Origin of the sequence: Pseudoxanthomonas jiangsuensis (assembly GCF_010093185.1) — a bacterium.
Taxonomy (GTDB): domain Bacteria; phylum Pseudomonadota; class Gammaproteobacteria; order Xanthomonadales; family Xanthomonadaceae; genus Pseudoxanthomonas; species Pseudoxanthomonas jiangsuensis.
In genome coordinates this window covers 1-56163 of sequence record NZ_PDWL01000005.1, presented here as the reverse complement: position 1 = coordinate 56163, position 56163 = coordinate 1, and the positions used below count along the sequence as shown (strand labels likewise).

General features: G+C 70.4%; 50 protein-coding genes, 5 tRNA genes and 1 pseudogene (1 of these 56 only partly in view). 35 read left to right on the top strand and 21 right to left on the bottom strand.

Annotated elements, in window-relative coordinates:
• A protein-coding gene (gene pip / locus CSC62_RS04650) for a prolyl aminopeptidase (RefSeq protein ID WP_162405005.1) crosses the window boundary here: on the top strand, positions 1–925 show its 3' portion. The gene continues 17 nt to the left of window position 1, outside the view; 925 of the gene's 942 nt are visible here — the last part of the coding sequence; the start codon falls outside the window, past its left edge; the stop codon is at positions 923–925.
• Positions 926–1022: 97 nt separating this feature from the next.
• On the opposite strand, the gene CSC62_RS04645 is transcribed toward pip, so the two are convergent.
• From CSC62_RS04645 to CSC62_RS04625, 5 genes are all read right to left on the bottom strand, one after another.
• On the bottom strand, positions 1023–1694 hold the full coding sequence (locus tag CSC62_RS04645) for a DUF2242 domain-containing protein (protein ID WP_162405004.1): 672 nt from the start codon (positions 1692–1694) through the stop codon (positions 1023–1025).
• A gap of 116 nt (positions 1695–1810) precedes the next feature.
• Complete coding sequence (locus CSC62_RS04640; RefSeq protein ID WP_162405003.1) at positions 1811–2593, bottom strand: N-formylglutamate amidohydrolase; 783 nt, start codon at positions 2591–2593, stop codon at positions 1811–1813.
• A complete protein-coding gene (locus CSC62_RS04635) occupies positions 2583–3143 on the bottom strand; it encodes an NUDIX hydrolase (protein ID WP_162405002.1) in 561 nt (186 codons plus the stop codon). The genes CSC62_RS04640 and CSC62_RS04635 overlap by 11 nt, the downstream gene beginning before the upstream one ends.
• Before the next feature lie 39 nt (positions 3144–3182).
• Positions 3183–4115, bottom strand: a complete 933-nt coding sequence (locus CSC62_RS04630) for a 5'-3' exonuclease (protein WP_246194196.1) — start codon at positions 4113–4115, stop codon at positions 3183–3185.
• A 35-nt stretch (positions 4116–4150) separates the two neighbouring features.
• Positions 4151–4726, bottom strand: coding sequence for a nitroreductase family protein (locus CSC62_RS04625; protein ID WP_162405001.1), 576 nt, complete (start codon positions 4724–4726; stop codon positions 4151–4153).
• A gap of 155 nt (positions 4727–4881) precedes the next feature.
• On the opposite strand from CSC62_RS04625, the gene CSC62_RS04620 reads away from it, so the two are divergent.
• The 3 genes from CSC62_RS04620 (at position 4882) to CSC62_RS04610 (ending at position 10902) form a co-directional block, all read left to right on the top strand.
• Positions 4882–7107, top strand: coding sequence for a DUF1631 family protein (locus CSC62_RS04620; RefSeq protein WP_162405000.1), 2226 nt, complete (start codon positions 4882–4884; stop codon positions 7105–7107).
• A 148-nt stretch (positions 7108–7255) separates the two neighbouring features.
• Positions 7256–9646, top strand: coding sequence for a DUF1631 domain-containing protein (locus CSC62_RS04615; protein WP_162404999.1), 2391 nt, complete (start codon positions 7256–7258; stop codon positions 9644–9646).
• 143 nt (positions 9647–9789) lie between these two features.
• Positions 9790–10902 carry an NAD(P) transhydrogenase subunit alpha gene (locus CSC62_RS04610; RefSeq protein WP_162404998.1) on the top strand — a complete coding sequence of 371 codons (1113 nt, stop codon included), beginning with the start codon at positions 9790–9792 and terminating at the stop codon, positions 10900–10902.
• A 59-nt stretch (positions 10903–10961) separates the two neighbouring features.
• On the opposite strand, the gene CSC62_RS04605 is transcribed toward CSC62_RS04610, so the two are convergent.
• The 3 genes from CSC62_RS04605 to CSC62_RS04595 are packed head-to-tail and all read right to left on the bottom strand — an operon-like array spanning position 10962 to position 12366.
• Positions 10962–11414 (bottom strand): DUF3106 domain-containing protein, encoded by a 453-nt coding sequence (locus CSC62_RS04605; RefSeq protein ID WP_162404997.1) that lies wholly within the window; start codon positions 11412–11414, stop codon positions 10962–10964.
• Between the two features lie 5 nt (positions 11415–11419).
• Positions 11420–11800, bottom strand: coding sequence for a hypothetical protein (locus tag CSC62_RS04600; protein ID WP_162404996.1), 381 nt, complete (start codon positions 11798–11800; stop codon positions 11420–11422).
• Positions 11797–12366 carry an RNA polymerase sigma factor gene (locus CSC62_RS04595; RefSeq protein ID WP_162404995.1) on the bottom strand — a complete coding sequence of 190 codons (570 nt, stop codon included), beginning with the start codon at positions 12364–12366 and terminating at the stop codon, positions 11797–11799. The genes CSC62_RS04600 and CSC62_RS04595 overlap by 4 nt, the downstream gene beginning before the upstream one ends.
• 203 nt (positions 12367–12569) lie before the next feature.
• On the opposite strand from CSC62_RS04595, the gene CSC62_RS04590 reads away from it, so the two are divergent.
• From CSC62_RS04590 to CSC62_RS04580, 3 genes are read left to right on the top strand one after another with little or no spacing between them, the layout of a single operon-like run.
• Positions 12570–12869, top strand: a complete 300-nt coding sequence (locus CSC62_RS04590) for an NAD(P) transhydrogenase subunit alpha part 2 (protein WP_162404994.1) — start codon at positions 12570–12572, stop codon at positions 12867–12869.
• Complete coding sequence (locus CSC62_RS04585; RefSeq protein WP_162404993.1) at positions 12866–14290, top strand: NAD(P)(+) transhydrogenase (Re/Si-specific) subunit beta; 1425 nt, start codon at positions 12866–12868, stop codon at positions 14288–14290. Before CSC62_RS04590 ends, CSC62_RS04585 begins: the two co-directional genes overlap by 4 nt.
• A 38-nt stretch (positions 14291–14328) precedes the next feature.
• Positions 14329–15018, top strand: a complete 690-nt coding sequence (locus tag CSC62_RS04580; RefSeq protein WP_162404992.1) for a DUF4410 domain-containing protein — start codon at positions 14329–14331, stop codon at positions 15016–15018.
• Here the strand turns inward: CSC62_RS04580 and CSC62_RS04575 are convergent.
• Positions 15015–15446, bottom strand: a complete 432-nt coding sequence (locus tag CSC62_RS04575; protein ID WP_162404991.1) for a hypothetical protein — start codon at positions 15444–15446, stop codon at positions 15015–15017. The genes CSC62_RS04580 and CSC62_RS04575 overlap by 4 nt on opposite strands.
• Positions 15447–15564: 118 nt before the next feature.
• On the opposite strand from CSC62_RS04575, the gene sufT reads away from it, so the two are divergent.
• Positions 15565–16116 carry a putative Fe-S cluster assembly protein SufT gene (sufT, locus tag CSC62_RS04570; protein ID WP_162404990.1) on the top strand — a complete coding sequence of 184 codons (552 nt, stop codon included), beginning with the start codon at positions 15565–15567 and terminating at the stop codon, positions 16114–16116.
• A 257-nt stretch (positions 16117–16373) separates the two neighbouring features.
• Here the strand turns inward: sufT and CSC62_RS17990 are convergent.
• The 8 genes and pseudogenes from CSC62_RS17990 to wrbA all read right to left on the bottom strand — a co-directional run.
• Positions 16374–17570: pseudogene (locus tag CSC62_RS17990) on the bottom strand (TlpA disulfide reductase family protein); the annotation flags it as partial.
• Between the two features lie 42 nt (positions 17571–17612).
• Entirely contained in the window at positions 17613–19052 is a 1440-nt protein-coding gene (locus tag CSC62_RS04565) for a hypothetical protein (RefSeq protein WP_162404989.1), read from the bottom strand.
• Entirely contained in the window at positions 19049–19498 is a 450-nt protein-coding gene (locus tag CSC62_RS04560) for a c-type cytochrome (protein WP_162404988.1), read from the bottom strand. Before CSC62_RS04560 ends, CSC62_RS04565 begins: the two co-directional genes overlap by 4 nt.
• A 183-nt stretch (positions 19499–19681) precedes the next feature.
• Positions 19682–22234: a TonB-dependent receptor plug domain-containing protein gene (locus tag CSC62_RS04555; protein ID WP_162404987.1), complete on the bottom strand. Its 2553-nt coding sequence runs from the start codon at positions 22232–22234 to the stop codon at positions 19682–19684.
• 144 nt (positions 22235–22378) lie between these two features.
• On the bottom strand, positions 22379–22864 hold the full coding sequence (locus CSC62_RS04550; RefSeq protein ID WP_162404986.1) for a YbaK/EbsC family protein: 486 nt from the start codon (positions 22862–22864) through the stop codon (positions 22379–22381).
• A gap of 10 nt (positions 22865–22874) precedes the next feature.
• The gene (locus CSC62_RS04545) at positions 22875–23360 is read right to left on the bottom strand and encodes an asparaginase domain-containing protein (protein WP_162404985.1); all 486 of its coding nucleotides are present in this window, start codon (positions 23358–23360) and stop codon (positions 22875–22877) included.
• Between the two features lie 85 nt (positions 23361–23445).
• The gene (locus CSC62_RS04540; RefSeq protein ID WP_162404984.1) at positions 23446–23781 is read right to left on the bottom strand and encodes a DUF2069 domain-containing protein; all 336 of its coding nucleotides are present in this window, start codon (positions 23779–23781) and stop codon (positions 23446–23448) included.
• Positions 23781–24374, bottom strand: coding sequence for an NAD(P)H:quinone oxidoreductase (gene wrbA / locus CSC62_RS04535; RefSeq protein ID WP_162404983.1), 594 nt, complete (start codon positions 24372–24374; stop codon positions 23781–23783). The genes CSC62_RS04540 and wrbA overlap by 1 nt, the downstream gene beginning before the upstream one ends.
• A gap of 76 nt (positions 24375–24450) precedes the next feature.
• Between wrbA and CSC62_RS04530 the strand changes: the two genes are divergently transcribed.
• Together CSC62_RS04530 and CSC62_RS04525 are read left to right on the top strand one after the other, a co-directional pair.
• Positions 24451–25752, top strand: coding sequence for a YihY family inner membrane protein (locus tag CSC62_RS04530; RefSeq protein WP_162404982.1), 1302 nt, complete (start codon positions 24451–24453; stop codon positions 25750–25752).
• Positions 25753–25754: 2 nt separating this feature from the next.
• Positions 25755–26333: a TlpA family protein disulfide reductase gene (locus CSC62_RS04525; protein WP_162404981.1), complete on the top strand. Its 579-nt coding sequence runs from the start codon at positions 25755–25757 to the stop codon at positions 26331–26333.
• A 13-nt stretch (positions 26334–26346) separates the two neighbouring features.
• Here CSC62_RS04525 and ppk2 read toward each other — a convergent pair whose 3' ends face one another.
• Genes ppk2 through hemA form a run of 4 tightly spaced genes read right to left on the bottom strand, consistent with a single transcriptional unit; the run spans position 26347 to position 30094 of the window.
• The gene (gene ppk2 / locus CSC62_RS04520) at positions 26347–27165 is read right to left on the bottom strand and encodes a polyphosphate kinase 2 (protein WP_162404980.1); all 819 of its coding nucleotides are present in this window, start codon (positions 27163–27165) and stop codon (positions 26347–26349) included.
• An 8-nt stretch (positions 27166–27173) separates the two neighbouring features.
• Positions 27174–27692, bottom strand: a complete 519-nt coding sequence (gene moaB / locus CSC62_RS04515; protein WP_162404979.1) for a molybdenum cofactor biosynthesis protein B — start codon at positions 27690–27692, stop codon at positions 27174–27176.
• A gap of 34 nt (positions 27693–27726) precedes the next feature.
• Positions 27727–28809, bottom strand: coding sequence for a peptide chain release factor 1 (prfA, locus tag CSC62_RS04510; protein WP_162404978.1), 1083 nt, complete (start codon positions 28807–28809; stop codon positions 27727–27729).
• Positions 28781–30094, bottom strand: coding sequence for a glutamyl-tRNA reductase (gene hemA / locus CSC62_RS04505; RefSeq protein ID WP_162404977.1), 1314 nt, complete (start codon positions 30092–30094; stop codon positions 28781–28783). Before hemA ends, prfA begins: the two co-directional genes overlap by 29 nt.
• A 60-nt stretch (positions 30095–30154) precedes the next feature.
• On the opposite strand from hemA, the gene CSC62_RS04500 reads away from it, so the two are divergent.
• The 25 genes from CSC62_RS04500 to tuf (CSC62_RS04380) all read left to right on the top strand — a co-directional run bounded on the left by CSC62_RS04500 (position 30155) and on the right by tuf (CSC62_RS04380) (position 56163).
• Positions 30155–31900, top strand: a complete 1746-nt coding sequence (locus CSC62_RS04500; protein WP_425501990.1) for a tetratricopeptide repeat protein — start codon at positions 30155–30157, stop codon at positions 31898–31900.
• On the top strand, positions 31897–32526 hold the full coding sequence (gene lolB / locus CSC62_RS04495; RefSeq protein ID WP_162404975.1) for a lipoprotein insertase outer membrane protein LolB: 630 nt from the start codon (positions 31897–31899) through the stop codon (positions 32524–32526). Before CSC62_RS04500 ends, lolB begins: the two co-directional genes overlap by 4 nt.
• A complete protein-coding gene (gene ispE, locus CSC62_RS04490) occupies positions 32523–33377 on the top strand; it encodes a 4-(cytidine 5'-diphospho)-2-C-methyl-D-erythritol kinase (RefSeq protein WP_246194179.1) in 855 nt (284 codons plus the stop codon). The genes lolB and ispE overlap by 4 nt, the downstream gene beginning before the upstream one ends.
• A gap of 33 nt (positions 33378–33410) precedes the next feature.
• A tRNA-Gln gene (locus CSC62_RS04485) sits at positions 33411–33487 on the top strand.
• A gap of 130 nt (positions 33488–33617) precedes the next feature.
• Positions 33618–34577: a ribose-phosphate diphosphokinase gene (locus CSC62_RS04480; protein ID WP_162404973.1), complete on the top strand. Its 960-nt coding sequence runs from the start codon at positions 33618–33620 to the stop codon at positions 34575–34577.
• 79 nt (positions 34578–34656) lie between these two features.
• Positions 34657–35274, top strand: a complete 618-nt coding sequence (locus CSC62_RS04475) for a 50S ribosomal protein L25/general stress protein Ctc (RefSeq protein WP_162404972.1) — start codon at positions 34657–34659, stop codon at positions 35272–35274.
• A 54-nt stretch (positions 35275–35328) separates the two neighbouring features.
• Positions 35329–35910 carry an aminoacyl-tRNA hydrolase gene (pth, locus tag CSC62_RS04470; RefSeq protein WP_162404971.1) on the top strand — a complete coding sequence of 194 codons (582 nt, stop codon included), beginning with the start codon at positions 35329–35331 and terminating at the stop codon, positions 35908–35910.
• 77 nt (positions 35911–35987) lie between these two features.
• The gene (gene ychF, locus CSC62_RS04465; RefSeq protein ID WP_162404970.1) at positions 35988–37079 is read left to right on the top strand and encodes a redox-regulated ATPase YchF; all 1092 of its coding nucleotides are present in this window, start codon (positions 35988–35990) and stop codon (positions 37077–37079) included.
• A gap of 101 nt (positions 37080–37180) precedes the next feature.
• Positions 37181–37266, top strand: a tRNA-Tyr gene (locus CSC62_RS04460).
• A gap of 63 nt (positions 37267–37329) precedes the next feature.
• Positions 37330–37403 (top strand) — tRNA-Gly (locus CSC62_RS04455).
• A gap of 37 nt (positions 37404–37440) precedes the next feature.
• Positions 37441–37516 (top strand) — tRNA-Thr (locus CSC62_RS04450).
• A 97-nt stretch (positions 37517–37613) separates the two neighbouring features.
• On the top strand, positions 37614–38804 hold the full coding sequence (gene tuf, locus CSC62_RS04445; RefSeq protein WP_162404969.1) for an elongation factor Tu: 1191 nt from the start codon (positions 37614–37616) through the stop codon (positions 38802–38804).
• 102 nt (positions 38805–38906) lie between these two features.
• A tRNA-Trp gene (locus CSC62_RS04440) sits at positions 38907–38982 on the top strand.
• A 93-nt stretch (positions 38983–39075) separates the two neighbouring features.
• Complete coding sequence (gene secE, locus CSC62_RS04435; protein ID WP_162404968.1) at positions 39076–39489, top strand: preprotein translocase subunit SecE; 414 nt, start codon at positions 39076–39078, stop codon at positions 39487–39489.
• 13 nt (positions 39490–39502) lie between these two features.
• Complete coding sequence (nusG, locus tag CSC62_RS04430) at positions 39503–40060, top strand: transcription termination/antitermination protein NusG (RefSeq protein WP_162404967.1); 558 nt, start codon at positions 39503–39505, stop codon at positions 40058–40060.
• Between the two features lie 212 nt (positions 40061–40272).
• Positions 40273–40701, top strand: a complete 429-nt coding sequence (rplK, locus tag CSC62_RS04425; RefSeq protein ID WP_013536007.1) for a 50S ribosomal protein L11 — start codon at positions 40273–40275, stop codon at positions 40699–40701.
• Positions 40702–40705: 4 nt separating this feature from the next.
• Complete coding sequence (gene rplA, locus CSC62_RS04420; protein WP_162404966.1) at positions 40706–41404, top strand: 50S ribosomal protein L1; 699 nt, start codon at positions 40706–40708, stop codon at positions 41402–41404.
• Positions 41405–41774: 370 nt separating this feature from the next.
• Entirely contained in the window at positions 41775–42305 is a 531-nt protein-coding gene (gene rplJ, locus CSC62_RS04415) for a 50S ribosomal protein L10 (protein WP_162404965.1), read from the top strand.
• Between the two features lie 51 nt (positions 42306–42356).
• The gene (gene rplL / locus CSC62_RS04410; protein ID WP_162404964.1) at positions 42357–42731 is read left to right on the top strand and encodes a 50S ribosomal protein L7/L12; all 375 of its coding nucleotides are present in this window, start codon (positions 42357–42359) and stop codon (positions 42729–42731) included.
• 272 nt (positions 42732–43003) lie between these two features.
• Entirely contained in the window at positions 43004–47194 is a 4191-nt protein-coding gene (rpoB, locus tag CSC62_RS04405) for a DNA-directed RNA polymerase subunit beta (RefSeq protein ID WP_162404963.1), read from the top strand.
• An 84-nt stretch (positions 47195–47278) separates the two neighbouring features.
• The gene (gene rpoC / locus CSC62_RS04400) at positions 47279–51493 is read left to right on the top strand and encodes a DNA-directed RNA polymerase subunit beta' (protein WP_162404962.1); all 4215 of its coding nucleotides are present in this window, start codon (positions 47279–47281) and stop codon (positions 51491–51493) included.
• Positions 51494–51753: 260 nt separating this feature from the next.
• Complete coding sequence (gene rpsL, locus CSC62_RS04395; protein WP_013536001.1) at positions 51754–52128, top strand: 30S ribosomal protein S12; 375 nt, start codon at positions 51754–51756, stop codon at positions 52126–52128.
• A 15-nt stretch (positions 52129–52143) separates the two neighbouring features.
• The gene (gene rpsG / locus CSC62_RS04390) at positions 52144–52611 is read left to right on the top strand and encodes a 30S ribosomal protein S7 (protein WP_162404961.1); all 468 of its coding nucleotides are present in this window, start codon (positions 52144–52146) and stop codon (positions 52609–52611) included.
• A 134-nt stretch (positions 52612–52745) separates the two neighbouring features.
• The gene (fusA, locus tag CSC62_RS04385) at positions 52746–54875 is read left to right on the top strand and encodes an elongation factor G (protein ID WP_162404960.1); all 2130 of its coding nucleotides are present in this window, start codon (positions 52746–52748) and stop codon (positions 54873–54875) included.
• 97 nt (positions 54876–54972) lie between these two features.
• Positions 54973–56163, top strand: a complete 1191-nt coding sequence (gene tuf / locus CSC62_RS04380) for an elongation factor Tu (protein ID WP_162404959.1) — start codon at positions 54973–54975, stop codon at positions 56161–56163.

Genomic DNA, 56163 nt, shown 5'->3' with positions numbered 1-56163 from the left:
CGAGATCGAACCGTTCGACACCGGCATCCTGCAGGTCGACGACCGCCACGCCCTGTACTACGAACAGTGCGGCAACCCGCAGGGCAAGCCGGTGGTGCTGCTGCACGGCGGTCCCGGCGGCGGCTGCAGCCCGAAGATGCGTCGTTTCCACGACCCGGCGAAGTACCGCATCGTCCTGTTCGACCAGCGTGGCTCCGGCCGCTCCACCCCGCATGCCGACCTGGTCGACAACACCACCTGGGACCTGGTCGCCGACATCGAGAAGCTGCGCGAAAAGCTCGGCATCGACGCCTGGCAGGTGTTCGGCGGCAGCTGGGGCTCCACGCTCGCCCTGGCCTACGCCGAAACCCACCCGCAGCGCGTCACCGAACTGGTCCTGCGCGGCATCTTCATGCTCCGCCGCTGGGAACTGGAATGGTTCTACCAGGAAGGCGCCAGCCGCCTGTTCCCCGACGCCTGGGAGCACTACATCGGCGCGATCCCGCCGGTCGAGCGCCACGACCTGATCTCCGCCTTCCACCGCCGCCTGACCAGCGACGACGAGGCCACCCGCCTGGACGCCGCCCGCGCCTGGAGCGTGTGGGAGGGCGCGACCAGCTTCCTGCACGTCGACCAGGACTTCGTCAGCAGCCACCAGGACCCGCAGTTCGCCCTGGCCTTCGCCCGGATCGAGAACCACTACTTCGTCAACGGTGGCTTCTTCGAGGTCGAGGACCAGCTGCTGCGCGACGTCCACCGCATCGCCGCCATCCCCGGGGTGATCGTGCACGGCCGCTACGACGTGGTCTGCCCTTTGCAGAACGCCTGGGAGCTGCACAAGGCCTGGCCGAAGGCCACGCTCGAGATCACCCCGGCCTCGGGCCATTCGGCGTTCGAGGCCGAGAACGTGGACGCGCTGGTGCGGGCGACCGACGCCTTCGTGTAGGAGCCGGTCTTGCCGGCGACCGCCATGGTGGATGCGTCTGCGTGCAACCGGGTGCCAGTGATCCGTCCGCCTCTACGGTCGCCGGCAAGACCGGCTCCTACAACGGCGGCGGCGCGGGCAGCGCCTCGGTGGCCGCGGGCGCCGGCTCCGGTGCCAGTTCGGCCGGCTGCGGCTGCGGGTACTGCGGCATCGGGAACAGCGCCGGCTGGGTCGCCGCGGTCCGCGGCGCGGGCCGCTCGGCGTGCTCGGGCAGGAAACGCTCGAGCACGGCGAAGAAGCGCTTGTAGAAGGTGTCGTCCTGCAGGGTCTCGCTGGCGACCTTGACCAGCGAGTCCTCGCTGGAGCCGATCGGCAGCGACACCGAGCCCAGCGCACTCACGCCCAGGCTGGCCGAGGTGTTGCTCTTGCGCAGCGCGTAGCGGTCCTGGACCGCGTTGACGAACACCACCGTCTGCTGATCGCCGCGCAGCTGCGGCATGCACACCGCGCGGAACTCGACCTGCTCGTGGCTCTCGTCCTGCTGGAAGTACTTGCGTGCCTCGACGATGTCGGCCTCGGCGCGGCCGACCACGAAGCCCTGGCTGAGCAGGGCCCGGCGCGCGGCCTCGCAGGTCTGGGCCGGGGAATGGTCGAAGCTGCGCGAATAGGTGCTGGAGGAATCGAACGCTTCGAAGGCGGCGCGGTCCGGGATGTCGCGGTGCATGCCGCAGCCGGTCAGGCCGGCGGCCAGCACGGCCAGGAACGCGGAGGTCGAACGGAAACCGGGCATCGTGTCGATCGGGGGATGAAGACGGGAGCCGGCCGAGTATGCCGGATCGGGCCGCCGCAGGACGAGCCCGCATGTAACCGATTTCCACGGGGCTGCGGCCGTTGTTGGCCGCCGGTTCAGACGAACCGCGGCTGCAAGGCCCGGAACAGCCGCGCCAGGCGCTGCGCCCAGGCCGCCTGGCCGTCGGCGTCGGCGATCAGGTCCTGGCGGATCTCGATCTCCACGTGCGGCAGGCCGCGGCCCTCGCCGTGGACCGGGATCGCGTAGTCGCTGCTGTCGCTGACCGAGTAGGGCTGGTTGTCGCCCACCACCAGGTCGCCCTCGGCCTGCAGGGCGTCGCGCAAGGCATGCGCCAGGCGGGCGTCGCGGTGGTAGAGCACGCCGCAGTGCCAGGGCCGCGCCATGCCGGCCATCGCCGGGGTGAAGCTGTGCAGGGTGACCAGCAGGGTCGGGCGCCCGTGCGCCTGGCGCAGATCCAGGGCCTGGACGATCCTGGCGTGGTAGGGCAGGAAGATGTCCAGCACGCGCGCGGCGCGGGCCTGGGGCGGCAGCGCGGCGTTGGCCGGGACCGCGGTGCCGTCGCTGGTCGCGACGATCAGGGTCGGCGATTCCAGCGGCCGGTTGCAGTCGACCACCAGTCGCGAATAGGTCTGCAGGATCGTCCAGGCGTCCAGTTCGGCCGCCAGCCGCCGGGCGACGCCGGCGATGCCGATGTCCCAGCCGATGTGGCGGTCGATCTCGCCCGGCGCCAGGCCGAGGTCGCCGAGCGCGCGCGGCACAGCCTGGCCGGCATGGTCGGCGGTGAACAGCCAGGGCGAGGCGCCGTGCGGGTTGAGCAGCTCGAATGGCGGCGGATCGCCGGCCTGCAGCAGGCCGGGGACCTCGGGCTCAGGGCGCACGCGGGCTGCCGTCCAGGTTGTGGTCGATCATCCACAGGCCGGCCCAGAGCTTGGCGTCCAGTTCGTAGCCCTGCTCCAGCTTGCGCGCCAGCCAGGCGGCGGCCTGCGCACGCGGCACCGCGTGCACGGTGATGTCCTCGCTGGCGTCGCCGCCGCCGGCGCCGACCTTGCGCAGGCCGGTGGCGCGGACGAAGGCGATCTTCTCGCTGCTGGCGCCGGAGGAGGTCGGGCCGGTCATCAGCACTTCGGCCCGCTCGGCGGTCCAGCCGGTCTCCTCTTCCAGCTCGCGGATCGAGGATTCCTCGATCGACTCGCCGGCATGCACGTCGCCGACCAGGCCGGCCGGCATCTCGATCGTGCGCGCCTGCAGCGGGATCCGGAACTGCTCGACGAACAGCACTTCGTCGTCGGGGGTGACGGCGATGATGATCGCGGCCAGGCCGCCGGGATGGGTGCGCTCGGAGTATTCCCAGCTGCCGCGCACGACCATGCGCTGGTAGCGGCCTTCGTAGACGACGCGCGGCGCGTCCGTGTCGGGAGGAGTGTCCATGCGCCGATGCTAAGCGGGAAACGTGCCGGCGGGGAACGCCTATTCCTGCCCCAGCCCGGCCGCTGCCCGCAGCCGGCGCCGGGTCATTGGTCCGAAACGCAGGCTGGCCACCAGCGCGTCGAGCATCTCCGGGTCGGCCTGGCCGCGCGCGGCGGCGGCGCCGTCGTAGCCCAGCGGGGCATCGCAGGCGATGGTAGTCAGCTGCCGCCAGAGCAGGGCGTGCTCGCGCTGTTCGCGCAGCCGCACGGCCACCTGGGCGGCGCCGCGCAGGCGCAGGAAGGCGACCTCGTCCACCCGCGCCAGCAGGGTATCCAGGCTGCCGAAGTGGGCCAGCAGCACCGCCGCGGTCTTGGCCCCGACCCCGCCGACGCCGGGGATGTTGTCGACCGCGTCGCCGGTCAGGGCCAGGTAGTCGGCGATCTGGTGCGCGTGCACGCCGTGCCGGGCCTTGACCCCGGCCGCGCCCCAGCGTTGGTTGCGGGCGTAGTCCCATTGCTCGTCGTGCCCGTCCAGCAGCTGCGACAGGTCCTTGTCGGCCGAGACGATGATCCCGCGGAAGCCGGCCGGGCGGGCGCGCTGCAGGGCGGTGCCGATCAGGTCGTCGGCCTCGTATTCGTGGTGGGCCAGCACTTCCAGGCCCAGTGCGGCGCATAAGGCCTTGCAGTGGGCGAACTGGCGGCGCAGTTCCTCCGGCGCCGGCTCGCGGTTGGCCTTGTAGGCCGGGTAGATCCGGTGCCGGAAGCAGCTGTCCAGGGCCTCGTCGAAGGCGATGGCGATGTGCCGCGGGCGCTCGCGTTCGAGCAGGTCGAGCAGGAAGCGGGCGAAGCCGTGCACGGCGTTGGTCGGCCAGCCGTGGGCGTCGCGGAACTCGTCGGGCATCGAATGCCAGGCCCGGAACACGTACAGGCTGGCATCGACCAGGTGCAGTGGAGATGGCGGTGCGGCCGAGGCGGGCGGAGCGGGCGGGCCCACCGCTTCCGCGCCGGGGACGGCGGCCCCCAGGCCGGTCACGGCGTCCAGTCCGAGAGCAGTGCGCGCGGATCCGGACGCTCGCGCTCGGGCGCTTCCTGCGAAGGGGTGCCGATGTGGATGAAGCCGGCGATCCGCTCGCCCTCGCCCAGGCCGAGCACCCGCGCCACCTCAGGGTCGTAGGCCATCCACGCGGTCAGCCACTGCGCGCCGAAGCCCAGCCCCTGCGCGGCCTGGAGCAGGGCGAAGCAGACGCAGCCGGCGGTCAGCAGCTGCTCCTGCTCGGGCACCTTGTGCCCGGCCTGCAGGCGCGCGACCACCGCGATCACCAGCGGCGCGTGGGAGAAGCGCCGGCGGTCCTTCTCCACCGCCTGCGGCGGGGCCTGCGGGTCGCGCTGCAGGGCGCGTCCGGCCAGGAACTCGCCGAGCGCGTGGCGGGCGTCGCCGGCGATGCGCAGGAACCGGAACGGCACCAGCTTGCCGTGGTCGGGCACGCGCACGGCCGACGCCAGCATGCGCAGCACGGTGGCCTCGTCCGGGCCCGGTTCGCCCAGTTGCATGGACGGCACCGAGCGCCGCAGGTCGAGGGTTCGCAGGGCCGAAACTGTGTGCATAATCCCAAAACGCTCAAGCTCGGCCGGAACGGGCCGATGACTGGAGAAGTATAGGCGCCCCTCCGGGCGGGCCTCGCGGTGGGTGCGCCCGGGGCGAGGTGGCCTGCACGTCATTCACCCGCGCGTCCACCCGTCAGCCCCAGTATTAGAGGCCGATGCAGTCCCCCCCCTTCGCCGACGACCTGGCCAGCCGCAACACCGACCTGCTGAACCAGGTGCGGGACGCGATCCTGCTGCCGCTGGCCGACGATTTCGCCGGCGCCGTGGACGGCCTGGGGCCGCAGCTGTTCGCCCTGGCCGACGGCGCCCCGGCCGCCCTGCAGAAGGATTACCTCGACGCCATCCAGGAGCTGCGGCGCGAGCGCGAGCCGCTGATCGCCCGCTTCCGCGCCCACCTGGCCAAGGCCTGGCAGGCGCTGGAGACCGGCCGCCCGCTCTCGGTCGAACGCACCCTGGCCCGCGGCAACGACCTGACCCTGGTGGCCGAGAGCGAACTGGAAGTGCGCCTGGCGGTGCGCAACCTGGCCGGCGCGATCCAGCAGCAGTGGCGGCCGGAGTTGATGCGCCTGGACCGCTACCTGGGCTGGATCGCCGGCGGCCTGCGCCTGGACGGCGACAGCAATCCGGTCGGCCCCGAGCATCTGGGTACGGCGGTGTACGCCGCGTTCTCGGGCATGTGCCTGGCCGTGCGCGCCCAGCTGGTCGCGGTGCGGCTGTGCGAGCCGGTGCTGGTGGAGAAGGTCGGCGCCCGCTACGAGGCGCTGGAGCAGCGCCTGGCCGCGCTCACCCGCGACATCGCCCTGCCCGAGCCGCGCGCGCGCCGGCGCGGGATCCCGCAGGCGGGCCAGACCCCGGCGGCCGAAAGCCCGGACTGGATCGGGCGTTTCTTCAGCCAGTGGCAGGGCGGCAACGGTGGCCCGGCCGCCGCGGCCAACCCGCTGGACGTGCACGCGCGCGACGAACGCGAGCTGCTGCCGCCGGAACTGCGCCGGCTGCTGCAGGCCTCGCGCCGCGGGCGCGGCGGCTGGCGGCCGCTGGAGGCGGCCGGTGCGCGCCGCAGCCTGTCCCCGCGCGAGCTGCGCTCGGCGCTGTCCCTGCTGCAGACCACAGCCCATGCCGGCTTCGACGACATCGACGCCACTGGCTCGCTGGCCAACGGCCTGCACGGGCAGGTGCTGGCCCACGCCGGGATGCTGGGCATCGATCCGGCCACGGTGCGCCTGGACCCGGCCGACGAGGACAGCCTGGACCTGGTGGCGATGCTGTTCGCGGTGATGCTGGACCAGTCACAGCTGCAGCCGGAGATCCGGCCGATGCTGGGCCAGCTGCTGGTGCCGGTGGCCAAGGTCGCCCTGCAGGACCCGCGCCTGTTCGTGCGCGACAGCCACCCGGTGCGGCGGCTGCTGAACATGCTCGCCGACGGCTGCGACGGCAACCCCGGCGAGTCGGCGGCCGAACTGGCGCTGCTGGCCCAGGTCCAGGGGATCACCACCCGGATCGTCCAGGACTTCGACGAGCACCTGGGCGTGTTCCTGGCCGCCGAGTCCGAGTTCGGCGCCTACTACGAGCAGTACCGGCGCCGGGTCGAGATCGCCGAGCGCCGCGCCGCCGAGCTGCAGCGGGCCGAGGAGCGGCGCTCCACCTCGCGGACCCGGGCCGCGGCCGAGCTGGAGCGGCGGCTGCAGGGAGGGCCCTTGCCGCCGGTGCTCGAAGGCTTCCTGCGCCGGCCCTGGGTCCAGCAGCTCGAACGCATCCTGCTGCGCAGCGAGGGCGACAGCCCAGCCCTGCAGGCTTCGCTGGAGCTGGCCGACGGCCTGCTGCGGGTCCATGCCGACGCCCGCGCCGGCCGCGCCGTCGACGCGGCCTGGCTGGAAGCGCAGAGGCCGCAGCTGCAGAAGGTCTATGCCGAGGCCGGGCTGCCGCCGGCGTCGGCCGAGACCGCCGCCGGCGCCCTCCAGGACGTGCTGCGCGGGGTGCTGGCCGCCGACGGGGGGGCCGCCCCGGAGTTGCCGCCGGCCCCCGAGCCGCCGCCCGCCGCGACCGTGGAGGAGCCTTCGCCTTTGCCGGACGAGGCCCCGGAGGCGATCGGCTACGACATCGAGACGGCCGAGTATTTCGAGGCCCTGGCGCTGGGCACCTGGATGGATTTCGTCGACCGCGACGGCCGGGTCCAGCCGGGCAAGCTGGCCTGGGTCAGCCCGATCTCGGGCCGGCGGATGTTCGTCAACCGGCGCGGGGCCCGGTTCTGCGTGGCCTCGCCGGAGCAGCTGGCGGCCATGGTCCGGCTGGGCCGGCTGCGCCTGCACCGCGAGGAGGACGCCTTCTACAGCGCCATGCAGGGCGTGGTGGACCGGCTGCAGCCGTCGGTCGAGGCGGCCTGAACGCGATGGCGCTAAAGTTCCGGCAGTATTGGGAAGTGCCCACTGGATCACGGTCGGCGGCCGGAGTGGGCCGTAGGATGCGATTGCGGCTAAGGGGGCCCGCAGTCACCCAGTTGTTGTTCCCACCGCCCGCGCGGGAGCCACGCGCATGAGTCCGACCCAAGCCGATCCCACATCCCTGCCCCGCGACACCGTGCTGCTGGCCCTGGCCCGCGACACCTTCCTGCCTGCGCTGGGGGATGCCTTCGCGGCGGCCGTGGCCCGTTACGACGACGTCCTGTTCGATCGTGCCGAACGGGCGGGCGCCTCGCAGCTGCTGTTCCTGGACGGCATGCGCGAGCTGCGCCGCCGCCGCGACGAGATCGCCAGCCGCTTCCGCGCCCAGCTCGGGCTGGCCTGGCAGGGCCTGGAAGTCGGCGCGCCGCTGTCGGCCGAGGCCGCCCTGTCCGCCAGCCAGGCCGCCGGCCTGAGCCTGGTCCCCGAACACGAACTGGAATCGCGGCTGGCGGTGCGCAACCTGGCCAGCGTGCTGCAGCGCGACTGCAAGCAGGTGCTGGTGCGCCTGGACCGCCGCCTGGGCGCGATCGCCGGCGGGCTGGAACTGGACGCCGACAGCAACCCGATCGGCCCCGAACACATCGGCGTGGCCGTGCACGAGGCCTTCGCCACCTGCGAACTGGCGCCGGAAGTGCGCCTGGTCCTGATCAAGCTGTGCGAGCGCGACCTGGCGCCGCTGGTGGGCAAGCTGTACGAGGCCCTGGACCAGCGCCTGGTCCGCGCCGGCGTGCTGCCGGCCGGCCAGCCGGGTACACGGGCGCCTGCGCGTGGACCCGCGCCTGGCCGGCAGCAGGGCGTGGACGCGCTGTTCGAACAGGTGCCCGAGGAGCCGCATGGCGGTTACGGCGGCGGCTGGGGCGAAGCCGGCGGCGACGAATACTCCCCGGCCTGGGCGGCCCGCTTCATGCAGCGCTGGAGCGAAACCCGCGGCGCGATGCAGGGCGGCGGCTTCGAGGGCCAGGGCGGCGGCGGCATGGGGCCCGGCCCCGGCGGTCCGGGTCCCGGCGGCGCCGGCGGCACCGCGCCGGGCATGCTGCTCGATGCCCTGCACCAGCTGCTGCAGCACAGCCGCGAACTGCGCGGCGGCGCCGAGCAGGCGGCCGGCGGGGTGCACGCGGCGCAGTCGCAGCAGAGGCCGCTGAGCCAGCGCGAGATGCTGTCGGTGCTGTCGCTGCTGCAGGCCACGCCCAGCGCGACCCTGCGCGCGGCGATCGGCGACGAGCAGGAGTCGCTGTCGCAGAGGCTCAAGAGCGAGGTCCTGTCCAACGCCAGCCAGCTGGGCATGGATCCGTCCAGCACCCGCCTGGACCCCAAGGACGAGGACGCGATCGACCTGGTCGGCATGCTGTTCGACGTGCTGCTGGACGAGCGCGACCTGGCCGGCCGCCCGCGCGAGCTGATCGGCCGGCTGGTGGTGCCGTTCGTGAAGGTGGCCCTGCTGGACCGGCGCATGTTCGTGCAGAAGACCCATCCGGCCCGGCGCCTGCTCAACGCGCTGGCCGAGGCCTGCGAGGGCAACCAGGGCGAGAGCGCGGCCGAGCGCACCCTGCTGTCCAAGGTCGAGGAGATCATCGAGCGGCTGGTGGCCGAGTTCAACGAGAACCTGGCCATCTTCATGACCCTGGAGGAGGAGTTCCGCGACTTCCTCGACCAGCACCGCCGCCGGGTCGAGATCACCGAGCGTCGCGCCGCCGAGATCCAGCGCGGCCAGGAGCGGTTGGAACTGGCCCGCAACCGCGCCGATTCCGAGCTTTCGATGCGGGTGGAAGGGCTGCAGCTGCCGCAGGCCGTGGCCGATTTCCTGCGCAACCCGTGGCAGCACCACGTGACCCTGTCCCTGCTGCGCGACGGCGACAGCGGCGAGGCCTTCGTCGAGTCGATGGCCCTGGCCGACGGCCTGCTGGACGAGGTCGCCGAGGCCCAGCGCCACATCGTCGGCAAGCCGTGGCTGCAGGCCTGGCAGCCGGGGCTGCGCAAGGTGTTCGCCAGCGTCGGCCTGCACGGCGACGCGGCCGAGGCGGCGATCGGCGCCCTGCACGACACCCTGCAGGCGGTGGCCGATGCACGTCCGGAGCTGGAGCGGCCGTTGCCGGAACTGCCGGCGGTGGCCCTGCCGCAGCCGGCGCCGGTGGAGCGCAGCCCGATCGAGCTGGTCGCCGGCACCGACACCCTGGACTTCGACAACGCCGACGCCGACCACATCCGCGGCTTGCCGGTCGGGACCTGGCTGGACTTCATCGACAAGGACGGCCGGGTGCAGCCGGGCAAGCTGTCGTGGGTCAGCCCGATCTCCTCGCGCCTGCTGTTCGTCAACCGCCGCGGCGTGCGCTTCTGCGTGGCCTCGCCGGAGGAACTGGCGGTGATGGTGCGGCTGGGCCGGCTGCGCATGCACGTGGCCGACGACGGCGCCTTCGACAGCGCGATGCAGGGCGTGATCGAACGCCTGGACGCCTCGCCGCAGCAGCCGGTGACGCTGCACTGAAGAACACGGCCGGCGCAAGCCGGCCGTTTCCGTTGGAGCCGCCGCAGCGCCAGCGATACGGATGAAACCATCGCCGATCCGCCGTGCAGCGCCCGCGGTTTGCTAGCATCGCCGCTCGAATCTGGACCGTGACGAGGGGACGCATGGCGGTTGAAGTGCTGGTGCTGAAGGAGGCCGCGGCAGGCGAGCGCCGGGTGGCGGCCACGCCGGAAACGGTGAAGAAGCTGGTGGCGGCCGGCGCCCAGGTGCGGGTGGAGTCCGGCGCCGGGTTGGGCGCGGGCATCACCGACCAGGCCTACCTCGATGCGGGCGCGCAGCTGGCCGGCGCCGATGCGCGCGCCGCGGCCGAGCTGGTGCTGTGCGTGCAGCCGCCGGCGGCCGATGCGATCGGCGCGCTGAAGCAGGGCGCGACCCTGGTCGGGGTGCTGCAGCCGCAGGGCGACGCCGAACGCGGCGCGGCGCTGCAGGCGCGCGGGATCCGCGCCTTCCCGCTGGAACGGCTGCCGCGCACCACCCGCGCCCAGGCGATGGACGTGCTCAGCTCGCAGGCCGGCATGGCCGGCTACAAGGCGGTGCTGATCGCCGCGCAGCTGGCGCCGCGCTTCTTCCCGATGCTGACCACCGCCGCCGGCACCATCCGCCCGTCCAGGGTGCTGATCGTCGGCGCCGGCGTGGCGGGCCTGCAGGCGATCGCCACCGCACGCCGGCTCGGCGCCCAGGTCGAGGGCTTCGACGTGCGCCCGGAGACCCGCGAGCAGATCGAGTCGCTGGGCGGCAAGTTCCTGGACCTGGGCGTGAGCGCGGCGGGCGAGGGCGGCTATGCGCGCCAGCTCACCGACGAGGAGCGCGCCGAGCAGCAGAGGCGCCTGGCCGAGCATCTGCGCAGCGTGGACGTGATCGTGTGTACGGCCGCGGTGCCCGGGCGCCCGGCGCCGAAGATCATCACCGCGGCGATGGTCGCCGGGATGAAGCCGGGCAGCGTGATCGTGGACCTGGCGGCCGAGACCGGCGGCAACTGCGAACTCACTCGTCCGGGCGAGACGGTGGAGCAGGGCGGGGTGGCCGTGGCCGGCCCGCTCGACCTCGCGAGCATGGGCGCGGTCCACGCCAGCGAGATGTACGCGCGCAACGTCTACAACTTCGTGGCCCTGTTCCTGAAGGACGGGGCGCTGGCGTTCGACTGGGACGACGAACTGCTGGCGAAGACGGCATGGCCGGAGGCGCCGGCGAAGGCCGAGGCGGCCGCGACGGCCTGAGCGGGCTCGCCAGGCAACGCTGCACCGACGGGCCCTGCGGGGCCCGTCCTGTTTGGGATCTACGGATGCGCAGGCGCCGGATGGGTGCGCAGCCACTCGCTGCGCTGCGCCGGCGTCATCCTTTCCCAGCGCTGCATGAAGTCGCGGCGCTGTTCCTCGCTCATGTGGCGGGTCTGGTGGAAGATCGCGCGGGCGCGTTCGCGCTGCTCCGGGCTCATCTGCTCGAAGCGGCGCGCGCCGCGGCGGGCGCGCTCGCGCTCGTCCGGCGGCAGGTCGCGCCAGCGGCGCGCGTGCTCGAGCATGCGCACACGCTCGCCCGGCGCGGCGTTCCAGCGCTCGCGCAAGGGGCCGATCAGCAGTTCGCGCTGTTCGGGGCTCAACTGCTCCCAGGTCGGCAGCGATTTGGCCGCCGGTTCCTGGGGGGCGGGCGGCGGTGCCGCCACGGCGGTGGAAACGGCGAAGGCCAGGGCGATCGCGGCCAGGCAGGGAACGAGGCGCTTCTTGGTGTCCATGGGCATCACTCCAGGGCCAGGGCCGGGGCGTCGGCCGATGCCAGCCACAGGTAGAACACCGGATCCTCCTGCAGCGTGCCGGCCGGTTCCTCGCCGGTGGCCGCGACCGTGGCGCCGGTGCCGGCATCCGGGGGCGTGGCCGGCTCCGGGCGCAGCACCACCGCCAGGGCCAGGGCCGCGGCCATCGCGCCGCCGGCCAGCCAGGGCGAACGCCAGCGTGCCGGTGTCGTGCCCGAAGCCGCGGTGGCTGCGCGCCGCGCCTCGCGCAGGCGCGCCAGGGTAGGCGTGGAGACATGCGCCAGGGCGCCGGCATGCAGCTGCCGGGCGTGCAGGTCCAGCCGGCCGGCGGCCGGGTCGGGGGCGGGATGGTGGGGTACGGTCGTCATCGGACGTCCTCCAGTTGCGAATGCAGGGCCTGCCGCGCGCGCGACAGGTGTGTCTTCACCGAGCCTTCCGAGCAGCCCATCGCGCGCGCGGTGGTGGCCACGTCCAGTTCTTCGAGCACGCGCAGGGTGAAGGCTTCGCGCTGGCGCGCCGGCAGGGCGCGCAGCGCCTCCACGAGCCGCGCGTAAGCCTCGCGCTGCTCGTGTGCCTGCGCCGGGCCGGGCGCAGCGTCGGCCCAGTCGATGCTGGCGTCCTCGCCGCGCGGGTCGTCGCCGGCCGGCAGAAGCCAGCGCAGGCGGAAACGCGCGCGCCTCTGCAGATCGATGATCCGCCGCCGCAGGATGCTCCAGAACAGCGGCGTCCACTCGTTCGCCGGGCGCTCGCGGTAGGCCAGCATCTTCATCATCGCGTCCTGGACCGCGTCCAGCGCATCGTCGCGCTGGCGCAGGCCGGCCTCGGCGAAGCGGAACGCGCGCGGGCCGACCTCGGCCAGGAACGCGTCCAGCGAGGCCCAGGCGGGCGTCGCGGCGGCTTCCCAGTCGGGGGCGATCGGCGTGGTCACCAGCACAGCTTAGCTTCCCGGCCGCCGGCGGCGGTCGTGGCGTGGCTGCGCGATGTCCCGGGACGGCGCGACGGCGGTTTCATCGGAAATCTCGGCGGGCGTGTTCTGCAGGGGAAAACGCACGCGGCGGCTATGGGTTGACCGGCTGTATCGGGTTCAGGCTGCGGTTATCATCCCGCCGGGCGCCGTGCCCGGGGAGCGAGGCGGTAATGAACGACGGTTTTGTTGCGCTGTACATCTTCATGCTCGCGGCGATCGCGGGCCACGTGATCATCTCGCGGGTGCCGGTGATCCTGCATACGCCGCTGATGTCCGGCTCCAACTTCATCCACGGCATCGTCCTGATCGGGGCGATGGTGGTGCTGGGCCACGCCGACACCACCTTGGAAAAGGCGATCGGCTTCGTCGCCGTGGTCCTGGGCGCGGGCAATGCGGCGGGCGGCTACGTGGTGACCGAGCGCATGCTGGAGATGTTCAAGTCGTCGAAGAAGCCGGAGAAGAAGGCATGAGCGGCCTGGACCTGCGCACCTGGCTGGTGGCCGCCAGCTACCTGGTCGCCGCGACCCTGTTCCTGCTCGGCCTGCAGCGCATGGCCTCGCCGGCCACCGCGCGCAGCGGCATCCGCTGGGCGGGCCTGGGCATGCTGATCGCGACCTTCGCCACCTTCCTGCTGCCGGGCCTGCACAACCTGCCGCTGATCGTGGTCGCGCTGGTGCTGGGCACGGTGGTGGCCTGGGTCTCGGGCAAGAAGGTGGCGATCACCGACATGCCGCAGATGGTGGCCCTGTACAACGGCATGGGCGGTGGTTCGGCGGCGGCGATCGGCGCGGTGGAGCTGCTGAAGTATTCGGGCCTGGCGCACGCGGCGCCGGGCGCGGCCGTGGTCGGCGGCCCGGGGCCGGTGGTGCTGGCCCTGGCCATCGTCGGCTCGGCGATCGGCGCGGTCTCGCTGTCCGGCTCGATCGTCGCCTGGGCCAAGCTCGACGGGCGCCTGGACAAGCGCATGGCGTTCCCGGGGCAGCAGGTGTTCAACCTGCTGGTAGCGGTGGCCATGCTGGCGCTGGGCGCGTGGGCGGCGGTCAGCCTGCAGACCGGGCCGATCATCGCCTTCTTCGTCGTCGCCCTTTTGCTGGGCGTGCTGATGACCCTGCCGATCGGCGGCGCCGACATGCCGGTGGTGATCTCGCTGTACAACGCCTTCACCGGCCTGGCGGTGGCCTTCGAGGGCTACGTGCTCGGCAACCAGGCGCTGATCATCGCCGGCATGATGGTCGGCGCGGCCGGCATCCTGCTGACCCGGCTGATGGCCAAGGCGATGAACCGGCCGATCTCCGGGGTGCTGTTCGGCAGCTTCGGCGGCGGCGGCCAGGCCCAGGAGATCACCGGCGCGCAGAAGCCGATCGAGGCCGGCGACGTGGCCGCGATGATGGCCTACGCCGAGCGGGTGGTGATCGTGCCCGGCTACGGCCTGGCCGTGGCCCAGGCCCAGCACAAGATCTGGGAGCTGGCGCAGCGGCTAGTCGACCGCGGGGTCAAGGTCAAGTTCGCGATCCACCCGGTGGCCGGGCGCATGCCCGGGCACATGAACGTGCTGCTGGCCGAGGCCGGCGTGCCCTACGACCTGATCGCAGACATGGACGACATCAACCCCGAGTTCCCGAACACCGACGTGTCGCTGGTGATCGGCGCCAACGACGTGGTCAATCCGGTGGCCAAGACCGATCCGGCCAGCCCGATCTACGGCATGCCGATCCTGGACGTGGTCGAGTCGAAGAACACGATCGTGATCAAGCGCGGCAAGGGCACGGGCTTCGCCGGCATCGAGAACGCGCTGTTCTACGCCGACAACACCCGCATGCTGTACGGCGACGGCGCCGAGATGGCCAGCGCCCTGGTCAGCGAGCTGAAGGCGCTGGACGGCGGGCACTGAGCGGACCGCGATCCGGAGATCGAGGGGGATCGATGGGAATGAAGCATTGCCGCCGCCTGGCCGTCGCCTGCCTGTTGCTGCCGATGGCGGCGTGGGCCCAGCAGGGCGGCGGCCACGGGGGATGGTGGGGCCAGGTAAAGGACGACGGCCCGGTCGCTGCGCAGCAAGGCGAAAGCACTGGCACGGAGGAGCTTCACGCGGCGGTGCCCGAACCGGCGGGACCGGCGGTTCCGCTCGATCGGGCCACGCTCGCCTCCTTCGAATGCGTGGAGGTGCGCCGCTTCGAGACCACCAGCGGCGGCTTCATCGCCAGCAAGGAGGAGGCGCGGGCGGCGACGATTCCGGCCGGGCGCTTGTTGGATATCCAGCGCAGCGTCGCCGGCCAGGTGCCGGAGAAGGCGCGCGGCCTGCGTTCGACCCTGGTCGGCGAGGGCTGGCCCGCCTGCCCCGACCCGGCGCGCGCGCTGGTGCTGGGGGGGCGTTTGGTCGACTACAAGGCTGGAAACCAGGCGTTGCGGTACTTCGTCGGTTTCGGCGCCGGCGCCCAGAAGTTCGCGGTGGACGTCTGGCTGGCGCGCAAATCCGATGGCTCCCTGGTCGCGCGCGAAGAGGTAGTCGACCGCAAGGTCGGTGGCTGGATCGGCGGCCAGGACGAGAAAGGCCTGGAAGACTTCGCCGAGAAGGTCGCGGGCTTCGTCCGCGACAGCCTGCGGCCCGGCCCGCCCTAGCGGCCCAGCCGCAGCGCCAGCAGCGGCGCCAGCGCCAGGCACAGCAGGTCAAGCCGGGAGTTGGCGAGCTTCGACAGGGTCCAGACGTAGCCGGCGCCCATCCTGGGCGCGGCTTCCCACGGGGCCATGCCCATCTGGCCGCCGATGTGGCCGGAAGCCACCAGCCATTGCACGGCCACGGTCACCAGTGCGGTGGTGGCAGCCGCCAGCAGGGCGCGCGGCCAGCCCGGGCGCATCCCGCCCAGGCGCAGCATCCAGGCCGCCTGCAGGCCCGCCAGCAGGGCCATCCAGCCGGACTGGCGGCCGCTGGCCAGGGCCAGCGAGGCCCAGGCCACGGCCATGGTCGCCGCCCCGAGCAGCAGCAGGAAGGGCCACAACCAGCGGCCGGAGCGGGACGGTGGCGGAGCGGCGGGCTTGACGGGCGTCATGGCGGTACCTGGAAGGGTCGCCAAGAATACGCGCAGGCCGCATCGGCTAGAATCACGTCCCTCCGCCCCGCGCCTTGCCGCTCCTTGCGACCGGCGCCCGCGTCCCCATATCGGCTCCATGTATTCCCGCAGCAGCGAACCCGTCCGTTTCGAGCGCGACTGCGCCGCCGTCATGGTGCCGCAGGGCGAAGCCGTGACCCTGCCGGCCGGCAGCGTCGGCTACATCACCCAGGGCCTGGGCGGCAGCTACACAGTGTTCGTCGAGGGCAACCTGTTCCGGATCGCGGGCAAGGACGCCGACGCCATCGGCAAGGAGCCGCCGGCCGAGCTGGACCTGCCGGCCGACGCCGGCGACGAGGAGGTCGAGGCCATGGTCTGGCGCCAGCTGCGGACCTGCTTCGACCCGGAGATCCCGTTCAACATCGTCGACCTGGGCCTGGTGTACGAGGCCAGCCTCAAGCCGCGCGAGGACGGCCAGCGCACGATCGAGGTCAAGATGACCCTGACCGCGCCCGGCTGCGGCATGGGCGAGATCCTGGTCGACGACGTGCGCAGCAAGCTGGAGCAGATCCCGACCATCGCCGAGGCCGACGTGGAACTGGTGTTCGATCCGCCCTGGGGCCGGCACATGATGTCCGAGGCGGCGCGGCTGGAAACGGGGATGTTCTGAAGGCCTGCGCTGGCGCTTCGCCTGCCGCCGCTTCCCCAAAGACGAGAAGGCCCGCCGCGAGGCGGGCCTTCTTCTTGCCGACCGCTGCCGGGTGCCCGGCAGCGGCCGGCCACCGCCACCGGGGCCGCGGCGGGCGCCGGGTCCTGCGCCGCCACCGGCGCCGGTTCGGCCAGCAGCTGCTCGATCCGGCTGGTGAACTCCTTGTCCTGGCGGGCGTAGAACTCACCGGTGGCCGGCGAGCCGAAGCCGGAATGCACCGCGCGGATGGTGCCGTCGCGGCCGATGAACAGCGTGGTCGGCCAGGTGTTGAGGTTCACCAGCTGCGGCACCGCCGCCCACATCTCCTCCGGCGAGCCGGCCTGCAGGTACGGGTACTCGACCCCGTACTGGGAGACGAAGGAGCGCGCGCGCTGCAGCGACTGCTGCTGCTCGACCTCCTCGAAGTTCAGGGCCACGATCGCCAGGCCCTGGTCGCGGTACTTGCGGTCCAGCTCGACCAGGTACTGGGCCTCGTCGTGGCAGTTCGGGCACCAGGTGCCGGTGACGACCGCGACCACCGCCTTGCCCTGAAAGCCGGGATCGTCGTGGCTGCGCAGCTTGCCGTCGAGGTCGCGGAAGCTGAAGGTGAACTTCTCGTTCGGGTCGCGCGGGGTGCTGTGGGTCAGGTGGTTGGCCGGCTTGGGCAGGCCCTTGGCGCGCGCCGCCTCCGGGCGGTAGGCGACCAGCACCGGCGCGGCGCGGCCGTCCGGCGGCGAAGCGGCGGCATAGGCATCGGCAGGCGCGCTTCGCGGCGCGCGGGTGCCGCCCTGGATGATGCGCAGGGTACCGTCGGCCTGCGGCGCGACCTCGATCACGCCCGGACGGGAACCGTCGAAGTGGCTCAGCTTCCACGTGCCGTCCCGGTAGACGCCGCTGTACGCGCCGGTGTCGCCGTCCACGCGCAGGATCGAGGCCGCCACTTCCGCGCCCTTCTGCTCGACGATGAAGCGGAACGCCTTCTCGCCCTTGGCGGAAGGATCGGACAGCGGGATCTCCCACTCGCCGGAGATCACCGGGGCCTGCACCGCGGCGGCCGCGGCGGCGGCCTTGGGATCGTGGCGGGTGGCGACGAAGCCGTACTCGGAGCGGCTGCCGCGGTTCTGCGCGACCACGTCGCCGACCAGGCGGCCGTTCTCGAGCCGGGCCTCGATCTTGGTCAGGTAGTGCTCGATGTCCAGGACCAGCCAGTCGTCCTTGAAGCTGGCGGCGGTGGTGGTCTCGTAGGGGCGGAAGCCGTCGTAGAGCGTGCCCTTCAGGGTCTTGCCCTCGCCGGAGATGTCCAGGCGGAACGGGATCACGGTCTCGCCGCGGACCAGCTGGGCGTCCCAGCGGCCGTCGACGGGAGTATCGGCCCAGGCGGCCGCGCTGCTGGCGAGCAGCAGGGCGAGACTGGCGGTGCGGGTGAAGCCTTTCATGGTCGCTTCCTCGTGGGTGGTGGTGCGGTTGCGCTGGCGGGGCTACAGGCGCGCCGGCGACCCGGGGGTGGGGGCCGCGGCGATCCTGAGCCGGTGCTCGCGTGCGTACTCCTGCCACTGCGCCGGCAGCCCCGGCTTGGTTTCCAGGAGGATCTCCAGGACCGCACGCTTGCCCTCGGCGGAGACGATGTCGAACTCGCCGCTGTCGTCGCGGCCGCTGAGGATCTCCAGCAGGCGGCGGTAGACGTGGCCCTTGGCCGGTTCGGGCAGCGCGTCGAAGGCGTCCGAATAGACCAGGTAGCTCAGCGGGTAGCGGAAGATCCGGGTGTGCAGGTCGAAGTCGCGCAGCGAGCGGCCCCTGGAGTCGCGCGGGCCGCGCGCGGCGAAGTCGCGGGCGAAGGCCGAGCCCGCGATGGCCTGCTCCGCGTCCAGGCCGGGCAGCGGCGCCTCGTCGGCGAACAGCAGGTAGCGCAGCAGCTGTTCGGCCGGGCGCTCGATCTTCTCCCGCGCCTCGTCCGGCAGGGCCTCCAGCGCCGGCGGCGAGGCCAGGGCGGCGTCGCCGCCAAGCTCGTGCAGGGCGATCCGGGTGCGGTAGTTGGTCAGGGTGATCAGGTTGTGGGCCTGGGTCTGGTGGCCGAGCACCAGCAGAGCGACGTCCTCGCTGCCGGGCGCCAGGTAGCGCGATGGATCGAAGCTGCGCGCCGGCAGCGGCTGCAGGCCGGGGCTGGCGGCGGTGGCGTCCGCGGCGGCCACGGCATTGGCCATGGTCCGCCCGGCCAGCGGCCCGGTCACGTACCAGCCGCCCCAGCGCTGCGCCAGCGGGCTGTCCTGGTCGGTGATGAAGGAACGCGCGCCGGTCACCAGGGTGCCCGAGGCGGTCGGCTGCACCGAGCGCAGCAGCACTCCGGGTACGCCGCGGGTGCCGGCGGCGATGTGGCACTGGGTGCAGTCCAGCTCGGCGCGCTCGAAGCGCGGCTTCTCGGCCTTCTGCTCGTGCAGGATGAAGAAGATCGCGCCCTGGGTGCGGTCGAAGGAGATCACCTCGATCTCCTTGCCCTGGTTGACCACGCCGATGTAGACGTCGTCGTTGAAGTACAGCGCGCGCGGGTGCTGCGGCGAGATGTGCGGGTACTGGAAGCTGGTCTTGGAGAACACCAGGGTCTGCGAACTGACCGGGATGTCCAGCTGCTCCAGCACCGACTTCAGGTAGCCGTGGGCGCCGCCGTCGTGGTCCAGCCGCGCGGCGCCGGCGTCCAGCTTCTTCTGCAGCTGGGTGACCGGGTCGCTGATGTCCTCGGAGCGGTAGTGGATCGGGGCGTCGTCGTAGGGGATGTAGCCCTGGTTGCGCACCGCGATCTGCGCCGAGGCCGGCGACAGCAGGGCCACGCCCGCGGCGCAGGCCAGGGCCGAGGCGAGCGCCAGCGGCCAGTGCCGGCGGCCGGCCTGGCGAGCACGGGCGATACGGGCGAAGCGACGGCTCACTGGCGCCGGCCCTCGAACGCCGGCGGGCTGGCGCGGCCCTGGTGGCAGCTGCCGCAGGTGACCGCCGCGGCGTAGCGCTGGTCGCCGCCCATGCGCGCCAGGTGGCGCTCGTTGATGTCGTCTAGCATCGAAATCATGATCCGCGCCGTTTCCTTCTTCGGGTTCTCGTCGGAGACGTAGTCCAGTTCGCCGGTGGCGCGGTTCTCGACGTGGCAGTAGCTGCAGCCCACGCCGAGGTCGCGCTCGTAGCGCTTCATCGTCCGCGCCAGCACCGGCACCGAGATGTCGGCCGGCAGCACCTGCAGGTTGTGGTGGCCCGCGGCGAGGTCGCGCGCGCCCGCCTTCGCCGCCGCGCCGCCCGGCGCTTCCTGCGACCAGGTGGCCACCGCCATCGCCGACAGGGCGGTACCGCAGAGAAAGAGGATCAGGCCACGCGAAGCACGCACCAGCGGTATTCCAGGTTCTGCCGCAGTGGTTCGATCCTAGGACACGGACCGGCGCGCGCGGCCGGGGTTTTGATGGGATTTCGTGCGCAGGTGATGACCGATGCGAATGACCGGTGGACCCGGCCGGCCGGGTCCGTGCGATGCCGCCGGTGGTGCATCGCACGGACCGCGGTCCGCGGCGGCTCAGAGCCGGTACGAGACCCGCGCGTAGTAGTAGCCGCCCAGCCGGTTCAGCGAGCCGCTGGCGTACTGCCACGTGTAGACCGCGTTGGAGCTGGCGCTCAGCGCCTGCTCCGGCACCGTGCTCGGGTACTCGTCGGTGAGGTTGTTGACGCCGGCGTCCACCGCCCAGCCGTTGGCGAACTGGTAGCCGCCGCCGATGTTGGTGACCAGCACCGGGTCGATCTCCCAGCGGTAGGTGCCGCTCAGGCGCCGGGTCGGGCCGTGGTAGACGAAGTTGACGTTGGCCCGCCAGCCGCCTTGGCTCCAGTAGGCGCCGGCGACGTGCTGGTAGTCCGGCACCCGGTAGCGCACGTCGTACTGCCCACCCTCGCTCAGCAGGGTGATGTTGGGCAGGCCCTGCAGCACCGAGGGGATGTCCGCGACCCGGGTGAACTCGGTGAGGTTGCGGTTGAAGCCGTAGTTCCAGCGCAGGTTGCCCCAGGACAGGGCGTGGCTGGCCTCCAGGGTGAACTCGACGCCGCGGGTGCGGGTATCGCCCACGTTGGAGTAGTAGTTGACGAAGTAGGAGCCGCCGGCCGGGATGGTGACCCCGGCGGTGGCCAGCAGGTCGTCCACGATCTGCTTCTGGGCGGCGGTCAGCACGGTGTTGGAGGCGTCGACCACCGCGTTCGGGTTGGCGGCGTTGTAGCCGATGTTGCTGGAGCGGCCGAGCTGATCGCTGATGTCGATCTGGAACAGGTCCAGCGCCGCGTGGAAGCTGCGGGTCGGGCTGAAGACCACGCCGACGCTGTAGTTGTCGGCCTGCTCCGGCTGCAGAGGGGTCGCGCCCAGGGCGACCGCCACCGCCGATCCCACCCGCGCGGTGAGCTCGCTGGTGGTCGGGGTGACCTTGGTGATCTGCAGGTTCTGCGCCGCCAGGCCGGGGGCGTGGAAGCCGTTGCTGACCGTGCCGCGGACCGCGAAGTGGTCGTTGAAGTCGAAGCGCGTGGTCAGGCGGCCGGTGGAGACGTCGCCGAAGTCGGAATGGTCCTCGTAGCGCGCGGCCAGGTCCAGGTACCAGCGCTCGGTCAGGTTGGCGGCCACCCCGGCATAGGCGGCGACCCGGTGCCGGCTGGATTCGGCCACGTCGCCGGGCGCATTGCCCGGATAGGCCACCGCACCGCTGCCGTAATAGGAGTCCGGCTCGCCGGCGTCGCGCTGGTAGCTCTCGTGCTGGTACTCCAGGCCCAGGCTCAGGTCGAGCGGCGAAGCGAGCAGCGAGGACTCCGCGGCGCGCTTGAGGTCGAGGTTGCCGATCCACTGGTCGTAGTCCAGGCGCCCGGCGAAGAAGTCGGTCTTGGCGCCGGGATAGACCAGGCTGAAGTTGGCGCTGTTGCGGGTGTAGAGGTCGAAATAGTCGCGGTTGTAGGTCGCGCTGGCGTCCCAGTCCCAGCCGCCGAGGACGCCCTTGAAGCCGCCGACCACCGAATAGTCGACTTCGTCGGTGTCGATGGTCGGGGTGAAGCCGTCGGGGTACACCTCGAGCAGGCCGGGGTTGCTGGCGAAGATGGTCGCCGGCAGGCGGTGGTTCTGCAGCTGCGCCGATTCGCGCGCGGTATAGGTGGCGAAGCCGTAGAAGTCGGTGTCCGCGCCCAGGCCCAGGCTCCAGTTCGCCGCCAGCGCAGAGGTGGTGTACTCGGCCACGCCCTGGTTGTTCTGGGCGTAGCGGTTGCGGGTGGCTTCCTTCGGGTTCGGGGTGGCGCCGGCGGGCTGGCTGTTGTTGCTGCCCAGCCTGACCGGATTGCCGCTGGCGTTGATCGCCGGGTACGACAGGTAGGTGTCGCGGTACTCCAGCGAGCGGACCGCATAGTCCTGGTCGGTGTGCTCGGCCGACAGGTTGATGAAGCCGCGCTCGCCCAGGGCGAAGCCCTTGTTGGCGGTGAGGATCACCCGGTCGCCGTCGCCCTCGTAGCTGGTGCCGGCCTCCAGCGAGACCGAGCCCTCGCTGGGCGAGGACTTCAGGATCAGGTTGAACACGCCGGCGATGGCGTCCGAGCCGTAGATCGCCGAGGCGCCGTCGCGCAGCACCTCGACCCGCTCGATCGCCGAGGTCGGGATCAGCGACAGGTCGGTCCAGGACTGGCCGGGGGAGGTGCCGATGGAGGCGTAGGCGCTGGCGTTGCGGCGCTTGCCGTTGACCAGCACCAGGGTGTAGCCGGGCGAGAGGTTGCGCAGCTGCGCGCCAGGGATGTTGCCTTCCACGTCCGACTGCCGCGCCTGCTGGCTGAAGGACGGCAGCAGGCTCTGCAGGGCGTCGAGCAGGTTGGACTTGCCGGTGCCGACCAGGTCGTTGCCCGAGACCACGTCGACCGGGACGGCGCTGTTGGCGATGGTGCGGTTGCTGGCGCGCGAGCCGGTGACCAGCACGGTGTCCAGGTTGGAGACGTCATCGCCGCCGGCGGCGGCATCGTCGGCGGCGAAGGCGACCGGAGCGGCCGCGGCGAGGGCGAGCACGGTGGTCTTGGCCAGGAGCGAGCGGCGGATCCGGCGCGGATCGCGGTGGAACGACTGCATTGAACGGGTCCATCGGCGGGTGGGGGACCCGCACAATGAAGAAGCGATCTCCGTGTGAAAAAGTGCGTTTGATTATTTACAGATTGGTCATCTGGACATGGAGGTTCGGAATATCCGCGGCCGATGCCGCAGCTTCCGCCGCCCTCAGCGGCTGATCGCCGCCGTCCGCGCCTGCAGGATCCGCAAAGCGTCGGCCGGCGCCAGTTCCAGCAGGAGGCCGCGCTGGCCGGCGTTGACGAACACGCTGTCGGCGCCCAGCGCATCGTGCTCCAGCCACACCGGCATCGGCCTCTGCTGGGCGAACGGGCTGATCCCGCCGACCTTGTAGCCGCTGCGGCGCTCGGCCTCGGCGATCTCCATCATCCGCGCGGCCTTGCCGCCGGCGGCCGCGGCCAGGGCCTTGGGCAGCAGCTGGCGGTCGCTGGGGATGACCACGCACACCGCGCGCGCGTCCACCCAGGCCATCAGCGTCTTGAGCACCCTTTGCGGCGCCGCGCCGAGCGCGGCCGCCGCCTGCAGGCCCTTGCCACCGGCCGCCGCGCCGGCGTCGGCATCGTAGTCGTAGGGGTGCAGGCGGTAGCCGATGCCCGCGGCGTCGAGCGCGCGGGTGGCGCGGGTCGCCATCGACATCGCCGCGGCCTCAGGCGGGCTCGAAGCGGTTGGCGGCCACGTTCTTGCGCACCCTGGCCGGGTCCCAGATCAGGCCGTTCATGGCGATGTACACGCCCGCCGGCAGGCACTGCACCGCGCCGATCGCGCAGCCGATGTTGAACTCGGCATCCGAGCCGCGGAAGCGCGCCGGGCTGAGCGCGCCGGTCATGACGATGGTCTTGCCCTCGACCGCCTTCAGGACCATGCCGGTGGCGACCATGCTGTCGGTGCCGTGGGTGACCAGGACGTGGCGCGCGGACTGGGCGGCGATGGTCGCGCGCAGCAGCTCGCGGTCCTCGTCGGTGATGTGCAGCGAATCCTTGCGCAGGATCGGGATCACGCTGAAGCGGAAGGTGACCCCCAGCTCGCGCAGGATGGTGCCGATCTGCGGTTCGCCGATCTGGTAGTCGGACTTGTCGTCGAAGTAGATCTTGTCGATGGTGCCGCCGGTGGTGACGATCAGAAGCTCGTCCATGTCCTTGTCCTGGTAAGGCGCGCCTGGCGCGGCCTGCGAAGCGGAGGTGCGGCCATTATCGACGCAAAGCGCGTGCGACCGCCGCTCAGCGCCGGCCGAAGCGCGCCTGCAGTCCGGACCAGCTCGAGGCACCGATCACCGCCAGCGCCAGGACGATCTCCGTCCACGCGAACAGTGCTTCCTGCGGATGCGCCCAAGCGGTCATCACCCCGTGGCTGAACCAGAACAGCGCGGCCACGCCCGCCCAGAACGCGGACCGGCGCCCGCCGCGCCAGGCCGGCACCGCCAGCACCAGCGGCGGCAACGCGAACACCAGCAAAGCGGCGGCGGCATGGCGGTCGTCGTGGAACCAGGCCGTGTACAGCGCGGCCAGCGCCAGCAGGGCGATGCCGAGCACGCGGCGGGAAGCGGGCGCGGCCATCAGCGCACCAGCCGCGCGGCGATGTCGGCCAGGCGCCGGCCCAGCGCCCGCGCCAGCGCCGCCTCATCGTCGGAGGGCTGCGGATCGTCCTGGGCGCCGGCGACGTGGCTGGCGCCGTAGGGGGTGCCGCCGCTGCGGGTGGAACTGAGCAGCGGCTCGGTATAGGGGATGCCGACGATCAGGCAGCCATGGTGCAGCAGCGGCACGTGCATGCTCAGCAGGGTCGATTCCTGGCCGCCGTGCTGGGTGGCGGTGGAGGTGAACACCGCCGCCGGCTTGCCGGCCAGGGTGCCGCTGGCCCATTCGGCGCCCAGGCCGTCGAGGAAGTGCTTCACCGGTGCGGCCATGTTGCCGAACCGGGTCGGGCTGCCCAGGACCAGGCCGGCGCATTCGGCCAGGTCGCGCGCCTCCACGTACGGCGCGCCGTCCTCGGGCACCGGCGGGGCGGCCTGCTGGGTCACCGCCGCCACCGGCGGCACCGTGCGCAGGCGCGCCTGCATCCCGGGCACCTCCTCCACCCCGCGGGCGATCTGCCGGGCCAGGCGCGCGACCGAACCGCCGCGGCTGTAGTAGAGGACCAGGATCTCCGGCATGGGCGCGCGTCCGCGGGGCAGGGGCGGGCAGTATCGACGATGCGGCGTCCACCGCGCATCGGGTAGGCTTGGCGGCATGGGTATCGCAGGGATCACGCGGGCCACCATCCACTGGCGCGAACGCGTGCGCGACCGCGCGCGGGCGGCCTCGTTCGCCCGCTTCCTGTGGAAGCGCTTCCTCGACGATCGCCTGTTCCAGGCCGCCGCCGCGCTGTCCTACACCACCGCCTTCGCCCTGGTGCCGCTGGCGGTGGTGGTGCTGGGGGTGCTGGCCGCGTTCCCGGTGTTCGACCAGTGGAGCAAGGAACTGGTCGACTACGTGTTCTCCAACTTCGTGCCCAGCGCGGCGCGGGCGATCGAGTCCTCGCTGGACCGCCTGGCCGAGAACAGCAAGCAGCTGACCGCCGCCGGCACCGTGGCCCTGGTGGTTTCCCTGCTGGTCACCCTCAACAGCGTGGAAGCCACCTTCAACCGGATCTGGCGGGTCGCCAGCGCGCGGCCGCGGCTGTCGCGCTACCTGGTCTACTGGACGGTGCTGACCCTGGGCGCCCTGCTGGCGGCGGCCTCCCTGTCGATCTCGGCGCGGATCTTCGCCCTGCCGCTGTTCGCCACCCCGGAAGGGCGCTGGGTGGCCGACCTGAGCCTGCAGCTGGCGCCGGTGCTGATCGAGCTGGCGGTGGTGATGCTGGTCTACCGGGTGGTGCCGCACCACACCGTGCAGTGGCGGCACGCGCTGGCCGGCGCATGCCTGGCGGTGCTGTTGCTGGAGCTGGTCAAGGCCGGCCTGGGCCTGTACCTGGGCAGCTTCCAGGGCTACCAGAAGCTGTACGGCGCGCTGGCCTTCGTCCCGATCCTGATGCTGTGGATCTACCTGAGCTGGGTGGCGATCCTGCTCGGCGCTTCGCTGGCCTCCTCGCTGGCCGCGTTCCGCTACCAGCCGGCGGCGATGCGGCTGCCGCCCGGCTACGAGGTCTACGCCCTGCTGCGCCTGATCGGGCGCTTCCAGCAGGCCCGGCGCGAGGGTCGCGGCCTGCACACCGACGAACTGCTGGCGCTGGAGCCGTTGCTGACCGACTCGCTGCTGCAGGAATTCCTCTGCCAGCTGGACCGGATCCGCCTGCTGCGCCGCGACGAGCGCGGCGAATGGCTGCTGGCACGCGACCTCGACGGGCTCACCCTGTCCGAGCTGTACGAGGCCTGCCAGCTGCGCATCCCGGTGGGCGAGGCCTGGCTGCCCTGCCGCGAGGATCCCTTGGGCGCGGCCGCCACCGCGGTGCTCGACGACCTGCGCCTGCCGCTGCGCGATGCCCTCCGGCACCGCATCGGCGACCTGTATCCGAAGCACGAACCGAACACGCACGAACGAACCGGAGCCTGAGCATGCGCATCCCCGTCCTGTCCCTGTGCCTGCTGGCGCTGCTCTGCGGCTGCCGGGAGCAAGCCCCTGCGCCGGTCGCGCCCGTGCCCACCGCCGAGCTGCCGCCGCCGGCCCTGGATCCGGAGCCGGCCGAGGCCGCCGTTCCGGCCGTGGTCGAGCGCACCGCCGAGGTGCCGCGCCTGGCCGCCGCCGCGATCGACGGCAGCCTCTACGACCTGGCGGCCCACCGCGGCCGCTGGGTGGTGGTGAACTTCTGGGCGACCTGGTGCGGGCCGTGCCTGAAGGAGATGCCGGAACTGTCGGCCCTGCACACCATGCGCGAGCAGGTGGAAGTGGTCGGCCTGGCCTACGAGGACATCAGCGCCGAGGAGATGAAGGCGTTCCTGGCCGAGCATCCGGTGTCCTATCCGGTGGTGGTGGTCGATCCGCTGTCGCCGCCGCAGGATTTCGCCACCCCGCGCGGGTTGCCGACCACCTACCTGATCGCGCCGGACGGCAAGGTCGCCCACCATTTCCTGGGTCCGGTGAGCGCGCAGGACATCGAGGCGGAGATCGCCGCCGCCGGCGGCGAGGCCGGATGAGCGCGCGGCCTCCTCAGCCCTGGAACGGCGCGATCGGCGCCAGCACCCCGTAGCGTTCGCGCCGCAGCTTGCCCGGCAGCGGCTCCAGCACCGGCCTGCGCTCGGCCACCGGCTTGTCCGGCAGGCGGTCGAGCAGGTCGCGGATCAGGGTCAGGCGGCCGCGGCGCTGGTCGTTGAAGTCGACCAGGGTCCACGGCGCATGCGCGGTGTGGGTGGCGGCCAGCATCGCTTCGCGGGCGCGGGTGTATTCGGCGTACAGCTGCCGCGCCTGCAGGTCTACCGGCGAGAGCTTCCAGCCCTTGAGCGGATCCTCGCAGCGCTCGGCGAAGCGCTGCTCCTGCTGCGCCTGGTCCACGCACAGCCAGTACTTGAACAGCAGGATGCCGTCCTCGACCAGCTGCCGCTCGAACACCGGCGCCTGCTTCAGGAAGGCCTCGCACTGGGCCGGGGTGCAGTAGCCCATCACCCGCTCCACGCCGGCGCGGTTGTACCAGCTGCGGTCAAACAGGGTCATTTCGCCGGCGGCCGGCAGGTGGGCCGCGTAGCGCTGGAAGTACCACTGGCTGGACTCGCGCCCGCCCGGTTTCGGCAGGGCCACGACCCGGCATTGGCGCGGGTTGAGGTGCTCGGAGATGGCCTTGATCGCGCCGCCCTTGCCGGCGGTGTCGCGGCCTTCGAACAGCACCACCAGGCGGCGGCCGCTGGCCTGCAGCCATTCGGCCATCTGCACCAGTTCCAGCTGCAGCGGCGCCAGCAGATCCTTGTAGCCGGATTTGCGCAGGCGTCCGCCGGCGCCGTCGGCCTTATTCGACTTACCGGACTTGCTGCCCATGGCGGTCCCTATTCGCGCAGGCGCGGCCGCAGGGTGGCCAGGTTGCAGGGCCGGGTGCGGGCGTCGAGCTGGTGGACGACGATCTTCTCCCACGCGGTCCTGCAGGCGGAGGTGGAGCCGGGCAGGGCGAACAGGAAGGTGGCGTTGGCGATCCCGGCGAAGGCGCGCGACTGCAGCGAGGAGGTGCCGATCTCCTCGACGCTGACGGCACGGAACAGTTCGCCGAAGCCGGGCATCTGCTTGTCCAGCAGCGGCAGCAGGGCCTCTGGGGTGGAGTCGCGGCCGGTGAAGCCGGTGCCGCCGGTGACCAAGATGCCGTCCACGGCGGGATCGGCGATCCATTGCGAGACGATGGCGCGCAGGCGGTAGCGGTCGTCGGGCAGCAGGTCGCGGGCGTGCAGGCGGTGGCCGGCGGCGACCAGCGCTCCGGCCAGCCAGTCGCCGGAGGTGTCGTTCTCGGCGGTGCGGGTGTCCGAGACGGTCAGCACGCACAGCTGCAGGGGGATGAAGTCGCGTTCGGCGGTCATGGGCATAGCCTATACCGGCCGGGCGGGACCGGCCTCACTCCGCCGTCAGCCGCGCCAGCTCGTCGGCCTGGTGCTCCTGCTGCAGGCGCACGACCAGCGGGTCGAGGTCGCCTTCCAGGATGTCGGGCAGGTCGTACAGGGTCAGGCCTTCCACCCGGTGATCGGTGATCCGGCCCTGCGGGAAGTTGTAGGTGCGGATCCGCTGGCTGCGGTCGCCGCTGCCCACCTGCAGCCGCCGGCTCTCGGCCTGCGCCGCCTGCTGCCGGCTGCGCTCGGCGTCCAGCAGCTGCGCCTTCAGCCGCTTCATCGCCTTGTCGCGGTTGGCGTGCTGGCTGCGCTCGGTCTGGCTCTCGACCACCACCCCGGTCGGGAGGTGGGTGATCCGGATCGCCGAGTCGGTCTTGTTGACGTGCTGGCCGCCCGCGCCGGAGGAACGGAAGGTGTCGACCTTCAGGTCGGCCGGGTTGATCGCGATCTCCTCGACCTCGTCGGCCTCCGGGATGATCGCCACGGTCGCGGCCGAGGTGTGGATCCGGCCCTGCGACTCGGTCGCCGGCACCCGCTGCACGCGGTGGGTGCCCGACTCGAACTTCAGTTTCGAGTAGGCGCCGCGGCCGACCAGCCGGGCCACGATCTCCTTGTGCCCGCCGTGCTCGCCCGGGTTCTCCGACTCGACCTCGACCTTCCAGCCCTGGCGCTCGGCGTAGCGCGCGTACATCCGGAACAGGTCGCCGGCGAACAGCGCGGCCTCGTCGCCGCCGGTGCCGGCGCGCACCTCCAGGAACAGGTTGCCGTCGTCGCGCGGGTCCTTGGGTACCAGCAGCAGGGCCAGTTCGCCGTCCAGCTGCTCCAGGCGCGCACGGGCGGCGGCGATCTCCTCCTCGGCCAGCTCGCCCAGCTCCGGGTCGGCGCGCATCGCCTCGGCCGCGGCCAGGTCGGCCTTGGCCTTCGCTTCTTCGGCCAAGGCCGTGGCCACCGGCTCGAGCTGGGCGAACTCGCGCGACAAGTCGCGGAAGCGGGCGTTGTCGGCCAGCACGCCGGGATCGGCGAGCAGGCGTTCCAGTTCCTCGCGGCGCTCGGCCAGCGCTTCAAGCTTGCGGCGCAGGCTCGGGGTCATCGGTTCCTTGCGGGAGCTGGAGTGGGGGATGGCCGGCGCCGTGGTTGTACGGGGCGCGGGCCGGGAACAGGCGCTCGGCCGCGCGCGCCAGTTCGGCGTCGCCGCTGAGCGCGGCCTCGCGCAGGGCCGCGGTCGGCGGGTGCAGCAGGCGGTTGGTCAGGGTGTGGGCGAGGAACTGCAGGACCTCGTCCGGGTCGCGTCCGGCGGACAGCTGCTGGCGGGCGCGGGCCAGGACCTCGTCGCGGGTGTCGTCGCCCAGGGCGCGCAGGCGCTTGAGGGTTTCCTGGCGGCTGCCGGCCCGCAGGGTCTCCATGTAGCGGGCGACCTGCAGGTCGATGATCGCCTCGGCCGCCTCGGCGGCCTCGTGGCGGCCGCGGCGGTTGTCCTCGACCGCGCGCTCGAGGTCGTCGACGGTGTAGAGATAGGCATCGGCCAGCCCGGCCACGCCGGCCTCGATGTCGCGCGGCACCGCCAGGTCGAACAGCAGGACGGGTTTGCGCCGGCGCGCGGCCAGCGCGGCCTCGACCTGGGCCTGGCGCAGCACCGGCTCGCGCGCGGCGGTGGCCGAGAACACCACGTCGGCCTCGGCCAGGTGGCGGTCCAGTTCGGACAGCGGCAGGGCGTAGCCGCCGTGGCGGCCGGCCAGGTCCTGGGCATGGGCGAGGGTGCGGTTGGCGACCAGCAGCCGGCCCACGCCGGTCTTGGTGAGGTGGCGGGCGGCCAGTTCGATGGTCTCGCCGGCGCCGACCAGCAGCACGGTCGAGTCGGGCAGGTGGGCGAAGGAGTCCTGGGCCAGGCGTACCGCCGTGGACGCCACCGAGACCGGGTTGACCCCGATCCGGGTGTCGGTGCGGGCGCGCTTGGCCACCGCGAAGGTCTGCTGGAACAGCCGGTCCAGGCGCCCGCCGAGGGCGCCGTGCTGGCGCGCCAGCGACCAGGCTTCCTTGACCTGGCCCAGGATCTGCGGCTCGCCCAGGACCATCGAGTCCAGGCCGGTGGCGACCCGGAACAGGTGCCGCACCGCCTCGGCGTCGCGGTGCCGGTACAGGTAGCCGGACAGGCCGGGCGCATGGCCGTCCAGCCAGCCGGCCAGGGCCTGGTCGTCGCCGCCGACCACGTAGACCTCGGTGCGGTTGCAGGTCGACAGCAGGGCGGCTTCGGCCACGTCGGGCAGCCCGCGCAGGGAACCCAGCGCGGCGGCCAGCGCATCGCCGGCAAAGGCCACCCGTTCGCGCAGGTCGACCGGCGCGGTCTGGTGGTTCAGGCCGAGGAGCCACAGCGTCATGTTCAGGTGCTTGCGCTAATCTGCTGGCTGTCTTTGGGCCGCCATTTTACGGCCCGGTCGGTGCCAATGCCCGTATCGAAGCTTTCCATCGGTGCGCCGGGGGTTTCCCGCCGCGCCTCCGGCCTCCTCCGCCCGTTCGCGGCCGGGCCTTTGCTGGCCGCCGCACTGGTCGCGGCGCTGGCCGCGCCGCCGCTGGCGGCCGCCCCCCGCCACGACACCCTGACCCCGTTGCTGGCGGGGGAATTCGCCTACCAGGCCGGCCAGCTCGAGCAGGCCGCGCGCTGGTACCTGCAGGCGGCGCAGGCGGCCGACGACGATGCCGCCCTGGCCGAGCGCGCGACCCGGATCGCCCTGCTGGCCAACGACGATCCCGCCACCGCCCGGGCCCTGCGCCTGTGGCGGCAAAGGGCGCCGGAATCGGAGGCCATGCGCGCGGCCACCGCGACCCTGTACCTGCGCCAGGGGCGGCTGTCCAAGGCCCGGCGCGAACTGGAAAACCTGCTGCGCTCGCCCGATCCGCGCGGCTGGCGCTATGCGCTCATGGCCCTGACCGGCGGCCGCGACCCGGCGCGGATCGCGCGCGTGCTCGGCGGGCTGGTCGATTCCGGCGCGATCCCGGAACAGCTGCCGGCCTGGCAGGAGTTCGGCCGCCTGGCCCTGCGCCTGGACGACGAGGCGCTGGCGCGCCGGATCGTCGACCAGCTCGCCCGGCGTTTCCCCGACGAGCCGCGGGTGGCGGTGCTGCGCGCCGGCCAGCTGCAGCAGGCCGGGCGCAGCGACGAGGCGCGGGCGATGCTGCGCCAGGCCGAGCCGCGCGCGGCCGACGACCCGGAAGTGCGGACGATGCTGGTCATCGCCTACGAATCCTTGCGCGACTTCGGCGAAGCGGCGCGGGTGATGGCGCTGGGGCCGCAGGACACCGCCAGCTACGGCGTGCGCGCCTCCCTGCTGGCCCGCGCCCAGGACAAGGACACCCTGGCGGCGCTGTACGCCGAACTGGCCGCCGATGCGACCAGGCCGGACCCGGGACGGCGGCTGCTGCTCGGGCGCATGGCCGAGTTCCTGGAGCGTCCGGCCGAGGCCGTGGACTGGTACCGCGGCGTCCCGGGCGGACCGCAGCGCAACGAGGCGCGGACCCGGACCGCGGTGGCCCTGCACCAGCTCGGCCGCCGCGACGAGGCCTATGCCGAGGCCCATGCCCTGCAGGACGACGCCTCCGCGCCGGACGACACCCGCCGCGACGCCTACCTGCTGGAGGCCGAGCTGCGCCAGCGCGACGGCGCCGACGAGGCCGAGCTGGACGCGCTCGGCCGCGGCCTGGCGGCCTATCCCGACGACGCGGCCCTGCTCTACGCCCGCGGCCTGGCCTGGGAGCGCCGCGACCGGATCGACCGCGCCGAGGCCGACCTGCGCCGGCTGCTGGTGTCCGAGCCGGAGAACGTCGCTGCGCTCAACGCCCTCGGCTACACCCTGGCCGACCGCACCACCCGCTACCAGGAAGCGCTGGAGCTGATCGACCGCGCCCGCGCCGCCGAGCCGGACGATGCGGCCATCGTCGACAGCTACGGCTGGGTCCTGTACCGGCTGGGGCGCAAGGAGGAGGCGCTGGTCGAGCTGCGCCGGGCCTGGGGAATGATGAAGGACCCGGAAGTGGCCGCGCACGTCGGCGAGGTGCTGTGGACCCTGGGCCGGCACGAGGAGGCGCAGCGCTATTTCGACGAGGCGCGCAAGCTCGATCCCGACAACCGCGCCCTGCGCCGCGCGCTGGAGCGCTTCGGCCTGCCGCAGCCGGAGTCGACGCCGTGAGCCGCGCGTGGCGAAGCGCGGCCGCCGTGCTGGCCGCGCTGGCGCTGGCCTCGTGCGCGACGGTCGGGCCGCGGGTTCCGGCCCCGGAGGCGGTACCGGCGGCGCAGGCGGAGGCGGCGCAGCGGCAGCGGGCCGAGGCGCTGGCCGCCATCTCGTCCTGGTCGCTGCAGGGCCGGGTGGCGATCAGCCAGGGCGACAAGGGCGGCAGCGGACGCCTGGACTGGGTCCAGGCGGGGCAGGGCTACCGGGTCTCGCTCGCCGCGCCGGTCACCCGCCAGAGCTGGCAGCTGATCGGCGAGGCCGGCGGCCGCGTGCGCCTGGAGGGGCTGGAAGGCGGCGCCCGCGAAGGCTTCGACGCCGACCTTCTGCTGCGCGAAGCCACCGGCTGGGAGATCCCGGTCGCCGCGCTCGGCGGGTGGGTGCGCGGCCTGGCCGCGCCTGGCGACCGCGTCGCCTGGGGCGAGGACGGCCGCCTGCGCCGGATCGAGGCCGACGGCTGGACCATCGACTACCAGGAATGGCAGCCGGCGGCCGGCGGCTTTCCCGAGATGCCGCGCCGGTTGCAGGCGCAGCGCGGCCAGGCCCGGGTCCGGCTGGTGCTGGACGGCTGGCAGGCCGTGCCGTGAGCGGTGGCTGGAGCGCCTGGCCGGCCCCGGCCAAGCTGAACCTGTTCCTGCGCATCACCGGCCGCCGCGACGACGGCTACCACGAGCTGCAGACCGTGTTCCGGCTGCTGGACTGGGGCGACACGATCCGGCTGCGACCGCGTGCCGACGGGCGGATCGAGCGCCAGGGCGAGTCCCTGCCCGGGGTCGCGGCCGCCGACGATCTCGCCGTTCGCGCGGCAAAATTGCTGCAACAGGAAGCCAAGTTCGCCCAAGGCGCAGACATCATCGTCGAAAAGCGTATCCCGGCCGGCGGCGGCTTCGGTGGTGGTTCGTCCGATGCGGCGACCGTGCTGTGCGCGCTCGACCGGCTCTGGGGGCTGGATCTAGGCGAGGACCGCCTGGCCGCGCTGGGCCTGAGCCTGGGGGCGGACGTGCCGGTCTTCGTCCGCGGCCGCACGGCCTGGGCCGAGGGAGTGGGAGAGCGGCTGCAGCCGCTGGACCTGCCCCCGGCCTGGTATCTGCTGGTCGACCCCGGGGTCCACGTGCCCACCGCCGGGCTGTTCCGGGCCCCGGATTTGACGCGAAATGCCGCACCCGCGAAAATGGCCGACTTCGTTGCGGGAACGGTGCTCGACAATGCGTTCGAGCCGGTCCTGCGCCGCCTCGAGCCGGCCGTGGAGGCCGCCTTCGACGCGCTGGCGCAGGTCGGCCAGCCACGCCTGACCGGGTCCGGTGGCGGATGCTTCGTCGAGTTCGCCGATCGCGCCGGTGCGGATGCCGCACTGGCGCGGTTGCCGCGCGGGCTGCGCGCCTGGGTCGCGGCCGGCGTGGCGCGATCGCCGTTGCGGGCCGCCCTGGCGGGTCCGTGACCGCGGTCGCGGACCCGTGCGGCTGCAGTACACAGGGGCGTCGCCAAGAGGTCCAAGGCACCGGGTTTTGATCCCGGCATCCGCAGGTTCGAATCCTGCCGCCCCTGCCAATACGCGAGTCCCTCGCAACAGCCCGCACGTCCATGCGCGGGGATTCAAATGAAAGGCCGCGAAGGATCGCGGCGAACGTCGCGCCACCTCCGCCCACACCTGATCCGAGCCGCCGCCGGGATGAAGAAGATGCAAGAAGATCGCAACCTGCTCGTCTTCACCGGCAATGCCAACAAGCCGCTGGCCGACAGCATCTGCCGCGAGCTGGGCGTGCGCCAGGGCAAGGCGCTGGTCTCCACCTTCTCCGACGGCGAGGTCCAGGTCGAGATCGAGGAGAACGTGCGCCGCCAGGAAGTGTTCGTGATCCAGCCGACCTGCGCGCCGAGCGCGGAGAACCTGATGGAGCTGCTGGTGCTGATCGACGCGCTCAAGCGCGCCAGCGCCGCCTCGGTGACCGCGGTGGTGCCGTATTTCGGCTACTCGCGCCAGGACCGCCGCCTGCGCTCCTCGCGGGTGCCGATCACCGCCAAGGTCGCGGCCAAGATGTTCACCGCGGTGGGCACCGACCGGGTCCTGACCGTGGACCTGCACGCCGACCAGATCCAGGGCTTCTTCGACATCCCGGTCGACAACGTCTACGCCTCGCCCTTGCTGCTGGCCGACATCTGGCGCGCCTACGGCACCGAGAACTTGATCGTGGTCTCGCCGGACGTGGGCGGCGTGGTCCGCGCCCGCGCGGTGGCCAAGCGCCTGGACGACGCCGACCTGGCGATCATCGACAAGCGCCGCCCGCGCGCGAACGTGTCGACGGTGATGAACATCATCGGCGACGTGTCCGGCAAGACCTGCGTGCTGGTGGACGACATCGTCGACACCGCCGGCACCCTGTGCGCCGCCGCCGCCGCGCTGAAGGCCCAGGGCGCGACCAAGGTCGCCGCCTACTGCACCCACCCGGTGCTGTCCGGCCCGGCGGTCGACAACATCACCGGCTCGCAGCTGGACGAGCTGGTGGTGACCGACACCATCCCGCTGTCGCCGGCCGCGCGCGCCTGCAGCCGCATCCGCCAGGTCAGCGTGGCCGAGCTGCTGGCCGAGACCATCCGCCGGATCGCCTTCGGCGAGTCGGTCAGTTCGCTGTACGTGGACTAGTTTTCCCGGCTCCTCTGGTCGCGGAGGAGCCGCCCCAAAGCCGCCGCAAGGCGGTCCATCAACCTAGGTAGTGAAGAAAATGGCAACTCATGTGATCAACGTCGAACGTCGCGAGGACGAGGGCAAGGGTGCGAGCCGCCGCCTGCGTCGCGAAGGCAAGGTGCCGGCCATCGTCTACGGTGGCGACCTGAAGCCGGTCAACATCCAGCTCGACCACGAGCCGCTGTGGCTGGCCCAGCAGAACGAGTGGTTCTACTCCTCGATCCTGGACCTGAGCCTCAACGGCGACGTGCAGAAGGTGCTGCTGCGTGACCTGCAGCGCCACCCGTACAAGCAGCAGATCCTGCACCTGGACTTCCAGCGCGTGAGCGAGAACGAAGTCCTGCGCGCGGCCGTGCCGCTGCACTTCGTCAACGCCGAGAAGTCGCCGGCCGGCAAGACCGGCGGCGTGGTCATCATGCACGAGCTGACCGAAGTGACCGTGGCCTGCTTGCCGAAGGACCTGCCGGAAGCCATCGAGGTCGACTTGGCCGACCTGGCCGTGGGCGCGGTGGTCCACCTGTCGGCGCTGAAGCTGCCGGCCGGCGTGGAGATCCCGGAGCTGAAGCTGGGCGCCGACCACGACGTGGCGGTGGTCGTGGCCAAGCACGCCCGCGGCGAGGAAGAGCCGGCCGCCGAAGGCGAAGAGAAGAAGTAAGCCGCCGCGGTCCCGCCCGGTCCGCCGGGCGGGACCCGTGCCGCGTCTGCCGCGATGGCCGAACTGCGCCTCATCGTCGGGCTGGGCAACCCCGGTCCCGAGCACGCCAACACCCGGCACAACGCCGGGTTTCGTTTGGTCGATGCCCTGGCCGCGCAGTCCGGTGCCCGTTTCGGCCTGGAGTCGAAGCTGTTCGGCGAGACCGCCAAGGTCGACATCGCCGGCCGCACGCTCTGGCTGCTCAAGCCGGCGACCTTCATGAACCTGTCGGGCAAGTCGGTGGCCGCCGCCTTGCGCTACTGGAAGATCGCCCCCGAAGAAGCCTTGCTGGTCCACGACGAGCTGGACCTGGCCCCGGGCGCGGCGCGGCTGAAGTTCGACGGCGGCCATGGCGGCCAGAACGGCCTGCGCGACACCATCGCGCACCTGGGCCACGGCAAGTTCCACCGGTTGCGGATCGGCATCGGCCATCCGGGGCACAAGGACCGGGTCACCGGCTGGGTGTTGGGGCGCGCCGGCAAGGACGACCAGGTGCTGATCGACCGCGCCATCGACGACGCCATCGGCGTGCTGCCGCTGGCGGTGGCCGGCGATTTCAACGAGGCGATGAAGCGCCTGCACACCGGCAAACCCTGAGGCGGCTGTGGAGTGGTTTCCGGCGCCGCCGGAGCCCACCCCACAATCTCCCCACCATCGGAAGTCCCGGACACACCATGGGCATCAAATGCGGCATCGTCGGCCTGCCCAACGTCGGCAAGTCGACCCTGTTCAACGCGCTGACCAAGGCGGGTATTGCCGCGGCCAACTTCCCGTTCTGCACGATCGAGCCGAACGTGGGCGTGGTCCCGGTCCCGGACCTGCGGCTGAACCAGCTGGCCGAGATCATCAACCCGCAGAAGGTGGTGCCGACCGCGGTCGAGTTCGTCGACATCGCCGGCCTGGTCGCCGGCGCCGCCAGCGGCGAGGGCCTGGGCAACAAGTTCCTGGCCCACATCCGCGAGGTCGATGCGATCACGCACGTGGTCCGCTGCTTCGAGCACGGCGACATCATCCACGTCGCCGGCAAGGTCGATCCGATCTCCGACATCGAGACCATCGACACCGAGCTGGCCCTGGCCGACCTGGACAGCGTCGAGAAGGCCCTCAACCGCGCCGAGCGCGCGGCCAAGGGCGGCGACAAGGAAGCCGTGGCCCGCAAGCCGGTGCTGGCCAAGCTGCAGGCCGCGCTGGCCGAGGGCAGGGCCGGGCGCCAGGCCGGCCTGGATGAGGAGGAGAAGGCGCTGGTCCGCGACCTGTTCCTGCTGACCCTCAAGCCGGTGATGTACATCGCCAACGTGCTCGAGGATGGCTTCGAGAACAACCCGCACCTGGAGGCCGTGCGCGCCCGCGCCGCGACCGAGGGCGCCGAGGTGGTGCCGGTCTCGGCCGCGATCGAGGAAGAGCTGTCGCAGCTGGACGACGCCGACCGCGACGCCTTCCTGGCCGACCTGGGCCTGGCCGAGCCCGGCCTGAACCGGGTCATCCGTGCTGCCTACAAGCTGCTGGGCCTGCAGACCTACTTCACCGCCGGGGTCAAGGAAGTCCGGGCCTGGACCGTCAAGGCCGGGGCCACCGCGCCGCAGGCCGCCGCGGTGATCCACACCGACTTCGAGAAGGGCTTCATCCGCGCCGAGACCATCGCCTTCGACGACTTCATCAAGTACCGGGGCGAGGCCGGCGCGCGCGAGGCCGGGCGCATGCGCCTGGAGGGCAAGGAATACCGGGTCCAGGAAGGCGACGTGCTGCATTTCCGCTTCAACGTCTGACCGGAAAATTCCTCGTCCCGAGCGTTGACATCCGGGCGGGGCATGGCCAGAATAGAGGGCTGTTTCACCCCGGTTGGTTTTGTTGGCCGGCGGGGAAATCCGGAGGGATACCCAAGCGGCCAACGGGGGCAGACTGTAAATCTGCTGGCTTACGCCTTCGGTGGTTCGAATCCACCTCCCTCCACCAGTTCTTGCGGTACCGGAACATCGTGGCAAGGCCCGGAGCGGTTGGCCGGGAAGCGTTCCCCTCGCGGGAGTAGTTCAATGGTAGAACCTCAGCCTTCCAAGCTGATGGTGCGGGTTCGATTCCCGTCTCCCGCTCCATTGCGCAACGCCCGGTGTTCCTGAAAAATAGCTTCACGCTCACGTAGCTCAGTCGGTAGAGCACCTCCTTGGTAAGGAGGAGGTCGAAGGTTCGATTCCTTTCGTGAGCACCACCTTTCCCGCCGCCGGCCAGGCCTGTGGCGGAGACGCGGAGGCCCGCCGCCCGGCGGGCTGGTTCCAAGACCACTTCGAGATCGAGAAGAAGCAGCCATGGCCAAGGGTAAGTTCGAGCGCACCAAGCCGCACGTGAACGTGGGCACCATCGGTCACGTTGACCACGGCAAGACGACGCTGACCGCTGCGCTGACGAAGATCGGCGCGGAGCGTTTCGGCGGCGAGTTCAAGGCGTACGACGCGATCGACGCGGCGCCGGAAGAGAAGGCGCGTGGCATCACGATCTCGACCGCGCACGTGGAATACGAAAGCCCGACGCGTCACTACGCGCACGTGGACTGCCCGGGCCACGCCGACTACGTGAAGAACATGATCACCGGCGCGGCGCAGATGGACGGTGCGATCCTGGTGTGTTCGGCCGCTGACGGCCCGATGCCGCAGACCCGCGAGCACATCCTGCTGTCGCGCCAGGTGGGCGTGCCGTACATCGTCGTGTTCCTGAACAAGGCCGACATGGTGGACGACGCCGAGCTGCTGGAGCTGGTGGAGATGGAAGTCCGCGAGCTGCTGAGCAAGTACGAGTTCCCGGGCGACGACACCCCGATCATCGCCGGTTCGGCGCGTCTGGCGCTGGAAGGCGACCAGTCGGAGATCGGCGTGCCGGCGATCCTGAAGCTGGTGGAGGCGCTGGACACCTGGATCCCGGAGCCGGAGCGCGCGATCGACAAGCCGTTCCTGATGCCGGTGGAAGACGTGTTCTCGATCTCCGGCCGCGGCACCGTGGTGACCGGCCGTATCGAGCGCGGCATCATCAAGGTGGGCGACGAAATCGAGATCGTGGGTATCCGTCCGACCCAGAAGACCACCGTGACCGGCGTGGAGATGTTCCGCAAGCTGCTGGACCAGGGCCAGGCGGGCGACAACGCGGGCCTGCTGCTGCGCGGCACCAAGCGTGACGAGGTCGAGCGTGGCCAGGTGCTGGCCAAGCCGGGTTCGATCACCCCGCACACCGAGTTCGAGGCCGAGGTGTACGTGCTGTCGAAGGACGAGGGCGGCCGTCACACCCCGTTCTTCAAGGGCTACCGTCCGCAGTTCTACTTCCGCACCACCGACATCACCGGCGCGGTGCAGCTGCCGGAGGGTGTGGAGATGGTGATGCCGGGCGACAACGTGAAGATGGTGGTCACGCTGATCAACCCGGTGGCGATGGACGAAGGCCTGCGCTTCGCGATCCGCGAGGGTGGCCGCACCGTCGGCGCCGGCGTCGTGGCCAAGATCATCAAGTAAGCCCCTGCGGATCCCGGCGACGGGTTCGCCGGAAAGCGCGAAGGGCGGGCCGGAACCTCGGTCCGCCTTCGCCGTCTAAGGGAAGCCAAGAGTTTTCGACGTACGCCAGTAGCTCAATTGGCAGAGCAGCGGTCTCCAAAACCGCAGGTTGGGGGTTCGAGTCCCTCCTGGCGTGCCACTTACGAAGTCGTACGGCCGTCGGACGGCCGTCCTGTGTGAAATTGAGAAGTCCGCACCTGGATGTGCGGGCTCCTGCGAGGGACTCGCATTAGTGAACAGCAAGATCGACCCGGCCCAGTCCGCCTCCAGCGGCGGCGACATCGTCAAGTACGCCATTGCCGCAGTGCTGGTGCTGGGCGGTCTGTTCGTCTGGTTCTGGTTCTCCGCCGCCGAGCACGCCGGCCAGCTGGGTGCCTGGGGCCCGCAGCTGCGCGGCCTGGCGGTGGCCGTTGGCCTGGTCGCCGGCACCCTGGTGTTCCTCACCAGCGGCAAGGGCCGCGACTTGCGCGAGTTCCTGTCCGAGTCGCGCTTCGAATTGCGCAAGGTGGTATGGCCGACCCGCCAGGAAACCACCCGCATGACCTGGGTCGTGATCGCCGTGGTGGTGATCCTGAGCCTGATCCTGGCTGGCTTCGATTTCTTCGTGAAGTGGGCGATCGAGCTGTTCCTGAACTTCGGCCGCTGAGGAGAATGTCGCAGTGAAGCGTTGGTACGTGGTTCACGCCTATTCCGGTTTCGAAAAGTCCGTCGCCCAGGCGCTGCGCGACCGCATCGTCCGTCAGGGCATGGAGGAGCGCTTCGGCGACGTCTTGGTCCCGACCGAGGAAGTGGTCGAGATGCGCTCCGGGCAGAAGCGTCGCTCCGAGCGCAAGTTCTTCCCGGGCTACGTCCTGGTCCAGATCGAGACCCACGACGAGGCCGGCATCCCGCGCATCGACAGCGAGAGCTGGCACCTGGTCAAGGAGACCTCCAAGGTCATGGGCTTCATCGGCGGCACCGCCGACCGCCCGCTGCCGATCCGCGACGACGAGGCCGACGCGATCCTGCAGCGCGTCCAGGAAGGCGTGGAGAAGCCGCGTCCGAAGGTGCTGTTCGAGCCGGGCCAGATGGTCCGGGTCACCGACGGCCCGTTCAACGACTTCAACGGTGTGGTCGAGGAAGTCAACTACGAGAAGAGCCGCCTGCGCGTGGCGGTACTGATCTTCGGCCGCTCCACCCCGGTGGAGCTGGAATTCGGCCAGGTCGAGAAGGCCTGACCCGGCCCCGGCGGCCAGGCCGCCGGGTGCCCGAAAAGCTGCTATACTGCGCGGCTTCCTGCCCGGGACAGCCGGGCATCCGCATCGGCCGCCGCCCAGGCGGCCTTTTGCGCGACTGGAGTTTCAAGCGTCAACGCGACGCCGGGACGCGTGATTTTCCCGGAACGATGGGGAGCCTGCCAGCCAGGCGCTAGCACCCGGAGAGCATTGAAATGGCAAAGAAAGTCGTCGGTTACATCAAGCTGCAGGTGAAGGCCGGCCAGGCCAACCCCTCGCCGCCGGTCGGTCCCGCGCTGGGCCAGCGCGGCCTGAACATCATGGAGTTCTGCAAGGCGTTCAACGCCGCCACCCAGAAGCTCGAGCCGGGCCTGCCGATTCCGGTGGTCATCACCGCCTACTCGGACCGCACCTTCACCTTCATCACCAAGACGCCGCCGGCGACCATCCTGCTGAAGAAGGCCGTGGGCATCACTTCCGGCTCCAAGCGCCCGAACACCGACAAGGTGGGCAAGGTCACCCGCAAGCAGCTCGAGGAGATCGCCAAGGCGAAGGAACCCGATCTGACCGCGGCCGATCTGGATGCGGCGGTGCGTACCATCGCGGGCTCCGCCCGTTCGATGGGCCTTGTGGTGGAGGGCTGAGAACATGGCACTGAACAAGCGACAGAAGGCGATCAAGGCGGCCGTTGAGCCGGGCAAGGCGTACTCGATCGACGACGCCCTGAAGATCATCAAGGGCTTCACCAAGGCCAAGTTCGTCGAGGCCGTCGACGTGGCCGTGCGCCTGGGCGTGGACGCCAAGAAGTCCGACCAGCAGGTGCGCGGCTCGACCGTGCTGCCGGCCGGTACCGGCAAGAGCGTGCGCGTGGCGGTGTTCGCCCCGGCCGGCGCCAAGGCCGACGAGGCCACCGCCGCCGGCGCCGAGGCCGTGGGCATGGACGATCTGGCCGAGAAGATGCTGGCCGGCGACCTGAACTACGACGTGGTCATCGCCACCCCGGACGCCATGCGCGTGGTCGGCAAGCTCGGCCAGGTGCTGGGCCCGCGCGGCCTGATGCCGAACCCGAAGGTCGGCACCGTGTCGCCGAACCCGGCCGAGGCGGTGAAGAACGCCAAGTCGGGCCAGGTCCGCTACCGCACCGACAAGGCCGGCATCATCCACGCCACCATCGGCAAGGCCGAGTTCAGCGACGAAGCGCTGAAGTCGAACCTGCAGGCTTTGCTGCTGGACCTGATCAAGGCCAAGCCGGCGACCTCCAAGGGGCAGTACCTGCAGAAGATCTCGCTGAGCTCGACCATGGGCCCGGGCGTGACCGTCGACCAGGCTTCGCTGACCCTGAAGTAATCGTTTCACCCGCCCGGCGCGCGAGCGCCGGGCGGCATTTTGAGGGCGGTCGCCTCACTCCGGTGTGGCGACAGCCGTCAAAGACCGCAGGCGCGGTCGGCGCACATCGACGACGGGCACGGAAGCTCGCTCCTGGCAGGGAATCGCCGTCGATGCAGCGGGATCGCTTAATCCAAGGTCCGCGAGGACCCGAAACCTGCGCAGATGGTGCCGCCTTCTGGAAGTTTTCCCGGCAGACCGATCCTTTCGGGACCCCGGATCAGAAAGGCCAGCACCGGGATGCCCGAGGCATCCCCGGCGCGCACGGAAGGGCGCCGCCCAGGACCGCAAGCGGCAGGAGCCGCGAGCGGAGTTACTACGGAGGAGTGTTATGGCTCTCAATCTGTCCCAGAAGAAGGAAGTCGTCGCCGAACTGGCCGACGTCGCCGCCAAGGCGCACTCCCTGATCGCCGCCGAATACGCAGGCACCTCGGTCTCCCAGATGACCGCGATGCGCAAGAAGGCCCGCGAGAACGGCGTGTACTTGAAAGTCGTCAAGAACACGCTGGCCGCGCGCGCCGTCGAAGGCACGGAGTTCGAGTGCACCAAGGATGCGCTCGTGGGTCCGCTGCTGTATGCGTTCTCGACCGAGGAGCCCGGCGCCGCCGGCCGCCTGATCAAGGAGTTCGCCAAGACCAACGACAAGCTGCAGCCGAAGGTGGTCGCCGTGGGCGGCCAGCTGTACCCGGCCAGCCACGTCGAGGTCCTGGCCTCGCTGCCGACGCTCGAGCAGGCCCTGGCCATGCTGGCCCGCGTCCTGGCCGAGCCGGCCACCATGTTCGCCCGCGCGGTCAAGGCCGTCGGCGAGCAGCAGGGTGGCGGCGAAGCCGCGCCGGCCGAAGAAGCGGCCGCCGAAGCGTAAGCGCGTCGACGATTTCCGAAATCCCTTAAAACTTTTCAGAAGGTAATCACAATGTCCCTGTCCAACGAGCAGATCGTCGAAGCCATCGCCGGCAAGACCCTCATGGAAGTGATGGAGCTGGTCAAGGCCATCGAAGAGAAGTTCGGCGTCTCCGCCGCCGCCCCGGTCGCCGTGGCCGCCGGCCCGGCCGCCGCCGCCGCCCCGGTCGAGGAGCAGACCGAGTTCACCGTCGTGCTGAAGGCCGCCGGCGAGAAGAAGGTCGAGGTCATCAAGGCCGTCCGCGCCATCACCGGCCTGGGCCTGAAGGAAGCCAAGGACCTGGTGGAAGGCGCACCGAAGGACGTCAAGGAAGGCGCTTCGAAGGAAGACGCCGAGAAGTTCAAGAAGGAACTGGAAGCCGCCGGCGCGACCGTCGAGCTCAAGTAAGCGGCACCTTGCATCGCCGGTCCACTCGGTGATGCGCGAAGGCTGGGGGCGAAAGCCCCCGGCCTTTGGTCGTTCCGGAGCATCTCTCCGCGCACGGCCCGGAAGTACAGGCAAGACCTGCAAAACCCAGTTTCCACGCATGCGGAGCTGGTAGTCGGAAGTAGCGATAGAAGGCGTGCTGGTGCCGGCAATACCAGCGACTACCGACTGACAGCTTCACGTTCCCCCCGGACCGCGGACGCGCGGCCCGCACTGCCAAAGGTGGTAGACCCATGACGACGTACTCGTTCACCGAGAAGAAGCGCATCCGCAAGGATTTCGGCAAGCAGCGCTCGATCCTCGAGGTGCCGTTCCTGCTGGCCATCCAGGTCGACTCGTACCGCGAGTTCCTGCAGGCCGACACCGACCCGGCCAAGCGCCGCGACACCGGCCTGCACGCGGCCCTGAAGTCGGTGTTCCCGATCAGCAGCTACAGCGGCAACGCCGCCCTGGAATACGTCGGCTACAAGCTCGGCGAGCCGGTGTTCGACGAGCGCGAGTGCCGCAACCGCGGCCTGTCCTACGGCGCCCCTCTGCGGGTGACCGTGCGCCTGGTGATCTACGATCGCGAGTCGTCGACCAAGGCGATCAAGTACGTCAAGGAGCAGGAGGTCTACCTCGGCGAGATCCCGCTGATGACCGAGCACGGCACCTTCATCGTGAACGGCACCGAGCGCGTCATCGTCTCGCAGCTGCACCGCAGCCCGGGCGTGTTCTTCGACCACGACCGCGGCAAGACCCACAGCTCGGGCAAGCTGCTGTACAGCGCCCGCATCATCCCCTACCGCGGCTCCTGGCTGGACTTCGAGTTCGACCCCAAGGACGCGCTGTACACCCGCATCGACCGCCGCCGCAAGCTGCCGGTGACGATCCTGCTGCGCGCGCTGGGCTACAACAACGAAGAGATGCTGCGTGCGTTCTTCGAGATCAACACCTTCCACATCGACCCGAGCGAGGGCGTGCAGCTGGAGCTGGTGCCCGAGCGCCTGCGCGGCGAGACCCTGGGCTTCGACCTGGCCGACGGCGAGAAGGTGATCGTCGAGGCCGGCAAGCGCATCACCGCGCGCCACGTGCGCCAGCTGGAGCAGTCGGGCATCACCGCGCTGGCGGTGCCGGACGAGTACCTGCTCGGCCGCATCCTGGCCCACGACGTGGTCGACGCCAACACCGGCGAGCTGCTGGCCAGCGCCAACGACGAGATCAACGACGAGCAGCTGGCCGCCTTCCGCAAGGCCGGGGTGGCCGCCGTGGGCACCCTGTGGGTGAACGACCTCGACCGCGGTCCGTACCTGTCCAACACCCTGCGCATCGACCCGAGCCGCACCCAGCTCGAGGCCCTGGTCGAGATCTACCGGATGATGCGTCCGGGCGAGCCGCCGACCAAGGAAGCGGCGCAGAACCTGTTCCACAACCTGTTCTTCACCTTCGAGCGCTACGACCTGTCGGCCGTGGGCCGGATGAAGTTCAACCGCCGCGTCGGCCGCAAGGACGTGCTCGGCCCGGCCGTGCTGTTCGACTCCAAGTACTTCGGCGAGCGCAACGACGAGGATTCCAAGAAGCTGGTCGCCGCGCAGGGCGAGACCTCCGACATCCTCGACGTGCTGCGCGTGCTGACCGAGATCCGCAACGGCCGCGGCACCGTGGACGACATCGACCACCTGGGCAACCGCCGCGTGCGTTCGGTCGGCGAGATGGCCGAGAACGTGTTCCGCGTGGGCCTGGTCCGGGTCGAGCGCGCGGTCAAGGAACGCCTGTCGATGGCCGAGTCCGAGGGCCTGACCCCGCAGGAGCTGATCAACGCCAAGCCGGTGGCCGCCGCAATCAAGGAGTTCTTCGGCTCCTCGCAGCTGTCGCAGTTCATGGACCAGAACAACCCGCTGTCGGAAGTCACCCACAAGCGTCGCGTCTCGGCGCTGGGCCCGGGCGGCCTGACCCGCGAGCGCGCCGGCTTCGAAGTGCGCGACGTGCACCCGACCCACTACGGCCGCGTCTGCACCATCGAGACCCCGGAAGGCCCGAACATCGGCCTGATCAACTCGCTGGCGGTGTTCGCCCGCACCAACCAGTACGGCTTCCTCGAGACGCCGTATCGCAAGGTCGTGGACGGCCGCATCACCGACGCGGTCGACTACCTGTCGGCGATCGAGGAGAACGAGTACGTCATCGCCCAGGTCAACGCCGCCCACGACAAGGACGGCCGCCTGACCGAGGCGTTCGTGCCGGTCCGTTACCAGGGCGAATCGCTGCTCAAGCCGCCGGCCGAGATCCACTACATGGACGTCTCGCCGATGCAGACCGTGTCGGTCGCAGCGGCGCTGGTGCCGTTCCTGGAGCACGACGACGCCAACCGCGCGCTGATGGGCGCCAACATGCAGCGCCAGGCCGTGCCGACGCTGCGCGCGCAGACCCCGCTGGTGGGCACCGGCATCGAGCGCGCCGTGGCGCGCGACTCGGGCGTGACCGTGAACGCCCGCCGCGGCGGCGTGATCGAGCAGGTCGACGCCGGCCGCATCGTGGTCAAGGTCAACGAGTCGGAGATCTCCGGCGAGCACGATGCCGGCGTGGACATCTACACCCTGACCAAGTACACCCGTTCCAACCAGAACACCTGCATCAACCAGCGTCCGCTGGTGCACGTGGGCGACCGCATCGCGCGCGGCGACGTGCTGGCCGATGGCCCGTCGACCGACATCGGCGAGCTGGCCCTGGGCCAGAACATGCTGATCGCGTTCATGCCGTGGAACGGCTACAACTTCGAGGACTCGATCCTGCTGTCGGAGCGCGTGGTCCAGGAGGACCGCTACACCACGATCCACATCGAGGAGCTGACCTGCGCGGCCCGCGACACCAAGCTGGGGCCGGAGGAGATCACCGCCGACATCCCGAACGTGTCCGAGCAGGCCCTGGGCCGCCTGGACGAGTCGGGCGTGGTCTACATCGGCGCCGAGGTCCGCGCCGGCGACATCCTGGTCGGCAAGGTCACGCCGAAGGGCGAGAGCCAGTTGACTCCGGAAGAGAAGCTGCTGCGCGCGATCTTCGGCGAGAAGGCTTCCGACGTGAAGGACAGCTCGCTGCGCGTGCCGCCGGGCATGGACGGCACCGTCATCGACGTGCAGGTCTTCACCCGCGACGGGATCGAGAAGGACAAGCGCGCCAAGCAGATCGAGGAGTCCGAGATCAAGCGCGTCAAGAAGGACTTCGACGACCAGTTCCGGATCCTGGAAGCGGCGATCTACGCGCGCCTGCGCTCGCAGATCGTGGGCAAGGTCGCCAACGGCGGCCCGGGCCTGAAGAAGGGCGACACCCTGACCGACGCCTACCTGGACGGCCTGAAGAAGGCCGACTGGTTCGCCCTGCGGATGAAGGACGAGGACGCCTCCGACGCCATCGAGCGCGCGCAGAAGCAGATCGCCGCGCACGAGAAGGAGTTCGAGCGCCGCTTCGCCGACAAGCGCGGCAAGATCACCCAGGGCGACGACCTCGCCCCGGGCGTGCTGAAGATGGTCAAGGTGTTCCTGGCGGTGAAGCGCCGGATCCAGCCGGGCGACAAGATGGCCGGCCGCCACGGCAACAAGGGCGTGGTGTCCAACGTGGTCCCGGTCGAGGACATGCCGTACATGGCCGACGGCACCTCGGTCGACATCTGCCTCAACCCGCTGGGCGTGCCGAGCCGCATGAACATCGGCCAGATCCTCGAGGTGCACCTGGGCTGGGCCGCCAAGGGCCTGGGCCGGCGCATCCAGAAGATGCTGGACGAGCAGCGCGCGGTGGCCGAGCTGCGGCAGTTCCTGAGCAAGGTCTACAACCACGATTCGGCCCTGGCCGGGCAGCGCGTGGACCTGGGCCAGTTCAGCGACGAGGAGCTGCTGACCCTGGCGCGCAACCTGACCGGCGGCGTGCCGATGGCGACCCCGGTGTTCGACGGCGCGTTCGAGGACGAGATCCGCGAGATGCTGGAGCTGGCCTATCCGGATGCCGATCCGGACACCGAGCTGCTGGGCTTCAACGCCAGCAAGACCCAGATGCAGCTGCACGACGGCCGCACCGGCGAGGCGTTCGACCGCAAGACCACCGTCGGCTACATGCACTACCTGAAGCTGAACCACCTGGTCGACGACAAGATGCACGCCCGTTCGACCGGTCCGTACTCGCTCGTCACCCAGCAGCCGCTGGGCGGCAAGGCGCAGTTCGGCGGCCAGCGCTTCGGTGAGATGGAAGTCTGGGCGCTGGAAGCCTACGGCGCGGCCTACACCCTGCAGGAAATGCTGACGGTGAAGTCCGACGACGTGCAGGGCCGCAACCAGATGTACAAGAACATCGTCGACGGCAACCACGAGATGGTCGCCGGCATGCCGGAGTCCTTCAACGTGCTCGTGAAGGAAATCCGCTCGCTGGCCATCAACATGGAGTTGGAGGACGAGTAAGGCGCGCGGCGCGGCCCGCATCGCAGGCCGCGCCTCTCCTCCGAACCGCCCATCGACCGCCCTTACTCCTGACGGAGACAAGAAATGAAAGACCTGCTCAACCTCTTCAACCAGCAGCGCCAGACGCTGGACTTCGACGCGATCAAGATCGCGCTGGCTTCGCCGGACCTTATCCGCTCGTGGTCCTTCGGCGAGGTGAAGAAGCCCGAGACGATCAACTACCGCACCTTCAAGCCCGAGCGCGACGGCCTGTTCTGCGCGGCCATCTTCGGTCCGATCAAGGACTACGAGTGCCTGTGCGGCAAGTACAAGCGCATGAAGCACCGCGGCGTGGTCTGCGAGAAGTGCGGCACCGAGGTCACCCTGGCCAAGGTCCGCCGCGAGCGCATGGGCCACATCGACCTGGCCTCGCCGGTCGCGCACATCTGGTTCCTCAAGTCGCTGCCCTCGCGCATCGGCCTGATGCTGGACATGACCCTGCGCGACATCGAGCGGATCCTGTACTTCGAGGCCTACGTGGTCACCGAGCCGGGCCTGACCCCGCTCGAGCGCCGCCAGCTGCTCAACGAGGAGCAGTACCTGACCGCGCGCCAGGAGCACGGCGACGACTTCGACGCCGCCATGGGCGCCGAGGCGATCTACGAGCTGCTGCGCACGATCGACCTGCAGTCGGAGATGGCCCGCCTGCGCGAGGAGATCGCCGCCACCGGTTCGGAGACCAAGCTCAAGCGCCTGACCAAGCGGATCAAGCTGGTCGAGGCCTTCATCGATTCCGGCAACCGTCCGGAGTGGATGGTCATGACCGTGCTGCCGGTGCTGCCGCCGGACCTGCGCCCGCTGGTCCCGCTGGACGGCGGCCGCTTCGCGACCTCCGACCTGAACGACCTGTACCGCCGCGTCATCAACCGCAACAACCGCCTGCGCCGCCTGCTGGAGCTCAACGCGCCCGACATCATCGTGCGCAACGAGAAGCGCATGCTGCAGGAGTCGGTGGACGCGCTGATGGACAACGGCCGCCGCGGCCGCGCCATCACCGGCACCAACAAGCGCCCGCTGAAGTCGCTGGCCGACATGATCAAGGGCAAGCAGGGCCGGTTCCGCCAGAACCTGCTCGGCAAGCGCGTGGACTACTCCGGCCGTTCGGTGATCGTGGTCGGCCCGTACCTGCGCCTGCACCAGTGCGGCCTGCCGAAGAAGATGGCGCTGGAGCTGTTCAAGCCGTTCGTGTTCGCCAAGCTGCAGCGCCGCGGCCTGGCCACCACGATCAAGGCCGCCAAGAAGCTGGTCGAGCGCGAAGAGGCCGAGGTGTGGGATATCCTCGAAGAGGTGATCCGCGAGCACCCGGTGCTGCTGAACCGCGCCCCGACCCTGCACCGCCTGGGCATCCAGGCGTTCGAGCCGGTGCTGATCGAGGGCAAGGCGATCCAGCTGCACCCGCTGGTCTGCACCGCGTTCAACGCCGACTTCGACGGCGACCAGATGGCCGTGCACGTCCCGCTGAGCCTGGAGGCCCAGCTGGAGGCGCGCGCGCTGATGATGTCGACCAACAACATCCTCTCGCCGGCCAACGGCGAACCGATCATCGTGCCGTCGCAGGACGTGGTGCTCGGCCTGTACTACATGACCCGTGCCCTGGAGAACAAGAAGGGCGAGGGCATGGCGTTCGCCAACGTGGCCGAGGTCAAGCGCGCCTACGACAACCGCGTGGTCGAGCTGCACGCCAAGATCAAGGTCCGCATCCCGGAGGTCGTGACCGACGAGGACGGCAACAAGCAGAAGAAGGCCTCGATCGTGGACACCACGGTCGGCCGCGCCCTGCTGGCCGAGATCCTGCCGGAGGGCCTGCCGTTCGCGCTGGCCAACACCGAGCTGACCAAGAAGAACATCAGCCGCCTGATCAACTCCTGCTACCGCCAGCTGGGCCTGAAGGACACCGTGGTGTTCGCCGACCAGCTGATGTACACCGGCTTCGGCTTCGCTACCCGCGCCGGCGTGTCGATCGGCATCGACGACATGCTGATCCCGGACGAGAAGAAGGGCATCCTCACCGAGGCCGAGGCCGAGGTGCTGGAGATCCAGGAGCAGTACCAGAGCGGCCTGGTCACCGCCGGCGAGCGCTACAACAAGGTGGTCGACATCTGGTCGCGCACCAACGAGCGCATCGCCAAGGCGATGATGGACACGATCGGCACCGACAAGGTGGTCAACGCCAAGGGCGAGGAAGTCGCGCAGAAGTCGATGAACTCGCTGTACATCATGGCCGACTCCGGCGCCCGCGGTTCGCAGGCGCAGATCCGCCAGCTGGCCGGCATGCGCGGCCTGATGGCCCGTCCCGACGGCTCGATCATCGAGACGCCCATCAAGGCCAACTTCCGCGAAGGCCTGAACGTGCAGGAGTACTTCAACTCCACCCACGGCGCGCGCAAGGGCCTGGCCGACACCGCGCTGAAGACCGCCAACTCCGGTTACCTGACCCGCCGCCTGGTCGACGTGGCCCAGGACGTGGTGATCACCGAGGTCGACTGCGGCACGGTGCATGGCCTGACCATGACCCCGATCGTGGAAGGCGGCGACGTGGTCGAGCCGCTGCGCGACCGCGTGCTCGGCCGCGTGGTGGCCGAGGACGTGTTCCTGCCGGGCAACGACGAGGATCCGATCGTCACCCGCAACACCCTGCTCGACGAGACCTGGGTGCAGAAGCTCGAGGACGCGGGCGTGCAGACCATCAAGGTGCGCTCGACCATCACCTGCGAGTCGGCCTTCGGCGTGTGCTCGCAGTGCTACGGCCGCGACCTGGCCCGTGGCCACCTGGTCAACATCGGCGAAGCGGTCGGCGTCATCGCCGCCCAGTCGATCGGCGAGCCGGGCACCCAGCTGACCATGCGTACCTTCCACATCGGCGGCGCGGCTTCGCGTGCGGCGGCGGTGGACAGCATCACGGTCAAGACCACCGGTTCGGTGAAGTTCACGAACCTCAAGTCGGTCGAGCACGCCAGCGGCCACCTGGTGGCGGTGTCGCGCTCGGGCGAGATCTCCGTGCTCGACCCGCACGGCCGCGAGCGCGAGCGCTACAAGCTGCCCTACGGCGCGACCATCACCGTCAAGGACCTGTCCGCGGTGAAGGCCGGCCAGTCGGTCGCCAACTGGGATCCGCACAACCACCCGATCGTGTCGGAAGTGGCGGGCTTCATCCGCTTCATCGACTTCATCGACGGCGTCACCGTCATCGAGAAGACCGACGAGCTGACCGGCCTGGCCTCGCGCGAGATCACCGATCCCAAGCGCCGCGGCACCCAGGGCAAGGACCTGCGTCCGCTGGTCCGGATCGTGGACAAGGACGGCAAGGACCTGACCATCCCGGGCACCGACCTGCCGGCGCAGTACCTGCTGCCGCCGCGCTCGCTGGTGAACCTGCAGGATGGCGCGCCGGTCGGCGTGGGCGACGTGGTCGCCAAGATCCCGCAGGAAGCGTCCAAGACCCGCGACATCACCGGCGGTCTGCCGCGCGTGGCCGACCTGTTCGAGGCGCGCAAGCCGAAGGATCCGGCGATCCTGGCCGAGCGTTCGGGCGTGGTCAGCTTCGGCAAGGACACCAAGGGCAAGCAGCGCCTGATCATCAAGGACAACGAGGGCGGCGAGCACGAGGAGCTGATCCCGAAGTACCGCCAGATCATCGTGTTCGAAGGCGAGCACGTGACCAAGGGCGAGACCGTGGTGGACGGCGAGCCGAGCCCGCAGGACATCCTGCGCCTGCTGGGCATCGAGCCGCTGGCGGCCTACCTGGTCAAGGAGATCCAGGACGTGTACCGCCTGCAGGGCGTGAAGATCAACGACAAGCACATCGAGGTGATCACCCGCCAGATGCTGCGCAAGGTCGAGATCACCGACCAGGGCGACTCCAAGTTCCTCAACGGCGAGCAGGTCGAGCGCCAGCGGGTGATCGAGGAGAACGCGCGTCTGGGCGGCCGCAACGAGCTGCCGGCGAAGTTCGACCCGGTCCTGCTGGGCATCACCAAGGCCTCGCTGGCGACCGAGTCGTTCATCTCCGCGGCCTCGTTCCAGGAGACCACCCGCGTGCTGACCGAGGCGGCCGTGCGCGGCACCCGCGACAGCCTGCGCGGCCTGAAGGAGAACGTGATCGTCGGCCGCCTGATCCCGGCCGGCACCGGCCTGGCCTACCACAGCCAGCGCCGCCGTACCGCCTCCGGTCTCACCGAGTCGGAGATCCAGACCCTGGCTGGCGGCAGCGAGCCGGAAGCCGTGGTCGAGACTCCCGCCCAGGACGACGCGGCGGAGTGATGCAACCGGTCCGGAACCGGCCGTCCCGCGAGGGGCGGCACGGGCCGGGCCGAGGACGGCGGCTGGATGCCGCCGTCCGGCGATGCGGTCCGCCGGGGATGAATGTCCCGCCGGGCCGCAGCAAGGGAGGGCAGGGCGTCGGTTGACGCGGTTTTTGGCGCCCAGCTATACTCCCGTGTCTCGGCAGGCCGTCCTTCGGCCTGCCGTCGTTTTCACGTCCGGCTCCGGTCCGCGGAGCCCCAAGCAGAAGAACCTTAGAAATGGCGACGATCAACCAGCTGGTCCGCAAGCCGCGGCAGGCGGAGACCTACAAGAGCGCCTCGCCGGCGCTCGAGAAGTGCCCGCAGCGCCGTGGCGTTTGCACCCGTGTGTACACCACCACCCCGAAGAAGCCGAACTCGGCCCTGCGCAAGGTCGCCAAGGTGCGGCTGACCAACGGCTACGAGGTCATCTCGTACATCGGCGGCGAAGGCCACAACCTGCAGGAGCACTCCGTGGTCCTGATCCGCGGCGGCCGCGTCAAGGACCTGCCGGGCGTGCGTTACCACACCGTCCGCGGCTCGCTGGATGCCGCCGGCGTCACCAAGCGTCGCCAGGGCCGTTCGAAGTACGGCGCCAAGCGCCCGAAGAGCTAATCGAGGAAGCCCGACATGTCCCGTAAAGGTTCCACCCCCCAGCGCGCCGTCCTTCCCGATCCGAAGCACGGGAGCGAGACCATCGCCCGCTTCATCAACATGGTGATGAAGAGCGGCAAGAAGTCGATCGCCGAGAACATCGTGTACGACGCGATGGACGTGATCAACGAGAAGAACGCCAACGCCATCGAGCTGGTGCAGAAGGCGCTGGACAACGTGTCCCCGGCGGTCGAGGTCAAGTCCCGCCGCGTCGGCGGCGCGACCTACCAGGTGCCGGTCGAAGTGCGTTCGTCCCGCCGCCTGGCCCTGGCCATGCGCTGGGTGATCGACTCGGCCCGCAAGCGCGGCGAGAACTCGATGGCCCGCAAGCTGGCCGGCGAGCTGCTCGACGCCTCCGAGAACCGCGGCGGCGCGATCAAGAAGCGCGAAGAGACCCACCGCATGGCCGAGGCCAACAAGGCCTTCGCGCACTACCGCTGGTGATCCAGCGAGGCCCCTCCGGGGCCTTGCGACCAGCTCCGGGGCGGCGCGGCAGGTTCCGCGCCCTCCGTCTTTAGGAAGCCGGCGCCGCGCGCCGCTCCTTCATCCGAAAAGCCAAAAGCAAACGAGAGGCTCCCGTGGCCCGCACCACTCCCATCGAGCGTTACCGCAACTTCGGCATCATGGCCCACATCGATGCCGGCAAGACCACCACGTCCGAGCGCATCCTGTTCTACACCGGCAAGAGCCACAAGATCGGTGAGGTGCACGACGGCGCCGCGACCATGGACTGGATGGAGCAGGAGCAGGAGCGTGGCATCACGATCCAGTCCGCCGCCACGACCGCGTTCTGGAAGGGCATGGACAAGTCCCTGCCTGAGCACCGCTTTAACATCATCGACACCCCCGGGCACGTCGACTTCACCATCGAGGTCGAGCGTTCGCTGCGCGTGCTCGACGGCGCGGTGTTCGTGCTGTGCGCCGTGGGCGGCGTGCAGCCGCAGTCCGAGACCGTGTGGCGCCAGGCCAACAAGTACCACGTGCCGCGCATCGCGTTCGTCAACAAGATGGACCGCACCGGCGCCAACTTCTACAAGGTCCGCGACCAGCTGAAGGCGCGCCTGGGCGCCGTGCCGGTGCCGATGCAGGTGCCGATCGGCGCCGAGGACGGCTTCGAGGGCGTGGTCGACCTGCTGAAGATGAAGGCGATCCACTGGGATACCGCCTCCCAGGGCCTGACCTTCGAATACCGCGACATCCCCGCCGAGCTGCAGGCCAAGGCCCAGGAAGAGCGCGCGTTCATGGTCGAGTCGGCCGCCGAGGCCAACGAAGAGCTGATGAACAAGTACCTCGAAGAGGGCGACCTCAGCGAGGAGGAGATCGTCGGCGGCCTGCGCGCGCGTACCCTGGCCACCGAGATCGTGCCGATGTTCTGCGGCACCGCGTTCAAGAACAAGGGCGTGCAGGCCATGCTCGACGGCGTGATCAACCTGCTGCCGTCACCGGTGGACGTGCCGCCGGTCAAGGGCGTGGACGTTGACGACGAGACCAAGGAGCTGACCCGCGAGTCCAGCGACAAGGCCCCGTTCTCGGCCCTGGCGTTCAAGATCATGACCGACCCGTTCGTCGGCTCGCTGACCTTCTTCCGCGTCTACTCCGGCACCCTGAACGCCGGCGATGCGGTGCTGAACTCGGTCAAGAACAAGAAGGAGCGCATCGGCCGCCTGCTGCAGATGCATTCCAACAACCGCGACGAGATCAAGGAAGTGCTGGCCGGCGACATCGCCGCCGCGGTGGGCCTGAAGGACGTCACCACCGGCGACACCCTGTGCGCGCAGGATGCGCCGATCATCCTGGAGCGCATGGCGTTCCCGGAGCCGGTGATCTCGATGGCGGTCGAGCCGAAGACCAAGTCCGACCAGGAGAAGATGGGCAACGCCCTGAGCCGCCTGGCCCAGGAAGATCCCTCGTTCCGGGTCAAGACCGACGAGGAGTCCGGCCAGACCATCATCTCGGGCATGGGCGAGCTGCACCTGGACATCATCGTCGACCGCATGAAGCGCGAGTTCAACGTCGAGGCCAACGTCGGCAAGCCGCAGGTCGCCTACCGCGAGACCATCCGCCTGAGCGACGTCAAGTCGGACTACAAGCACGCCAAGCAGTCGGGCGGCAAGGGCCAGTACGGCCATGTCGTGATCGAGCTGTCGCCGCTGACCGCCGAGGACCGCGAGAAGTACGCCGCCGACATCAAGGACGACTTCCTGTTCCTCAACGAGATCACCGGTGGCGTGATCCCGAAGGAGTTCATCCCGTCGGTCGAGAAGGGCATGCGCGAGACCATCACCAGCGGTCCGCTGGCCGGCTTCCCGGTCGTGGGCGTCAAGGTGAAGCTGGTGTTCGGCTCCTACCACGACGTCGACTCCTCGGAAATGGCGTTCAAGCTGGCCGCCTCGATGGCGTTCAAGCAGGGCTTCGCCAAGGCCAAGCCGGTGCTGCTGGAGCCGATCATGAAGGTCGAGATCGTCAGCCCGGAGGACTACCTGGGCGACGTGATGGGCGACGTGAGCCGCCGCCGCGGCGTGCTGCAGGGCCAGGACGACAGCCCGTCGGGCAAGATCATCAACGCGATGATCCCGCTGGGCGAGATGTTCGGCTACGCCACCTCGCTGCGCTCGATGTCGCAGGGTCGTGCGACCTTCTCGATGGAGTTCGACCACTACGAGGAAGCGCCGAACAACATCGCCGAGACGGTGATCAAGAAGGCGTAAGGCCCGGTGCGCCCGTCCCCGGGCGCACGGACAAGATCAGGAAGCGGCCATCCGTGGCCGCACTTCTCAAGAAAACCCAGTTAGAGAGATATAGACAATGGCCAAGGGTAAGTTCGAGCGCACCAAGCCGCACGTGAACGTGGGCACCATCGGTCACGTTGACCACGGCAAGACGACGCTGACCGCTGCGCTGACGAAGATCGGCGCGGAGCGTTTCGGCGGCGAGTTCAAGGCGTACGACGCGATCGACGCGGCGCCGGAAGAGAAGGCGCGTGGCATCACGATCTCGACCGCGCACGTGGAATACGAAAGCCCGACGCGTCACTACGCGCACGTGGACTGCCCGGGCCACGCCGACTACGTGAAGAACATGATCACCGGCGCGGCGCAGATGGACGGTGCGATCCTGGTGTGTTCGGCCGCTGACGGTCCGATGCCGCAGACCCGCGAGCACATCCTGCTGTCGCGCCAGGTGGGCGTGCCGTACATCGTCGTGTTCCTGAACAAGGCCGACATGGTGGACGACGCCGAGCTGCTGGAGCTGGTGGAGATGGAAGTCCGCGAGCTGCTGAGCAAGTACGAGTTCCCGGGCGACGACACCCCGATCATCGCCGGTTCGGCGCGTCTGGCGCTGGAAGGCGACCAGTCGGACATCGGCGTGCCGGCGATCCTGAAGCTGGTCGAGGCGCTGGACACCTGGATCCCGGAGCCGGAGCGCGCGATCGACAAGCCGTTCCTGATGCCGGTGGAAGACGTGTTCTCGATCTCCGGCCGCGGCACCGTGGTGACCGGCCGCATCGAGCGCGGCATCATCAAGGTGGGCGACGAAATCGAGATCGTGGGTATCCGTCCGACCCAGAAGACCACCGTGACCGGCGTGGAGATGTTCCGCAAGCTGCTGGACCAGGGCCAGGCGGGCGACAACGCGGGCCTGCTGCTGCGCGGCACCAAGCGTGACGAGGTCGAGCGTGGCCAGGTGCTGGCCAAGCCGGGTTCGATCACCCCGCACACCGAGTTCGAGGCCGAGGTGTACGTGCTGTCGAAGGACGAGGGCGGCCGTCACACCCCGTTCTTCAAGGGCTACCGTCCGCAGTTCTACTTCCGCACCACCGACATCACCGGCGCGGTGCAGCTGCCGGAGGGTGTGGAGATGGTGATGCCGGGCGACAACGTGAAGATGGTGGTCACGCTGATCAACCCGGTGGCGATGGACGAAGGCCTGCGCTTCGCGATCCGCGAGGGTGGCCGCACCGTCGGCGCCGGCGTCGTGGCCAAGATCATCAAGTAA

Excerpts from the sequence above, each read along its gene's own strand:
- CSC62_RS04645 (WP_162405004.1), bottom strand. The coding sequence starts at position 1,694 with ATGCCCGGTTTCCGTTCGACCTCCGCGTTCCTGGCCGTGCTGGCCGCC.
- CSC62_RS04635 (WP_162405002.1), bottom strand. The coding sequence starts at position 3,143 with ATGGACACTCCTCCCGACACGGACGCGCCGCGCGTCGTCTACGAAGGC.
- CSC62_RS04625 (WP_162405001.1), bottom strand. The coding sequence starts at position 4,726 with ATGCACACAGTTTCGGCCCTGCGAACCCTCGACCTGCGGCGCTCGGTG.
- CSC62_RS04620 (WP_162405000.1), top strand. The coding sequence starts at position 4,882 with ATGCAGTCCCCCCCCTTCGCCGACGACCTGGCCAGCCGCAACACCGAC.
- CSC62_RS04615 (WP_162404999.1), top strand. The coding sequence starts at position 7,256 with ATGAGTCCGACCCAAGCCGATCCCACATCCCTGCCCCGCGACACCGTG.
- CSC62_RS04610 (WP_162404998.1), top strand. The coding sequence starts at position 9,790 with ATGGCGGTTGAAGTGCTGGTGCTGAAGGAGGCCGCGGCAGGCGAGCGC.
- CSC62_RS04605 (WP_162404997.1), bottom strand. The coding sequence starts at position 11,414 with ATGGACACCAAGAAGCGCCTCGTTCCCTGCCTGGCCGCGATCGCCCTG.
- CSC62_RS04600 (WP_162404996.1), bottom strand. The coding sequence starts at position 11,800 with ATGACGACCGTACCCCACCATCCCGCCCCCGACCCGGCCGCCGGCCGG.
- CSC62_RS04590 (WP_162404994.1), top strand. The coding sequence starts at position 12,570 with ATGAACGACGGTTTTGTTGCGCTGTACATCTTCATGCTCGCGGCGATC.
- CSC62_RS04585 (WP_162404993.1), top strand. The coding sequence starts at position 12,866 with ATGAGCGGCCTGGACCTGCGCACCTGGCTGGTGGCCGCCAGCTACCTG.
- CSC62_RS04580 (WP_162404992.1), top strand. The coding sequence starts at position 14,329 with ATGAAGCATTGCCGCCGCCTGGCCGTCGCCTGCCTGTTGCTGCCGATG.
- CSC62_RS04575 (WP_162404991.1), bottom strand. The coding sequence starts at position 15,446 with ATGACGCCCGTCAAGCCCGCCGCTCCGCCACCGTCCCGCTCCGGCCGC.
- sufT (WP_162404990.1), top strand. The coding sequence starts at position 15,565 with ATGTATTCCCGCAGCAGCGAACCCGTCCGTTTCGAGCGCGACTGCGCC.
- CSC62_RS04555 (WP_162404987.1), bottom strand. The coding sequence starts at position 22,234 with ATGCAGTCGTTCCACCGCGATCCGCGCCGGATCCGCCGCTCGCTCCTG.
- CSC62_RS04550 (WP_162404986.1), bottom strand. The coding sequence starts at position 22,864 with ATGTCGATGGCGACCCGCGCCACCCGCGCGCTCGACGCCGCGGGCATC.
- CSC62_RS04545 (WP_162404985.1), bottom strand. The coding sequence starts at position 23,360 with ATGGACGAGCTTCTGATCGTCACCACCGGCGGCACCATCGACAAGATC.
- CSC62_RS04540 (WP_162404984.1), bottom strand. The coding sequence starts at position 23,781 with ATGGCCGCGCCCGCTTCCCGCCGCGTGCTCGGCATCGCCCTGCTGGCG.
- wrbA (WP_162404983.1), bottom strand. The coding sequence starts at position 24,374 with ATGCCGGAGATCCTGGTCCTCTACTACAGCCGCGGCGGTTCGGTCGCG.
- CSC62_RS04530 (WP_162404982.1), top strand. The coding sequence starts at position 24,451 with ATGGGTATCGCAGGGATCACGCGGGCCACCATCCACTGGCGCGAACGC.
- CSC62_RS04525 (WP_162404981.1), top strand. The coding sequence starts at position 25,755 with ATGCGCATCCCCGTCCTGTCCCTGTGCCTGCTGGCGCTGCTCTGCGGC.
- ppk2 (WP_162404980.1), bottom strand. The coding sequence starts at position 27,165 with ATGGGCAGCAAGTCCGGTAAGTCGAATAAGGCCGACGGCGCCGGCGGA.
- moaB (WP_162404979.1), bottom strand. The coding sequence starts at position 27,692 with ATGACCGCCGAACGCGACTTCATCCCCCTGCAGCTGTGCGTGCTGACC.
- prfA (WP_162404978.1), bottom strand. The coding sequence starts at position 28,809 with ATGACCCCGAGCCTGCGCCGCAAGCTTGAAGCGCTGGCCGAGCGCCGC.
- hemA (WP_162404977.1), bottom strand. The coding sequence starts at position 30,094 with ATGACGCTGTGGCTCCTCGGCCTGAACCACCAGACCGCGCCGGTCGAC.
- CSC62_RS04480 (WP_162404973.1), top strand. The coding sequence starts at position 33,618 with ATGCAAGAAGATCGCAACCTGCTCGTCTTCACCGGCAATGCCAACAAG.
- CSC62_RS04475 (WP_162404972.1), top strand. The coding sequence starts at position 34,657 with ATGGCAACTCATGTGATCAACGTCGAACGTCGCGAGGACGAGGGCAAG.
- pth (WP_162404971.1), top strand. The coding sequence starts at position 35,329 with ATGGCCGAACTGCGCCTCATCGTCGGGCTGGGCAACCCCGGTCCCGAG.
- ychF (WP_162404970.1), top strand. The coding sequence starts at position 35,988 with ATGGGCATCAAATGCGGCATCGTCGGCCTGCCCAACGTCGGCAAGTCG.
- tuf (WP_162404969.1), top strand. The coding sequence starts at position 37,614 with ATGGCCAAGGGTAAGTTCGAGCGCACCAAGCCGCACGTGAACGTGGGC.
- rplK (WP_013536007.1), top strand. The coding sequence starts at position 40,273 with ATGGCAAAGAAAGTCGTCGGTTACATCAAGCTGCAGGTGAAGGCCGGC.
- rplA (WP_162404966.1), top strand. The coding sequence starts at position 40,706 with ATGGCACTGAACAAGCGACAGAAGGCGATCAAGGCGGCCGTTGAGCCG.
- rplJ (WP_162404965.1), top strand. The coding sequence starts at position 41,775 with ATGGCTCTCAATCTGTCCCAGAAGAAGGAAGTCGTCGCCGAACTGGCC.
- rplL (WP_162404964.1), top strand. The coding sequence starts at position 42,357 with ATGTCCCTGTCCAACGAGCAGATCGTCGAAGCCATCGCCGGCAAGACC.
- rpoB (WP_162404963.1), top strand. The coding sequence starts at position 43,004 with ATGACGACGTACTCGTTCACCGAGAAGAAGCGCATCCGCAAGGATTTC.
- rpoC (WP_162404962.1), top strand. The coding sequence starts at position 47,279 with ATGAAAGACCTGCTCAACCTCTTCAACCAGCAGCGCCAGACGCTGGAC.
- rpsL (WP_013536001.1), top strand. The coding sequence starts at position 51,754 with ATGGCGACGATCAACCAGCTGGTCCGCAAGCCGCGGCAGGCGGAGACC.
- rpsG (WP_162404961.1), top strand. The coding sequence starts at position 52,144 with ATGTCCCGTAAAGGTTCCACCCCCCAGCGCGCCGTCCTTCCCGATCCG.
- tuf (WP_162404959.1), top strand. The coding sequence starts at position 54,973 with ATGGCCAAGGGTAAGTTCGAGCGCACCAAGCCGCACGTGAACGTGGGC.